This window comes from Streptococcus oralis, from assembly GCF_003943415.1.
GTDB lineage: Bacteria > Bacillota > Bacilli > Lactobacillales > Streptococcaceae > Streptococcus > Streptococcus oralis_BJ.
Genome location: NZ_RJPK01000004.1, coordinates 1 through 57,671 on the forward strand (window position 1 = coordinate 1; position 57,671 = coordinate 57,671).

The window sequence follows — 57,671 nt, forward strand, 5'->3', positions numbered from 1 at the left end:
TCCCACAATTTACTTTGTTTAAGACCAAACTCAGAATATGTAGAATGATAATCTACAATATAGTTTCCTGAATTAGCTACATCTCCTGTCTGTATAAACGGATAGATTCCTCCAAATAATTCCGAAGCGTTACGTGGTCTATACTTAGAAACACCTCTACCAATCGTTCCAACTTTATCTAGTGTTTCAATCTCCCACCCCATATCATTCAAAACAGGATCCCCAAACATCTCGTTAAATCGGGATTTGACGAGCTCGTTATATTTTTGAATTTGTGTTTCCTTTTTTGTAATTAATTTCTGAATGTCAGATATTTTTTTTGAGATACTAATCTGTGTACGATAATTTGGTAAATTTATCTCAATTTTATCTAAAGAGGATTTTGTTAACTTCCCTCTAGTTGAACCTGTGATATATGACGTTAAATCTAAATAATCAAGAGTAAGTTTGATATAGTTAATATCAACACCTGTTTTCATTTTAAGCACATGGGCATGATTATTAACCCAACACTTTTCATTCATCACATAAGTACATTCCTCATCTTTACCCCAATTGCCACCATCTTCAGCAATACAAAGGATCTCTTCATTTTCGTCAAAAATATATTCATCTATATAATCAATAATATTATTTGCACCACAATACGGATATTTTTTTGAGAACGATTTTTCTGATCGTTGAAGATTGTTAAGAGGTTTCCTACGATTATCTATATTAATTGTCACTTCCCCCAACTTCACTTTTTTCATACATGCATCTCCCTACTTGAGTAATTCTTCTAACTCTGCTAAGCCAGCTTGAATTTCTTTTTCTAGTTCATTGATTTTCTTTAAGATGACTTCTGTTGGTTCATACTCAACTTTTTCATACTCTATTTCTTTGTATTTATTGATCGATAAATCATAATCATTATCCTTTATCTCATCGACTGGAACAAAGAAAGATTGGTCTGTTCTCTTACGTTCTGCTTCGTTTTCAAGTTGATGGAAACGTTGAATAATATCTGGAATATCATTATCACTGATCGGTTGTCGTTTATCATCCAAACTTAAACCATCTGCTTTCATATCGTAAAACCAGACCTTATCCGTTCCACCATTTCCAGTTTTTGTGAAGATGAGAATGGCGGTTGAAACTCCAGCATAAGGCTTGAAAACACCGCTAGGCATTGAGATTACAGCATCCAATTTATGATTCTCAACAATTTCTTGACGAATTCCTTTATGGGCTTTAGAGGAACCAAAGAGGACACCATCAGGTACAATAACTGCTGCACGCCCCCCTGGTTTCAAGGTACGCAAGAAAAGAGCAAGGAAAAGCAATTCTGTTTTTTTGGTTTTTACAGTTGCAAGGAGATCATTTGAAGTTGAATCGTAGTCAAGTGACCCTTTAAATGGAGGATTTGCTAAAACTAGAGTGTACTTATCTGCTTCTTCATTATCTTGAGATAGTGAGTCAAGATAACTAATTTGTGGATTTTCCACCCCATGTAGCATCATATTCATTGCACCAAGTCTCAGCATAGTTGTATCCGTATCATTTCCATGAAACATATTGTTATGAAAATGGTTGATATTATCTGGATTGGTTTCCCATTCATCTTTCTTACGCTTTAAGTAACAGCTAGCAGATACTAAGAAACCAGCAGACCCCATAGCAGGATCTGAGACAATATCCTTGATAGTTGGTTGCATCAACTCAACCATCATATCGATGATGTGACGAGGCGTACGAAACTGTCCATTTTTACCTGCGGTTGACAATTTTGATAGCAGATATTCATAGATGTCTCCAATATCATTAATTCCCTGTGTGTCATTATCAAAATCTATATCTGACCCTCTAGTTGGAAATTCGTCTAATATAGAAATCACCTTTTGGAGCGTAGCTGGTTTATTAATTTGAAAGATGGCTTCACGCATATAACGTGAAAAAGCTGTATCGTCAGTATCACCCTTAAGATTCTTAATAAATGGAAAAATCTCCTGTGTCATTAAACGATAAACTTCCTGAGCATCTCCTATATTTTTAAAAGTCGACCAACGGTATTCAGGTTTATCTTTTGGAAAAATTCCCTCATAAGAAATTCCTAGAAACTCAGCATCGCTTTCGCGTCCAAGTTCAACACTATCCAAATCCTTCATAAACAGAAGATAAGTCAATTGTTCAATATTTGTTAGAGGATTTGCATTTCCTTCAGTCCACAGCATTTCCCACAGCTGATCTATTTTACTTTTTAATTCGCCTGTAATCATACTAGTCTCTTTTCTTTGGTTTTTAAAGTTATGAATATCACTATTTTAACAGATTTTCAATCAAGCTTCAATTATGTTTCTCGCTATAAACATTTCTTTCAAAAATAAAAAAGCAAACACAATATGTGGTTCACTTTTTTAAACATTTCTACTCTCCATCCTTCCAGTTCCGAGCAATCTCTTCGTCTTTCTGGAGTTGGTCTACCAGTTCCTCTACAGAGTCAAATTTGACCATATCACGGACACGGTCCAGCCAGTAGACCATGACTGTCTCACCGTAAATATCATCTGAAAAGTCAAAAATATTGACTTCAAAACGTGGTTCTTCTCCATCAAAGGTGACATTTTTCCCCACACTTGCCATGCCACGATATCTCTGACGTTGTACTTCTACATCGACTACATAGACACCATCTGCTGGCATGTAAGTTCGATCTCTTAGAACCAGATTGGCTGTTGGATAACCGATAGTACGCCCACGAGCATTTCCATGAACGACCATCCCACGAGATGGGAGCGGAGTGCCGAGCAGATGCTTGACTTCCCTGACATCTCCATCAAGAATAGCCTGACGAATCCGTGTGGAACTAATCTTGCCCTTTTCATCCTCAACTGGAGGAACAATGATGATCTCTCCATCAAAATAGTCCTTCAGGTCATCCGCAGTTTTCTTATCTGAACCAAACGTATAGTCAAATCCTGCTACAATGATAGCTGGTTTTAAAGCCTTGATGTAGGTATCAAAGAACTCTTGACCCGTTAAACTAGCAAATTTGCTACTAAAGTCAAGTAAGAAAAGAGCCTCTACTCCGTGCCACTTCATCTTGTGCTCCCGTTCTTCGTGATTGACAATATGGAGCATGAGCTCAGGTTGGTAAGGTTGTAAGGCAAGTTTTGGCGACTCTGTAAAGGTCATCACGACAACTGGCAGATAATCCTTCATAGAAGCCTTACTGGCTACTTCAAAAAGTTTCTGGTGCCCCTTGTGGATGCCATCAAAATAACCTAGTACAAGGACTGTTTTCCCTGGTACTGCAATATCTTTTTCGTTCTTAATAGGTACTGTTGTAATCATGAAACTATTATATCATAGAGAAAGTCTTTTCGCTAAGAGGAAATCCCAAATGTCTTTTTTTGCCCCTGAACTGACCGTAAGAGAAAATTTAGCACTTTAGTTTTAAAAAATAGCACCTCCTAAGAGATGCTATCATTTGGTAACTAGTCTATTGGTTCTTCTAAATCTTTTAATTTAACCGAAACAATCTTAGAAACACCTGATTCTTGCATGGTAACTCCATAGATAGAGTCCGCTGCTGCCATCGTCCCCTTACGGTGGGTTACGACGATAAACTGGCTGTCCTTGTCAAAGCGGTTGAGGTAATCCCCAAAACGTTTGACATTGGCTTCGTCCAGCGCCGCCTCTACCTCGTCCAAGATAACAAAAGGAATGGTCTTAACACGGATAATGGAGAAGAGCAGAGCCAGAGCAGATAGGGCTTTTTCACCACCACTCATGAGGTTGAGAGATTGGATTTTCTTACCTGGTGGTTGGACAGAAATCTCCACACCAGCTGTTAAAAGATCGCCCTCAGTCAATATCAAGTCTGCCTGACCGCCGCCAAACATCTGTCTAAAGGTCACTTTAAAGGACTCACGAATAGCCTCAAAGGTTGATTTAAAGCGTTCCTTAACCTCATCATTCATCTCTGTAATGGTCTCAAGAAGCAAGTTTTTCGCAGACAAAATATCATCACGCTGGCTATTGAGGAAATCCAGACGGTTGTGAACTTCTTCGTACTGGTCAATAGCTTCCAAGTTAACAGGACCCAGTGAGCGAATAGCCTTCTCTAAATCCTTAACCTCTTGCTCCGCCAGAGTGAGATTTTCCAGTTCATGAGCCTTTTCTAGAGCCTCTGTGTAGCTAATCTGGTACTGGTCAGTTAATTGAACTTGTAGATAGCGCAAACGTTCGCTGACCTTTTCTTTCTTAGCTTCAGCACGTGTTTGCTTGCGAATCAACTCCTCATTCTGCTGACGAGCCTGATCCAAATGACTGGCAATATCATCCAGCTGACCCTCGATATCATCCAATTCAAACTGCTTGCGAATCAGACCTTGTTGGAGATTTGTTTTCTGAGTTTTGGCCTCTTCCTCTTGCTGACTTAGCAAATCCGTATCAACTTTTTCAAGATTATCAACTTTTTCTTGGAGGAGACGCTGGATCTCCTCTTGCTCGATATCCAGATTATCCAGTTCCTTGCCTAAGCGTTCAATATCAGTCACTTCGTACCGCTTTTGTCCTTGCAGTTCGGACTTAAGCAAGCGCGCTTGAGAAATCTGTTCCTGCAAGTTTTGATAACGTTCTTGAATGGCGTTTTTGTTAGACTTAATCTCTTCAATCTCAGCTTCCAGATTTTGCTTTTCACTGGCAATGGTAGCAAGACGCTCTTGGCATTTTTCCTTGTCCGCTTGCCAATCTCCGAGAGAAAGACGATTTAATTCCTCTTCTTGAAGTTTCCAAAGAGTTTCTAACTCTTCCACTTGCTGGTTGGTTTGTTGATAAGCAAGGTACAAGCCTTGCTCCTGAATACGAGCTTGCTCACCCTGAGATTTGATGGATTCTAATCTTTCTGTCAATACCGCCATCTCATCTTGCAAGGTCTTCAAGCTTGCCTCTTCAGAACGCAGACTAGTTTCTTCTTCAGCAATTTCTTTTTGTAATTGCTCTAGTTCTAGCTTGATGAAAATACTGTTATTTTGACGATTGGCACCACCCGCGTAGGAACCACCTGTGCGCAATTCGGTACCATCAAGTGTCACCATGCGAACCTGATAGCGAACTTGACGAGCAGCTGTACGCGCATGTTCCACGGTATCAAAGATAGCCGTTGTGGCTAGCAAGTTCTTGAAAATGGCTTCTAGTCTCTTATCAAACGACACCAACTCATCTGCCATTCCCAGAAATCCTGGACTTGCAGCGATAGCATCTTGATTCTGACTAGAAATCGTACGAGCCTTGATAGTCGTCAACGGAAGGAAGGTCGCACGACCAGCTCTGTTACGTTTTAGGAAATCAATTGCCTTAGTTGCCGCGTTTTCATCTTCTACGATGATATGCTGACTGCTAGCTCCAAGCGCAATCTCCAAGGCAGTTTGATAATGCACATCAAAGGTCAAATGTTCACTGACTGCACCAATGATCCCACCAAGACGGTCTTTTTCTTGAAGAACACTCTTAACACCCGCATAAAAATTACTATGATTTCTTAGAATGTTTTCTAAGCTTTGGGCTCTAGCCTGCTTGTTTTTAAGAGCGTCCAGACGGTCAAAGAGTTGGCTCTGCTGGGCTTGGTAAGAAGCTTTCTGCTCCTCTTGTTCCTTGGCACTAGCTTGGTAGTCTGCCAATAATTTCTGAACCTGCTCCTTGGCGGTTTCAAGCTCGTCTTTTTGCTGACTAGCCTTCTCTTTAGCTGTAGCCAGCTGTTCTTTCAATTTCTCAAGTTGATCTGCTTGTTTTTGAGATAGTTGACGGCTGTTTTCCAACTCATTCTCAATGCGGGTCAGTTGGTTTGAGACATCCACTTCTTCTTGTAAAAGCGCCACAAAACGTTCACGCAGGAGTTCAATCATCTGGTCAGGATCATCTGAAAATGCTAACAACTCTGCCTCTAGGCGATTGAGTTCCTTGTTGTTTTCAGCTAAACTTTCCTCTAACTGTTCCAGATTCCCTTCTTTTTCAGCCTTTTCCTTACTTAGAGCCTTTCTCTTATCTTCCAGAGTCGCCAAACGGGCTTGCGCTTCTTGTTGATTGAGGGCTACCTGCTCAGATTCAAGTTTGGATAGGGCTAGTTTTCGCTCTAAGTCACTGATCAAACTAGTCAAATCCATCAAGCTTCCTTGATCCTTGGCCATTTGAGCTTGGAGATCCTGGCGTTTCTTTTTAAGACTTTGATTTTCCTCTTCTAACTCTTCACGTTTTTGGTAATAACTAGTCAAGAGTTCCTGAACTTGCGTTAGCTCTTCTTCTGTCAGCTCTAGTTCAGCCTTGTTTTCCTTGATTTGGGCAACCAGTACATCCAAGTAAATCGCCTTGCGTTGACCATCCAAGTCAAGAAACTTGCGAGCATTCTCAGCTTGTTTTGCAAGGGGCTTGATTTGATTATCTAACTCGTAGATAATGTCTTCTAAGCGGTCGAGATTGTCTTGAGTTTGTTGTAGCTTACTCTCTGTTTCTTTTCTACGAGTTTTGTACTTTAAAACTCCTGCAGCTTCTTCAAAAATAGCTCGACGCTCTTCAGGCTTGGAGTTAAAAATTTCCTCAACCTTCCCTTGGGAAATGATGGAAAAGGAATCCCGTCCCAAACCAGTATCCAAGAAAAGGTCATGCACATCACGCAGACGGACTTTCTTACCATCAATTCGATACTCGCTATCCCCACTACGATAGATATGCCGTTCTACCTTAATGACTTGCCCTGCATCCTTGATAAAGCCATCTTCATTATCCAAGGTCACGATAACAGAGGCATAATTGAGTGGTTTGCGACTTTCAGTTCCAGCAAAGATAACGTCGGGCATCTTGCCACCACGAAGGCTCTTAACACTAGACTCACCCAAGGCCCATCGCAGACTTTCTGTGATATTTGACTTCCCAGAACCATTGGGCCCAACGACAGCTGTCACACCTTGGTCAAAGACGACCTTGGTCTTATCAGCAAAGGACTTGAATCCCTGGATCTCAATTTCCTTTAAATACATGAATCCAGCCCTTTCTCCACTGCATTTTTCGCGGCTTCCTGCTCTGCTAATTTTTTAGAACGTCCTTGGCCTTTTCCGATACTCTTGCCTTCAACCAGAACTTCTACATCAAAAACCTTATCATGGGCAGGTCCCATCTCAGAAGTCACCTGGTAGCGAATATCCACATCTCCATTGACCTGGAGCAACTCTTGCAAGTGTGTCTTGTAATCCGTAATCATCTCAAAGTCACCTGCCTCAACCTTGGGAATCATGACCTGATAGATAAACTCTTTTACCCTAGCAACATCCTTGTCTAAAAGCAAAGCTCCCAGAAAGGCTTCAAAGGCATCACCAAGAATGGTGTCACGATTGCGACCACCAGACTTTTCTTCCCCTTTTCCTAGCTTGATAAACTGATCAAACTGGCAATCACGCGCAAAACCAGCCAAACTCTCCTCACGGACAATCATGGCACGGAGCTTGGACAAATCGCCCTCTGGTTTCTTAGGATATTTTTTATACAGATATTCTGAAATCAATAATTGCAGAACAGCGTCTCCTAAAAATTCCAAGCGCTCATTGTGTGAAATTTTTAAGAGGCGGTGCTCATTGGCATAACTCGTATGAGTAAAGGCCGTTTCCAGTAAGTTTTTGTCTGCAAATTCGATTGCAAAACGCTTCTTCAGTACAGTTTGTAATTCTTTCATACTGACCTCTTTCTAATAATTACGATCCTTTCTATTATAACAAAAAAAGTCCTCTGAGTCACTTTAAAATGGGACTAGGGGAGAGTGGGATAGTTTTTGAAAAAAAAAATTTCCAATTTTGGAGGCAATATAAAGAAAAAAGCCTTATTTAAAGGCTTTTTTAGGCTGTTTACATCCACCCTGAGGGAATCGAACCCCCATCTTAAGAACCGGAATCTTACGTGATATCCATTACACTAAGGGTGGAAACTTGTTTTATTATAACAGAAATTTGCTCTAATAACAAGTTTTTTATGGGTGGAGTATGCGTCTATTAGTGGGAAGCATCCCCGTTCCAGATAGAGTTTTTCACGATAACATAATCAACGTGCTTGAGGTCAGCAACCTTGCGTCCTCCTGCGTAGGAAATGGCACTTTGCAAATCTTGCTCCATCTCAGTAAGGGTGTCTTGCAAATGCCCCTTGGCAGGAAGTAAGATACGTTTGCCTTCCACGTTTTTATAAGCACCCTTTTGATATTGTGAAGCGGAACCATAGTATTCTTTGAACTGTTCCCCATCGACTTCGATTGTCTTTCCTGGGCTTTCGATATGTCCTGCAAATAGGGAACCAATCATGACCATGCTAGCACCGAAACGGATAGACTTAGCAATATCACCATGAGTACGAATCCCACCATCAGCGATGATCGGCTTACGCGCAGCCTTTGCACACCAGCGAAGAGCAGCCAACTGCCAACCGCCAGTACCAAAACCTGTTTTCACCTTGGTGATACAAACCTTACCAGGACCGATTCCAACCTTAGTAGCATCGGCACCAGCATTTTCCAATTCACGCACAGCTTCTGGTGTCCCTACATTCCCAGCAATGACAAAAGTGTCTGGTAATTCTTTCTTGATGTGCTGAATCATAGAAATCACGCTATCTGCATGACCATGAGCAATATCAATCGTGATATACTCAGGAGCATCAGTCTTGAGCTGGCTAACAAAGTCATACTCGTAATCCTTAACACCGACAGAAATTGAAGCAATGAGCCCTTGATCATGCATGCGTTTGATAAAAGGAATGCGCCCCGCCTCGTCAAAACGGTGCATAATGTAGAAATAACCACCTTTAGCAAGTTGCTCTGCTACGTTCTCATCCAAAATCGTCTGCATATTTGCAGGTACAACAGGTAGTTTGAAAGTGTGATTTCCAAGTGTGACACTTGTATCCGCTTCTGCACGGCTTTTAATGACACATTTATTAGGGATCAACTGAATATCTTCGTAATCAAAAATTGGAAATTCATTTAACATATCGATGTCTCGTTTCTTTTGTAATGACCTACCTATGCTTGCGCATCTCTACGCCTTTTTCCGACGTTTCCTTGATTTATTATAAACTAAAGTACAGTTTTTGTCAAATATTTTTAATAATCAAATTACATCGTTCGGTTTTTACTTAAGGAATAGAGAAGTAAAGTGGAGAGAGTAGTTTCACTCCACTTCATTATCAATATTCCTTTTAAAAATTTCTTCAGAATTTTCCATTATTTTACAAAACACACTGTAGGATAAAGCCTTCTGAGGAATTTGGATAGACCACTTTTTAAACAAGACTCCGTACCCCACTACTTTTCCTATCTCACTATTTACTGACTGCTCCATACTAGGAAAAATCAATCCAGCTTTCCAAGTTTTCCCAGCTTCTAAAATATAAGAATAGGAAATCAACTGAAACAAGTCCTCGCGATTGATCCCTTTTTCAGTAAACTCCAGTTTTTTATATTTTGCATCTAGAACAATCTTTCGTTCTCTGTCATAAAAATCTGGATATACTTTTCGTTTCCCACCAGAAAATATTAGGATGCCGCCTTTCTTTTCTTTATTTCGAGGATGGATGAAACCTTTTGGCAACAAGGTGTAAACATACTCTTCCCAAAGCCAGGCAACATCAAAGAGAATACCATGTACCTTTTGGGCTTGAGGTCCAAGACCATGCTTTTCTCTACTCAGAATCATCAAGCAGAGTTCCTGTAATTTTCTATACTCTCTAAAATAGGCATGTCGGATGGGTTTGATTTTATTCATTCTAATAATCTTGGCACGATCAGCTAGTTTATAAGCTGGAGTTACGCGAATAATTTCTGTTATATTTTCACGATTCCTATCGAGCAGAACTCCAAAACCTTTCTGATTCTTTATGTACTCAATCGTATGTCGAATCAACTGCATGAGTGGATTATCATAGGTAAACTCCCTAGTAGTATAGGCAATATTTCCCGTAAAAGGAAGATTTTTTTTCAGATGATTTCCAACATCAACGACTCCCTTTATATGACTATCGTTATGGAAAAATCTCTGGTATTCCTTATAAAGACCTTTTCGGAGAGCAGCTTGCAGATACTTGGGAAAGAGGTAAACCAAAAGCTGATAGAGCTTATCTTCAGGAGATAGACCGACATCCAAACTAGTCAGGTTAATATTGAGAACCTTTTGTAAAAGATAATGCAAAAAATGGTCGTTACTTTCATCAGAAAAACGAGAGGAAATCGTTAATCTTTCCTGACCATATCCAAGAAAACCAATCACGTTCCCTGTCTTGATTTCCTGATTAACTGTTTCCAAAATCTTTTGGTCCTTATCCAAATCAGGAGTATGAGTCAAATCATTTGGAAAAATAAAGATATTATCCTCTCTAGAAAGGTTATCCAGTGTTCTATCAAGAAGAGCTTGACTTAGTTTGGGATATTCTGCAACAAAGTCTTCTTTAGCAATTCTATGCTGATTATCAGTTATCCGCATTATCATCACCAGTATCTTGCTGAACTGTTTGCTCCTTATTTGTCAGATCAAATGCTTTTTTCAATGTACCCAGAGTTTCAGCCTCTTCATAAGAACCTCGTAAGTAATCTTCCAAAAGCGGTTTGAGGTAATCAGACCAGAGCAATTCATAGTCAAAATCTACATCCTTCAACTTAAGGAAATAACTTGGTCCGATATGATAATGGCTATTTAGCTCCTGAACGTTTTCGATAGCAGCATTCAAATTTCTAAGACGAAGTTTTGCTTCTTCTGCATGGATACCCAGTTCTTTATCCAACATAGCAACTTGACTTTCAGCAGTAACTTCAACAAAGCGGAAACGACGACGCATAGCAAAATCAAAGGTATCCACCGAGCGATCAATATCATTCATTGTTCCGATGATGTAAACATTTTTAGGGATATAAAACTTATCATCAGTTTCGTGTAGATTGGCATACTGGGTAGATATACTCCCCCTTTCACCACGATAGCCAGGGTCAATAGAGAAAAAGAGTTCCCCAAAAATCTTAGAAATCTCCCCACGATTAATCTCATCGATGATGAAGACGAATTTCTTGTCTGTGTCAATTTCTGTTGGAGAAATATAATCTTTCAGACCAAATCTTTTCTTTAAAGTTTCTAGGACTTTTTTTCCTTGATTACGATAATAGGGCTGTTTCAGATATTTTTCATCTTTATAGAGTTCATAAACATAAGATTTTGTTAAGCAAGTTCCTTGGGCTTTAGTTTCATAATTGATATTAAAATTATTTCGACTATTTACTGTGAGATAGGAAAATTCTGTCAAATATTCTTTTTCATCTCTGCCACTTACATATTCAAGATAAAGATCCCAAGCTTCATCAAAATTATCTTGTCCCCCAGTTTTCTGAGCTTCTTTAGCCTTCTGGCAAAATTTCTTAAAAATACCATCTTCTAGCTTAAACTCAATAGCTCCATCCCCATTTGAAACTGGCCTCAACCCCTCCACAAAATCCGTATAATCATAGGAAGGGTGAAATTGTACAAATCCGATTTGGTCTTCGTTGCCATCCGTTAATTCTTTAGCAATTTCTTTAGCAAGATAAGTTTTTCCTGTACCAGGTGCGCCACGGAGGATAAGGTTTTTGGATTGTAACAAGATATTACTCAAGGGATGATGAATATTATTTTGTTCAGACATTTCTTTCTCTCCTTGCTTATTATCACTGTCTATAAAATCTTTTGAATACTCAAATAAAATACTACCCAACATTGAAGATTCTAGTTCAGGATATGTTTTAGAAAACAGTTTACAAATCTCATGATTCTGACGATAGGGCCCTCCTTGATTACTTTGGGGAATCAACCTATTCCAAAATTCATTTTGACTATTCATATTTACTCCTAAAAAAGAAGGATTCTCCGAATAAATACAAAGTAGTTTTGTGACTACCGCAGAACGCCCAATAAATTCATTCTTTGACTTTTTTATGTCAAAAATAGGGTTATTGAAATCCAACATTCTACCAGCTTGGATGATCTCATACAAATCCGATTTTAATTTGTTAAATCGGTCTTCTAGTTCTGATTCTGGAATGACTTTATTAGCTTGATCTTTATAACTCTTTGTTTTTTCATTCCAATAAATACCAAATTTTGAAGAACCTCCGCCTCCAATTCCCATAAATAAAGATTTGTATTTCCCCCTCTCAAGACCGTAGCAAAAAGAATTACTTTTAGTGCCTTTCCCAATGACATATTCATCGATAGACATGGTTAAAATTCTATCAAGTGGCCATTCTTTAAGAAATTCTTCACGTAATTTTTCATTGTGAATACTATATTTAAATGCATCTTCTCTTAATCTTATTTTATTTTCTTGGTACCAAGCATAAAAATCTTCCAAGCCAAGCTTTCTTTTATCCATCAATCTTACTCCTTTTATAATAATGTTCAAATAAAAACTATATATTTCACATATAGAATATCATATCTATATAAAAAAGAAAAGAAATTCTAAACAAAAAGCCCAGTGTTAGGAGCTTCAATGTCTCTTAACACTAGACTTCTTTTCAATCTTAATAATACTCACCCTGACGGTAGTCCCATGAGTTAAAGGTATCTGACAAATGCATCATGATTTTATCAATGTCAAGCCCTTTACGGATCACGACTGGTGCTGGTGAGGTCGAGCGTGCTCCTCCTTGTTCTGGGATGAGTTTACCATCTTTATCAACCATAGACACCATCACACCTTGCTCGTAGCGAGTTTCGATTGTTTTGTCCGGTTGGATGGATGCCACGTAGTCGTCTGCCTCGATGACAAGGTCCACTGCCCCTTCGATACGTTCTCCGATACCTTCCACCTTACCGCGGTTTCCTTTACCAGATGGGTTAGCTGATGAGGCGTAGACCATCTTACCTTCTTCCCAAAGTTTAGCAGCCAGTTGTTCACCAGCTTTACCAAACTTGATGACAAAACAGCTAGTACCACGAACGTCTGTCATGAGTTCTTCACGGCCATCACCGTATGCTTTCAATTTCTCAAAAGCTTCTGGTTTCCAAGGAAGGATACAACCGAGGAGAATGTCTTCGTCCCAATGTTTTTGGTAGAAGGCTTCAATTTCTGGGTTAAGTTGTGCTAAAGCGCGAAGCTCGTCCATGCTACCACAAAGTACAACACCTGGTTTGTTACGGTTACGCTCTTTGGCTTCAAATTTGCGTTCAAGACCTGCCTTATCGCTAGTCATGATAATGTAACCAACTTTTGTAGGGCAAACAATGCACCCGCCCTCACCTTTTAAAATGTCGTAGCCTTCTTGTGAAAGTGTTCCGTTCCATTGAATGTGTTTTGTCATAGTTCTATATTTCCTTTTCTATTTTTCTAATCCTGCCAGTAGGCCGGTCGTTGTTTTTCATAGGCAGCAATCAAATCTTCATACTGCAAAGTAATACCGATATCATCCAAACCATTTAAGAGCTTGTGTTTCCACTCGCTATCGATTTCGAAAGTGAATTCTCCAACTGGTGAGATGATTTTTTGTTGTTCCAAGTCCACAGTTACCTGATCGGTCGGTTTTAGCTGAGCTAATTTCTCTCTAACCTCCTTGGGCTGAACGATAGGCAACATACCATTATTGAGTTCATTATTGTAATGAATGTCTCCAAAAGACCCTGCAATCACGACCTTAAAACCATAGTCAGCTAGAGCCCAAGCTGCGTGTTCTCTGGACGATCCTGCGCCAAAGTTATCCCCTGAGATGAGGATACTGGCTTTGCGATATTCAGGTCGGTTAAAGACAAAGTCTGGGTCCTCAGTATACTTATCGTCCAGATAACGCCAAGCATACATGAGGTACTTACCAAAGCCTTTTTTATCAATCAACTTGAGAAACTGCTTGGGGAGGATTTGGTCAGTATCAATGTTATCATTCATGAGAGGAACGGTCGTTCCCGTATAAACTGTAAATTTCTCCATATCCTCTCCTTACTGGACCTCTGGCATCTGTCGAACATCTACGAAACGCCCTGCAATAGCTGCCGCCGCTGCCATGGCTGGACTGCAGAGATGGGTTTTAGCACCAAATCCCTGTCTATCCTCAAAGTTGCGGTTACTGGTTGAGGCACAGTGCACGCCATCAGGTACCTTGTCTGGATTCATCCCTAGGCACATAGAGCAACCTGGGTCTCTCCACTCAAAGCCAGCATCCAGAAAGACCTTGTCCAAGCCCAACTTCTCAGCAGCTCGTTTAACAGGACGAGAGCCTGGAACCACGATAGCCGTTAAGTTGGGAGCTATTTTCTTCCCTTTGACAAATCGAGCAGCCAGTTGCAAGTCACTTAGCCGAGCATTGGTACAAGACCCGATAAAAATATATCCTAGTTCAATGTCCGCTGGCTTTTGACCAGGCTCCAAGTCCATGTAATGATAAGCTCGTTCATCATTCATATCCTTAATTTCTGGAAAACTACTGTCAAAGTCAACGCCCATAGCAGGATTGGTTCCCCAAGTCACCATAGGTGCCAAGTCAGAGACATCCATATGGATAACCTTATCATAAACAGCATCATCATCGCTGACAAGCATCTTCCAGTCAGCAACCGCCTCCTCGAAATCTTCTGGAACACATTCCCGTCCCTTGAGATAGTCATAGGTGGTCTGATCTGGATTCATGATTCCCATCTTGGAGCCAAACTCGATGGACATATTGCAGATAGTCATGCGCTCTTCCATGCTTAGTGCATCAATCGCTTGTCCACGATATTCCACCACATAGCCAACACCACAAGCAACGCCATACTTGGCAATCAAGGCTAAAATGTAATCCTTAGAATAAACTCCTTTTTGAGGAACACCAGTGAATTCTACCAGCATTTTCTTGGGTTTAACTTGCCAGAGGGTCTGGGTAGCAAAGACATGCTCGACCTCACTGGTCCCAATCCCAAAAGCGATAGCTCCGAAAGCTCCGTGAGTAGCTGTGTGGCTATCTCCACAGACGATGAATTTTCCTGGTTGCGTCCGTCCTGTTTCTGGACCTACCATGTGAACAATCCCCTGCTTTTCAGAACCGTGGGCCGCATGTTCAATCCCAAACTCCTCAACATTTTCAGCAAGCTTATCAATTTGAGCCTTAGAAATCACATCTCGAATATCGTAGATATTGACAGTTGGTACATTGTGGTCAAAGGTTCCAAATGTCAAGTCTGGCCGTCTCAATCTGCGACCTGCATCTCGCAATCCTTGAAAAGCCTGAGGACTGGTCACCTCGTGAATATAGTGCTGATCCACATACATGAGTTGGGGCTGCCCCTCTTCTCCTGTGATGACATGGCGGTCCCATAATTTATCAAAAATTGATTTTCCTGCCATCCATTACCTCCAAATAAAATATAAGGCTACTAGTGTGGTCACCATCCCGAGAAACCAAACTGTTTTAAAACACCATTTTCTAGTCTTGTGGTGAAAGGTGATTCCTGCTAGCCAGGCACCAAAACCACCACAAGTAAGAGCCAAAATGAGTAAGATTTTCTCTGGGATGCGCCAAGCACCTATTCTTGCCTTGGATTTGTCAATGCCATAAATCAAGAAAATCAGCAAATTCCAAATCAAGAGAGCTAGCGTGATTCCTTCATTTATCTTCATAATCTTTCAATGATGGCTTCTGTCATTTCCTTAGTAGAAGCCTGTCCTCCTATATCTCTCGTTAAAATTCCTGATGCCAAACTGGCTTCTACAGCATGTTCGATACGCTCCGCATCCTCATAACGTCCAAAACCATCTCTCAACATCATAGCAACTGATAAAATCATGGAAATAGGATTAGCAATTCCTTGACCTGCAATATCAGGCGCTGAACCGTGAATAGGTTCATAAAGACTTGGCCCCTTTTCAGAATGACTGGCTGATGGCATAACCCCAAGTGTGCCAGATAGAACGCTTGATTCATCTGATAGAATATCTCCGAAAAGATTTTCTGTCACGATGACATCAAACTTAGCAGGATTAGTAATCATGAGCATGGCAGCTGAGTCCACCAACTGATGTTCCAAGCTAACATCTGGGAAATCCTGCGCAACTTCCTCAGCCACTATTCGCCAGAGTTTTGATGTTGCTAGAACATTTTGCTTATCGATACTAGTAACGATTTTTCTGCGACTTCTTGCAATTTCAAAGGCCTTACGAATAATCCGCTCTACTTCTTCATAGCTATAGTCATTGATATCACGCGCTTTGCGCTCTTCAAGGATATGATCTCCGAAGTAGATCCCGCCTGTCAACTCCCGCACCACGACAAAGTCCACACCAGCAATTCGTTCTGGTTTAAGTGGTGACAAATGTTTAAGACTCTCAAAGATTTTTACAGGCCGAATATTGGCATAGAGATTGAGTTCCTTCCGAAGAGCCAGCAAGCCTTGTTCAGGCCGAATCGCTGCACTATCATACTGGGGACTACCGATAGCCGCTAGGAGAATAGCATCTGCTTCTCTACATGCCTTGAGGGTTTCATCAGGTAAGGGATGCCCCACAGCATCAATACCTGCACCTCCAAAGGGGCGTCTGTCTATCTCATAGTCAAATCCTGTTTTTGAAGCTAGAGCTTCCAGAACCGTTAAACCAGCTTCCATGATTTCTGGACCGATTCCATCCCCCGCTAGAGCTACTATTTTCTTTGTCATAGCCTTCTCCTTTACACACTAGGCATGTCTCGGTAGGAAACACTGCGCCCCATTTCACCAGCATTCTCTTTTTGAACAAAAGTATTGGCATTGATATAGGCAATAGCCGAAGCCTTCAATACATCGAAATCGAGACCTGCTGCGTTAAAGATGGTTTCTGTATCTCTGTTTTCAACAGTTACCAAGACACGAGCTTGGGCATCAATTCCATCTGTTACCGCATCGATGGTATAGGACACCAAGCGGACAGATTGGTTAAAGAACTTATCGATAGCGTTAAAGATCGCTTCAACGGAACCTTGTCCTGTCGCATTAAATTCGACTTTTTCACCATCCATGTTGGCTAGGCTAACAAGCGCTTCAATGTCATTATCTGCATGAGTTTGAAGTTGTAAATCATCAAAGTGGAAGCCTTCTGGATTTTCAACCATGGTTCCAGCTACCAGAGCTCGAATATCTGCATCTGTGATTTCTTGTTTCTTATCGGCCAGTGCCTTGAACTTAGCAAAGAGTGGTTTGATATCCTCTTCTGTAAAATCTAGGGCCAATTCTCTTAGTTTTTCAACAAAGGCATGGCGACCTGACAATTTTCCAAGCGGAAGACTATTACTCTTAACACCAACCAATTCAGGTGTGATGATTTCATAAGTGAGAGGATTTTTAAGGACTCCATCTTGGTGAATACCCGATTCATGAGAGAAGGCATTGCCACCAACGACAGCCTTGTTTTTAGGAACTGGAATACCAGAGAAGCGAGAAACCATTTCAGACGTATTCATTGTTTCATCCAAAACAATATCACTAGTTGCTTGGAAGAAATCCTCACGAATCTTCAAAGCAACAGCTACTTCTTCAAGAGCAACATTACCTGCGCGTTCACCGATACCATTAATAGTTCCCTGGACACGTCCAGCACCGTGTTTAATTGCTGTCAAAGTATTTGCAGTTGCCATACCGAGATCATCGTGACAGTGAACACCAAAGACAACTTTATGATCTGATTTAATATTTTCAGTCAAGTGATCAAAGATACGTGCAAACTCTTCTGGAGTCGTAAAGCCAACTGTGTCAGGGATATTGATATAAGATGCACCTGCATCGACCGCTGTTTGAACGACTTGTAAGAGGAAATCCAGCTCTGTTCTGGTCGCATCCTCTGGAGAAAATTCGACCACTTCAAACTTAGAACGTGCGTAAGAAACATGTTCCTTGATAGCTTCTAAAATCTCTTCCTTGCTCTTATTGAGCTTATACTTGCGATGAATCGGACTGGTAGCAATAAAGACATGAATTTGTGGATACTTGGCATCCTTAAGCGCCTCATAACAAGCATCAATATCAGATTTTACAGAACGAGCTAATCCTGTCACTGCTGTTTTTTTCATGACTTTAGCAATTTCTTGAACGGCTATAAATGAATCTGGACTAGCAGCCGGAAAACCAGCCTCAATTACAGAAATACCCCATTTCTCCAACTGTCTTGCAATGGAAACTTTTTCCTTTATTGAGAAGTTAACACCAGGTGTTTGTTCCCCATCACGAAGGCTTGTATCAAAAAATTCAACTGTTCGCATAAGATTTCCCCTTTTCCAAATGTGGTTTTAAAAAAACATCTCGCTCGGGAACCCAAGCGAGATGTTGATTTACTCCCGCTTGGTAAGCCAAACAGGACTAATGCTTCTGCACTAGCCCGAGTACCTCAACAACAAAGCAAATTGATTAAACTTAGCTGTTTTCATGTTTGACTTTCTCCTTCGTTTGATATCTTGTTTAGTATTTTAGCATAGCCAAAAACACTTGTCAAGAAAAAATCCATTATTTTCTGAAAATTTCTTCAGTAAAGAATATTTTGTTAATTAAAAGTATTTGAAAATACAAAGGTATTTCCTTACTTTTTCAAAGTCAAATTCCAACTAGTTTCCAGCAAATCTAGAACTTCTTCATCAGATAAAGTACCATCAAGAGCAAGACTAATCCAGTAGCGTTTGTTCATATGAAAGGCTGGGTAAATTCCCTTTTGCGAAAGCAAGGCAGCTACTTGGTCATGTTTGAGGTTGACTGCTTCCACTAGCCCTTCTCTCCCCTTATCTAGCCTATCCCAAGGAATTCTCATTAAAACAGCATACCACTTTTGATTGCCTTCATGGCGCAATACAGCTGTATCAGGCGACTTTTCCCACAGATACTCCAACTGATTGCCATACTTTTCTTGAACTTGAGCCATGATACGCTTAGTCTGAGGACAGATAAAATCCTGTACATCAAAGCAAGCCTTCCGAATCTGGTAGAGAATCTCCAAACAAGCCTTACGAACACTTCCGACAAAACTTCCCCTCATACTTTCCATATGTACTTGAGGATAGAGGTCACCCGTTTCCTGATCAAAGACCTGAAAACTCACATCATCAGTAGTGATAGAGACTGTCATGAAAAAGTCACCCTGAAAAATCTGGCAACTGTAAGTCCAGACTTCCTCATTTTCTACAAAACCATAGGCATGGGCTTTTTCTTTATTAAACTGATAGGATTTAAAAATTTCAAACATAAGTGAAAACTGCTACCAAAAGCTAGCAGTTCCTTTCTATTTTTTAAAAGACAACCTTAGTTCCATGCAGTTGTGTCACTCCCAACTGTTCGATAAAGGTTTGACGGTTGTCCAAGTCAATCCCCCCACCTGGTAGAATTTCAATTTTACCTTTAGCATGTTCCAAAATTCTGTGATAATGAGCGAAACGTTTCTCTAGCGAGTCACCAGACACCCCAGCACGAGTCAAGATACGAGTGACACCAGCTTGGCTGAGCCAGTCAATGGCTTCCAACTGGTCTTCATCACTTAATTCATCAAAGGCCATGTGAAAGACAATTTCCATTCCTTTAGATGCGGCAATCAGCTTCTCAAGATTAGCCTTATCCAACTTCTTATCAGCAGTTAAAGCCCCAAATACAACCCCTTGACTTCCAGCCTGTGCAATCAAACGAATGTCTTCTAGCATGATTGCTATTTCCATATCAGTATAGACAAAGTCGCCACCACGGGGACGAATCATGGTCATAATGATGCTATCGTAGTTAGCTGCCAGTTCAACCGCTGCCTTGGTCACTCCATAGCTAGGTGTTGTTCCTCCTACTGCTAGATTGTCACAAAGTTCGATTCGACGAGCTCCAGCCTGCATCGCTTTTTCTAGCAAGGTCACATTTTCAGCACAAAATTCGTAAATCATTTGATTCTCCTTGATGTTTTCTTTAAATTTATTATATCATATTGCTTTAAATATGCTTTCATTTTTATCAAGGCAAATAACTACTATTTTTATCTATTCTTTGTCAGGAATGACTTTAAAGAGATAATAGGTGATAAAGACAGTCAGGGCTCCCAGACCGATTTTGACTGGCAAAAGAGGGGCAAAATAAATAGAAATTCCCATCAAGATATAGATAGATACGATGATTTTTTTCTTGCGTTCACGCGCTATAGACTTGGTTTCCCGAAAATCAGCTACATAAGTCTGATAGAGCTTGGTGTGATAAAGCCAGTCTTCAAAACGCTTAGAAGATTTTGAAAAGCAAGCGATAGACAGCAAAAGAAAGGGAGTTGTTGGTAAGAGCGGCAGGACAACACCTACAAGAGCTAGAGCCAAAGAAATAAAACCAATACAGAAATAAATAATGCGCATAACTTCTCCTAGATAAATTACTCTTCCTCTAGTTTCGCATACAGTGAGGAAATTTGTCAAGCTTCAAGTAAAAAGAGCCTGAAATTCATTTTCAGGACTCTGCATTTTATTTGATCTTTTCCTCTTCGTAGTCGCCATTACTACATACAACTTGCTTGCCACCACCACGGACTTTTTTCTCCACAAGGAAGTGTCCGCATTTTGGACAGTCACGGTCAATCGGTTTGTCCCAGGAAGTAAATTCACATTCTGGATAGCGATTGCAACCATAAAAGATACGATTGCGCTTGGTTTTGCGTTCGATGATTTGTCCTTGATGACAGCTTGGACACTCGACACCAATCTCTTTGACAATCGCTTGTGTATGACGGCAGTCTGGGAAATTGCTACAAGCATAGAATTTACCAAAACGACCGAGCTTAATCACCATCGGACTACCACAGACTTCACAGTCAAATCCAGCTGGTTCATCCTTGATCTGAATTTTTTCCATTTCTGCTTCAGCCTTGGCTACTTCTTTAGAGAATGGTTTGTAAAAGGTGTCAATAACACGTTGCCACTGCTCTTTTCCAACTTCGACATCATCCAGTTTTCCTTCCATCTCAGCTGTGAAGGTCACGTTTACGATATCTGGGAAATATTCAACAATGAGTTTATTAACAATTTCTCCCAACTCTGTCGGTTCAAAGCGTTTGGCTACCAGACGAACGTAGTATCGTTTCTGGATGGTTTCAATGGTCGGAGCGTAGGTTGATGGACGTCCAACCCCATTTTCCTCCAAGGTCTTGATAAGCGTTGCTTCTGAATAGCGAGCAGGTGGTTGGGTGAAATGTTGTTCTGGCTTGCTATTGACTTGCTTGACCACATCTCCAACAGCCATGTCTGGTAACATCTTGTTCTTGTCAGAATCATTATAAATAGCAAGATAACCATCAAACTTAACCTGACTACCATTGGCAGCAAATTGGACCCCATTTTGAGACAATTTAACAGCCATGGTATCAAAGATAGCTCCCGTCATCTGGCTGGCCACAAAACGGTTCCAGATAAGGGTATAGAGCTTGAGCTGGTCTTTATCCAAGTACTTAGCGATACTTTCTGGTGTATTAAAGACACTAGATGGACGAATAGCTTCGTGGGCATCTTGAGCGCCTGAGGCGTTCTTGACCTTGCTACCATGCTTGGAATACTTGCTACCAAAACGGTCGTTAATGTAGCTTGCAGCTTCATTCTGAGCTACTGGACTGATACGAGTCGAGTCTGTACGCATATAGGTAATCAAACCTTGCACACCCGATCCGATATTGATCCCTTCATAGAGCTGTTGAGCCACCATCATGGTCTTTCGAGTACGGAAATTGATTTTGTTAGCCGCATCCATCTGCATGGTTGAAGTCGTATAAGGTAGGGGCGCATTGCGTTTGCGCTCTTTCTTATCTACCTGATCTACTGTAAAATCTTTGCTCGTTAGGTGGGACAAGACTTCTTTGACTTCTTCGTTGGTGGTCAATTTCATCTTTTTGCCATTCATACCATAGAAAGAAGCCTGAAATTGCTTGGTACCCTTCTTAAAGACACCATCAATTGTCCAGTATTCTTCTGGTTGAAAGGCATTGATTTCATTTTCACGGTCAATGATGAGCTTAAGGGCAACAGACTGCACACGTCCTGCTGATAAGCCCTTCTTGACCTTTTTCCACAAAATTGGCGAAATCGAATAGCCTACCAAGCGGTCCAAGACACGACGAGCTTGTTGGGCATCGACCAAGTCCATATCAATCTTGCGAGGTTCTTTAAAGGCATTTTTTACAGCGTCCTTGGTGATTTCATTAAAGACCACACGGTTGGCATCATTTTCATCCAAATCGAGAATATGAGCCAAATGCCAGGAAATCGCTTCTCCTTCACGGTCCGGGTCACTTGCCAGAAAGACTTTATTGGCCTTTTTGGCTTCCTTTTTCAGGTCATTAATGAGAGGACCTTTTCCTCGGATATTGATATACTGCGGTTCATAGTTATTTTCAATGTCGACTGACATACTGGATTTTTTCAAATCACGGATATGTCCGACACTGGCTAAAACCTTGTAATTTCTGCCTAGATATTTTTCAATCGTTTTCGCCTTGGCAGGCGACTCCACGATGACTAGATTTTTCTTAACTGTTGATTTTTTCTTCTTTGTTGCCGTAGCCACACTATCACACCTTTTCAAAGTAATAAACTTTATAAAGTGTAAACCATTTTTCTATAGCTGTCAAGACTTAACTCCTATAGTATAGAAGAAAAGTTTATCTGAGTGAACAATTTCTCCTTAAAATTCAAACTCTGCTAGCACATCTTGACCACTGGAAATCAGTTTTGCTCCCTCTTGGATCAAGTGGTGACAGCCATCTGAATGGCCATCTAAAATGTTCCCTGGAATGGCAAAGACATCGCGTCCTTCCTCCATAGCACGCTCACAGGTGATGAGACTCCCCGAACGCATCCTTGCCTCTGCTACAATAACCCCACGACACAGTCCTGCTATGATACGATTTCGAGCTGGAAAATGAAATTTCAGAGGTTGCTCGCCAGGTCCATATTCACTGAGAACCAGATGGTCATTGCCAATGTACTCCTGCAATCGTTTATTGACTTTAGGATAAAACACATCCAATCCTGTTCCAATCACAGCAATCGTTTTTCCACCATTCTGGAGTGCAGCCATGTGGGCAGCCGTATCAATCCCTTTAGCCAAACCACTGACCACGATTAACTCGTTTTCCAAACCTTGAATGACTCTCTGAACCGACTTTGCACCCTGACTAGAACATGAACGACTCCCTACAACAGCAACCTTTGGAAACTTCAGCAAGTCTAGATTTCCCTTATAAAACAAAAGCGCTGGAGCATCATAAATCTCACTCAGATCCCAAGGATAACAGTCGTCTAAAATGGAGAAAGATGGAAATTTTTGAAACTCCTTCTCCAACTGCACATCATCTATCTGGAAATAGCGTTCCATAAAGACAGCGGGATTTCTGCAACCAGAGATTTCTGCAATATCTCCTAATAAAAGTTCTTGATCTACAGTTTCGTCATATTCAAGGACAGTTAAAATCTGTTGATTGGTCAGGCCAGCTTTTCTCAATTTGTAAATCTCATAGTTTGTGATCTTCATATACAACTCCATTTCTTTTGCTACTCATCTATCTATTCGTAAAAATAGCAAAAAGAAGACCAGTTGATCTTCTTTTTTTCATTTATTCAGATTTAGTAGTTGACCAGCTACTTTCAACCATTGGTAAGATTGTTTTTAAAGTTTCTCCATCCCCTTCAAGTGAAACATAGCGGATTTTACCATCATTTGATCGGAAAACCCAGGTAACGAGATATTTCCCTGACTTAGCAATTGCATTGACAACATAGGCTTCATAACCTCCAATGGTCGATTTGGAGCCCCAAACCTTACTGAAATCAGAGCTTTGTTCTTTGGAAGTTAAAATACTAGATGAGACAGTCACAACATCCAGTTTAGCATATTCTTCTTCGCTGATATTAAACTGCTCAACCTTGAAGGTATTCAGCGTAACAATGTTGATATCTGTTCCATCGCAATACTGTATATCATTTCCACCTTCTACTTCATGGAATCGAACCCATGATTTGGGTACCTTGTCAAAACCATATTCATTCGAACCGATGGTTTGCGTCTCTTCCTTTTTCGCTTCAGAAACGGCAGAGCTAGAGCTACTCGTTTCCTGACTGCTAGAAGAACTAACAACTGCAGACGAACTTTCTTCGGTTGCTGTTTGTGATTTATTGGAGCATGAAGCTAGAAAAACACTAGCAGTAACTACAGTACCTAAAATTACTAATTTTTTCATCCTACCACCTTTCCATCCGCATTATAAGAAAAATAAGGACTTCTGTCAAATTCTAACCTAATCTATTCTGTTAGTTTCCGATTTTATAGCTCTCATTTAAAGCAAAAACTCTTGAAAAATCTTCAAGAGTTTGTGTTTCAACTTTCTATTCTTCATCCATACTTAAGACGCTGAGGAAGGCTTCTTGAGGGACTTCGACAGAACCAATGGCTTTCATACGCTTCTTACCAGCTTTTTGTTTTTCAAGAAGTTTGCGTTTACGGGAAACGTCACCACCATAACACTTGGCAAGTACGTTTTTACGAAGGGCCTTGATATCGGTACGAGCCACGATTTTGTGTCCAATAGCTGCTTGAATTGGCACCTCAAACTGTTGACGAGGGATGATTTTCTTGAGCTTATCAACGATGAGTTTCCCACGTTCGTAGGCAAAATCCTTGTGAACGATAAAGCTGAGGGCATCGACCTTATCTCCATTGAGAAGGATATCCATTTTGACCAGCTTAGATGGACGGTACTCTGACAATTCGTAGTCAAAGCTTGCATAACCACGCGTCGAAGACTTGAGCTTATCAAAAAAGTCAAAGACAATTTCAGCAAGCGGAATTTGATAGATGACATTGACACGATTGTCATCAATATAATCCATGGTCACAAAGTCCCCACGTTTGCGTTGAGCCAATTCCATTACTGCCCCAACAAACTCCTGTGGTACCATAATCTGAGCCTTGACATAAGGTTCTTCAATGGTCGCAATCTTAGTTGGGTCTGGGAATTCTGATGGGTTAGATACATCCATAGACTCACCGTCAGTTTGGTTAACCTTATAGATAACAGATGGAGCTGTCATGATGAGGTCGATGTTAAACTCACGCTCCAAACGCTCTTGGATAACATCCATATGAAGAAGTCCAAGGAAACCACAACGGAAACCGAATCCCAGCGCCTGAGATGTTTCCGGCTCAAACTGCAAGCTGGCATCGTTGAGTTGCAATTTTTCAAGGGCTTCACGAAGGTCATTGTACTTGTTTGACTCAATTGGGTAAAGACCCGCAAAGACCATAGGGTTCATTTGCTTGTACCCATCTAGCACTTCAGCTGCAGGATTGCTTGCTAGGGTCACTGTATCTCCGACACGCGTATCCTGAACCGTCTTGATAGAAGCCGCAATATAACCAACGTCACCAGTTGCAAGGAAATCTCGCCCTACTGCTTTCGGAGTGAAAATTCCGACCTCCGTCACATCAAAGGTCTTTCCATTGCTCATGAGCTGAATCTTATCGCCAGGTTTGACTACCCCATCCATGACACGAACTTGGAGAATAACCCCACGGTAAGCATCGTAGACAGAGTCGAAAATCAAGGCCTTGAGTGGCGCCGTTACATCACCAGTTGGGGCTGGCACTTTTTCAACGATCTGCTCAAGAATCTCTTCGATACCAATACCAGCTTTGGCCGAAGCTAAGACCGCTTCGCTGGCATCCAGTCCGATGACATCCTCAATCTCTGTACGCACACGCTCTGGATCGGCTGCTGGTAGGTCAATCTTGTTAATGACTGGCAGAATTTCCAAATCATTGTCCAAAGCTAGATAAACGTTAGCAAGAGTTTGCGCCTCAATCCCTTGGGCCGCATCAACCACCAAAATAGCTCCTTCACAGGCAGCTAGCGAACGCGACACTTCATAGGTAAAGTCCACGTGCCCTGGCGTGTCAATCAAGTGGAAAATATAGGTCTCCCCATCTTTCGCAGTGTAATTCAGCTCGATGGCATTGAGTTTAATGGTAATCCCACGTTCACGCTCAAGATCCATACTATCCAAAAGCTGGGCTTGCATTTCACGACTAGAAACCGTCTCCGTCTTTTCCAAAATGCGGTCCGCAAGCGTTGACTTACCGTGGTCAATATGGGCGATAATAGAGAAGTTTCGAATCTTCTCCTGTCGTTTTTTTAATTCTTCTAAGTTCATGATGCTCTTCCTTTCAGGGTATCTATTAATTATAAATTGTTTTTAATATTTTGACAAGACCATACCCTGCTAGGAGTACTAATCTTCGGCAATAAAACCATCATTTTCGATAAAGTGGTGTTCTGTCATTCCTTGGTCTGTAAAGACGATACCATGAAGGACACCACCATAGACAGCTCCTCCATCCATACCAATCTTGCCATCATCTGTTATCCAAAGCTCAGCTGTACCTCGGTCTTGCTTTAGCAAACCATAAACCGGTGTATGCCCAAAGACAATGGTTTTTCCAGTATGATTTTCGGCTTCATGGAATGGTTTTCTGAGCCAGACTTTCTTGTAATCAGTTGTTTCATGCCAATCATCCAAGGTCAAATCAATACCAGCATGAACAAAGATATACTTGTCTGTCTCTACTACAAACGGCATCTTGCGAATAAATTCCACCAAATCTGCTGCTTCAGTGGCAACTCGCTTGGCATCCTCAACTCCATCAACTGGTGCATCCAAAGGACGACCTAGGATAGAGTTAATGGTTGTATCACCACCATTGCGACGATAATGGTCATAGCTTTCTTCTGGGTCATCGAGCCAAGTCAGAAACATATATTCATGGTTTCCTGATAGACAGATAGCTCCATGATTGTCAACCAAGTCTTTGACCATTTCCAGAACACGGCGACTATCTTCACCTCGGTCAATCAAATCCCCTAGAAAAAGCAACTGAGTTTGACCATCCCAGGTCTTGAGCAGATCTTCTAGCATACCTGCCTTTCCGTGAACATCTCCAATTACATAATAGTCTGTCATCTTACTTCTCCCTCGTTTGCAATAATTCTCTGGCTTGGGTAAGGGCAGCTTCTGTTACATTTTCCCCAGCCAACATTTTAGCTACTTCCTCTACTCGCTCTTCTAAAGTCAAGAGTCGAACCGTAGACACCGTTGAGTGCTCATCGCTAATCTTCTCAATAAAGAATTGATAATCCGCGATGGCAATCACTTGTGGAAGGTGAGAAATAGCAAGAACCTGACCATGCTGGCCAATCTTATGAATCTTTTGAGCAATGGCTTGGGCTACACGACCTGAAACTCCCGTATCCACCTCATCAAAGACAATACTAGTCTTGCCTTCTTTGCGAGAAAAGGCGGATTTAATAGCTAGCATGAGACGAGACAATTCCCCACCAGATGCAACCTTGACTAAAGGTTTAAAGTCTTCACCTGGGTTGGTCGAAATATAAAACTCGACCATTTCATTACCTTCTCGACTGAATTTGCCCTTACTAAAGCGAACCTGGAACTGTGCCTTCTCCATATAGAGGTCTTGCAATTCTTGCTTAATCTCAGCTTCGAGCTGCAGAGCCAAATCATGACGAGCAGATGCAAGCTGACCTGCCAAATCAACAAGATTAACTTCCAATTTCTTGAGCTCTGCTTCCATGTCTTCAGAAGAAAGGTTATTTCCAGTCAAGAGATTGTACTCATCCGTAATCTTGGCAAAATAAAGCAAAACGTCGTCTACAGTTCCACCATACTTGCGAGTAATAGTATTCAGAAGGTCCAAGCGATTCTCAACCTGCATGAGGCGATTACCATCAAAATCCAAGTCCTCAATAATATCTTCTAAACGCTTGGTAATATCTTCTAAAACATAGTAGGTCTCTGACAGAGAACTTGAAATTTCACGGTATTCAGGGTCATACTCTTCAACACTTTCCATGTCATTCATTGCTGAACGGACATTAGCAAGACTTGAGAATTCCTCATTGTCCAACATGCTATAGGCATTGGTTAGCGTATCCGCAATATTTTTATGATTGAGAAGCTTATCTCGTTCTTGGTTGAGAGCCAAGTCTTCACCGGCCTGCAAGTTTGCTGCTTCAATCTCTGCCATTTGAAATTCCAACATCTCAATGCGAGCCTTGTGTTCCTGCTGGTTTTTCTTGACTTCAAGAACCTGCTTGCGCATTTTGCGATAGGCGTCAAAGCTTGTCTGATAGGTCTCCTTCAAGTCCAAGAAAGCTGCATCACCAAACTCATCCAACATCTGGATGTGCAGTTGCGGACGCATTAACTCTTCTTGGTCATGTTGACCATGAATATCGACAAGATGCTGGCCAATTGCACGCAAAACAGAAAGATTGACCATCTGCCCATTCACGCGACTTACACTTCGCCCATTTTGAAGAATTTCACGACGGATGATAATCTCATCCCCCAACTCCAACCCTTGCTCTTCAAAGAGCTCTTGTAAAGAACGGCTATTTTCAACAGAGAAAAGCCCTTCAATCTCAGCCTTGGGAGCATCATGACGAATAACATCTGTAGTAGCTCTAGCTCCTAACATCATGTTCATGGCATCGATGATGATCGATTTCCCAGCACCTGTTTCACCAGTTAAGACTGTCATGCCTTTTTCAAAATTGAGCGAAATCGCCTCTATAATGGCAAAGTTTTTTATCGAAATTTCAAGTAACATATAAACCTACCAATTTTTTACTTGTTCAAACATTTCCTTGGCGTCTTCTTCATTTCTCAAGATAATCAAAATTGAGTTGTCGTCTGCCAGACAGTTGAAAATTCTCTCTGAGAAAGTATTCATCAGCTGACTCTTGACAAAGGCAGTATTGCCAGGAATGACATCCAGATTGATCATATTTCCCATGCGCTCAGAACCTACTATGTTATTCTCGGCTAACTGCAAACTTCTTACAATTGTTTTTGGCAATTCATAGATATATTTATTGTTCTTCAAGGGAATTTTTACGATACCCAGTTCCTTAATATCTCGTGACACTGTCGCTTGAGTGGCTGAGATGCCTGCTTCCTTTAAGTGCTCAACGATTTCTTCCTGGGTTCCGATTTGATAATCCGTTACAAATCTTCTAATTTTTTCAAGTCTTTCTTTTTTATTCATCTTTAAATTCTCTATGTGCTCTCTCTACAACTTTTTCTATTTCTAGGGCAACTTGGTTACTTGCCCCATCTTCCTTTTTCAAATATGCCAGAAATTCGATGTTCCCATGTCCACCTTGGATTGGTGAATAGTCTAATCCAAGCACTGAAAAACCTTGTTCAACTGCCATAGAAGTGACAGATTCAAGGACATTCTGATGAACCTTGGCATCACAAATAATCCCATTTTTCCCAATCTGCTCACGACCTGCTTCAAACTGGGGCTTAACCAGAGCCACGACCTGACCTTGATCAGCCAAGACACGATGCAAAGCAGGCAAAATCAGACTGAGGGAAATGAAACTCACATCAATACTGGCAAAGCTTGGTTCCTGCTCAAAATCAGTCTTTTCAGCATAACGAAAATTAAACTGCTCCATGCTGACAACCCGCGGGTCTTGACGTAATTTCCAAGCCAACTGATTGGTGCCAACATCGACTGCAAAGATCAACTCAGCACCATTTTGCAACATGACGTCAGTAAATCCTCCAGTGGAAGCCCCAATATCAATCGTGGTCGCTCCATCAACTGACAACCCAAAGACCTGCAAGGCTTTTTCTAATTTCAAACCACCACGGCTAACATACTTGAGTTTTTCACCTTTGAGTTTTAGCTCAGTGTCATCTGGGATTTTCTCTCCTGGCTTGTCAAAACGCTCCCCATTGAGGACTGCTACAACTAGACCAGCCATGACACCGCGTTTAGCCTGTTCTCGTGTTTCAAACAAGCCCTGTTTATAAGCTAGTACATCCACTCTTTCCTTAGCCATTGATTCTCAAACTTTCTACTACTTTCACAATCGGCGCTGTTTCAAAGCTGACTTGCTGGGCAATTTCTTCTAATTTAGCCTCGGCTTGATCCAAAGTTTGGTTACAAAAGGATATAGCCTCCTCCAAGCCCAACAAGGCTGGATAGGTCGACTTTTCTGCCTGTAAATCCTTTTGCGGAGTCTTGCCGATTTCCTCAAAACTAGCTGTTACATCCAGCACATCATCTCTGACTTGAAAGGCCAGCCCAATCAATTCACCCACAGTTTTCAATTTTGCTTGGATTTCTGGTTCCAATTCCGCAATGATAGCAGCTGCTTGGAAAGGATAAGCTAGTAATTTTCCAGTCTTATTGTCATGAATGGTCTGAAGTTCTTCCAAGGATAAATGCTGGTGTTCGCCTTCCATATCTAAAACCTGCCCTGCCACCATACCTAGACTCCCTGAAGCAAGGGATAAGTTGGCAATCAAATCCACCTTGATCTGACTTGGTAAATCTGCCTGCGCTATCAAGGCATAGGGATCTAGGAACAAGGCGTCTCCTGCCAATATTGCCATAGCTTCGCCAAATTTCTTATGATTGGTTAAACGCCCCCGACGATAATCGTCATCATCCATGGCAGGAAGATCATCATGAATCAAGCTTCCTGTATGAATCATTTCCAAAGCCGCAGCCACCTGCGCGTGAGCTGGTTGGATAACCACTCTCAGGGATTCCAAAACTTCTAACAAGAGAAAAGGCCGAATACGCTTGCCACCAGCATGAATAGAATAGAGAACAGACTCTCGCAAACTAGAGGCAAACTGCTGGTCTCCATAAAAATCTTCCAAGGCAGACTCGACAAGAGATAATTTTTCTTGCTTCTTCATTCAAAATCACTTTCTGTTCCGTCTTCTTGCATGACCTTGACCAAGGTCTTTTCAGCCTTGTCCAGCGTCGCTTGGAGCTCTTTTGACAAGACCATTCCCTTTTGAAAGGCAGCAATTGCATCTTCTAGAGCGATTTCACCATTTTCCAAACTTTGGACAATGGTTTCCAGTTCTGCTAGATTTTCCTCAAATTTCTTTTGTTTTGACATCTTTAACCTCTAATTCTACTTGACCATCTCGCATCAAAAGCGTTACTTGATCTTTTTTCTTCAAACTCTCAACCGAGTCTACTACGGACTCTTCCTTTTTGACAATAGCATAACCACGCGCCACGATTCGACTGGTATCCAACATCAGCAGAGCTTCTGAAAGTCGCTTCACTTCAGCAACTTTAGCATCATAAACAAGAGCCATTTGGCTACGTAAGAGCCTATCCAACTGACCAAGCCGGTCTTGATAGCGTTGGATTTTGGTAATAGGTGATATTTGGACCAATTGATGCGTCCTTGCTTGGACTAATTGCTTGTTATCAGAAATCCGTGTTCGCAAACTTTGTTTTAAGCGCAGTTGTAGTTGATCTAACCGTTGCAAATAACCATCATACAAGCGCTCTGGCTGTCTAAAGATAACTGACTGACTGCATTTTTTCAGAGCTTCTTGTTTCTTAGATAGGACATTTCGGACTGCTGTTGCCATCCGTTTTTCTTGATTTTGCAAATGGGTCAAGAGATCCAACTTGGTTACAGGTGTTGCCAGTTCAGCAGCAGCTGTTGGCGTTGCAGCCCGTCTATCTGCCACAAAATCCGCCAAGGTCACATCTGTCTCATGCCCAACACTAGAAATAACTGGCAAACGGGATTCAAAAATAGCCCGTACCACGATCTCTTCGTTAAAAGCCCAGAGATCCTCGATGGACCCCCCACCACGACCAATGATGAGAACATCTAGGTCCTCACGTTGATTGGCACGCGCAATATTTCGAGCAATTTCCTCCGCTGCTCCATCACCTTGTACCTTGGACGGATAGAGAAGGATATCAACACCAGGAAAACGTCTGCTGACGGTCGTGATGATATCTCGAATAACGGCTCCACTACGACTGGTCACCACACCGATTCGCTTAGCAAACTGGGGAAGAGGTTGCTTGAATCTCTCTTGAAATAGACCTTCTTCCGTCAATTTTTTCTTGAGTTGTTCAAACTGAATCGCTAGCGCTCCAACCCCATCAGGCTCAGCTTTTTCAATGATGATAGAGTAACTCCCGCTGGGTTCATAAACCTGTACACGCCCAATCACATTGATCTTCATTCCCTCTTCGAGGTCAAAACCTAATTTCTGATAAATCCCAGACCAGATGGTCGCTTGAATAACCGCATGGTCATCTTTTAGGGAGAAATATTGGTGAGTAGGACGTTTACGAAAGTTGGAAACTTGACCAGTTAAATAGACCCGTTCCAAGTAAGGGTCTTTATCGAATTTCATTTTCAGATACTTGGTCAAAGTTGTTACCGATAAATACTTTTCCATCTCCACCTACTACTCATTTTCTTGCTTTTCCATGGGTATTATTATACCAAAAACATGCTTAAAAATCACCTTTTTCCTACTGAAACTAAAGGAAAAATAGAAAAAGGAGGTCATGCCTCCTCATCTGATTATTTGCTGTTACGAGCTTCTTCCAAAATCTTGGAAATTTTGGTGGTCAAAAGGTCGATAGCGACTGTATTGCTAACCCCTTCAGGAATGACGATATCGGCATAACGCTTGGTCGGCTCAATGAACTGGTGGTACATAGGTTTGACCACACCCAAGTACTGATCAATAACGCTATCTAAACTACGGCCGCGCTCTTCCATATCACGCTTGATACGACGAATAATGCGCACATCATCATCCGTATCCACAAAAATCTTGATATCCATCAAATCACGCAGACGCTTGTCCTCCAAGACCAAGATTCCCTCAACGATAAAGACATCCTGAGGCTCCTGACGATAGGTCTTGTTACTCCGTGTATGCGCTGTATAGTCATAAGTCGGAATGTCCACTGGCCGTCCCGCCAACAATTCCTTAATCTGCTCGATCATCAAGTCTGTATCAAAGGCAAATGGATGGTCGTAGTTGGTTTTGACACGCTCTTCAAAGGTCAAGTGAGACTGATCCTTGTAGTATGAATCATGCTCAATCATGGAAATCTTTTCATCAGGAAAATGCGATAAAATGGCTCTTGAAACACTGGTCTTACCACCACCAGAACCACCTGTCACTCCGATAATGATTGGTCTATTTTGCATGCTATCCTCCGTTTTTTTATCCGTGGTCTATTCTATCACATTTTTAGCAAAATTTATAGTCTGATTTTGGATAGATTATGGGTAACAATTCAAATCCCTACATCTCAGTTAGACTAGATAAAAACCTTCCTTGGTTTGTAAAGTTCACCCCGTTTTTCAAGAATGGCTAGCAATTTTTCTCCCTCAAAGGCAGCCAATTCCTTATCCAACTGTTCTAGCTCGATAAAACGACCAAAGCGTACTTCTGTAGCCTGTTCTTGAGTTAGGAAAACTTTGACAAGGTCCCCTGTTCCAATCTCTAAAGGATGGAGAAAGTCCAGTTGCCCAGCCTCCACTTTTTCAGCAATTTCTTCTAAGGTCAAGGCATCTTCTAACTGCAAACCGGCTGCACTAGTCCGTGTCAAATGGGACATATGAGCCGCATAACCCAGCTTCTCTCCCAAGTCAACCGATAAGGTACGGATATAGGTTCCCTTACTGCATTTCACACGAAAAGTGAATCGTGCAAGTTCGCCCTCATAAGAAATCGGACTTGTCCGCTCAAATTGATAAATAGTCACCTGACGTTCTGGACGCTCTACTTCCTGATCAGCACGCGCATATTCATAGAGCTTGCGACCATTGACCTTGACAGCCGAATACATAGGGGGAATCTGAACAATAGGCCCAGTCAGACTCGCAATGGCTTTATCGACAATGGTTTCATCCAAGGGCGACAAAACGGGTGTCTCTGCGACCACTTCTCCACTGGCATCCTCAGTCGTCGTTGAATAACCAAGAGTGATTTCCCCCTCATAGACCTTGCCCTCGTCCTGCATAAACTCGACCATACGAGTCGCCTTGCCCACCGCAATAGGCAAAACACCCACCACATCCGGATCCAAGGTCCCACCATGACCAATCTTCTTGGTTCCCAAAATCTTACGCAGCTTAAAAACCGCATCATGCGAAGTCATCCCCGCTTCTTTTTTTAAGTTGATAATACCGTTCATTTGTTACTTTCTAATTCCCTTTTCACTTTACATCAACATATTCTATCTTAGACAGATTTTAAAACTATATCAGCTCATTTTTCTAAATACTTCCTAGCTTCCCGTACACAAAAGAGCTCTGGATTTTCATGGGCGATGCTTTCAAACAAACTGCGAGTACGAGCTTCATCTCCTTTTAATTGGGCGTTGAGGGCTCCGTAATAAGAAAACATGATTCGAGCTAGCTTATTTTCGGGTTCCGCAGTGTCGAAATAGTCGTTTACTTCTTGATTAAACACAATATCTTTTATGGCTTGAGTTTGGGCGATTAGTTTAGCTTTCCCATCTTTCGAATCTGGCGCCTTGGACAATTGTTCCTCAAAGAAAGCAATATCTTGCGCATCTTGAAGATGAATAGACACTTTTAATAGTTCAAAGCTTGATATTAAAAATGTATAGTCTCTTAATCTACCCCAAATTTTTTTCAAATTATACTTGGACATATTTTCCTTGGCAGATTGAAAATCTCCTTTTAGATAAGCCACTTGACCTTGGATAAATTGAAAATACTCACGATATGTTGTCCTAAAAATCTTAATGGATTTCTCGGATTGAACCCTGAACATGTCTACATAGAGCTTAAGATTAATAGAATCGTTTAACATTAGATAAATAACCTTGTTTAGGACAAAACGTAGGTATAAGATCCAGATGATTAGAACCCACATCAGTGAAGCAAATATCACCCCCAAAATTTTGGTATCAGGTTGGTATACTAAAAAAACTCCTATTGATCCAATAGCTATTGCTACAACTGAACTAATTAGAATAACAGTCTCTATTTGTAGAAGAGTGTTCTCCGTCGCTGAACTGACTATTTTTTTTACTAATTTCATATATTACTCTCATTTCACTGATTCTAAATATTTCTGCGCTTCCTGAACACAAAAGAGCTCTGGATTTTCATGGGCGATACTTTCAAACAAGCTACGGGCAAGAGCTTCATCTCCTTTTATCTGAGCATTGAGAGCCCCGTAATAAGAAAACATGATTCGAGCTAGCTTACTTTCTGGCTCAGTGGTGTCGAAGTAGTCGTTTGATTTTTTATTGCAATAGATATCAACAATAGCCTTTAAACTCAAAATTTCTTCCTGATATTTTAAAATTTGCGATTGAACATTACTTGTTAGTTCTTCAATTTCTACCATTAATTCTTGCAATTCTAAACAATCATTCAAATGAACCAAGTTTAGGATGCTATAATACTTGATATGAAATACATAGTAGAGATTTTTGGATTTTTTTAGATTACTATTTTTTATTTTATTCAGCAATTCTAAACTATCTTGGAAGTATCCTCTATAAAAGGATACTCTTGCATTTGCCAAATATTTTGGAAGAATCTGAACATTACTATTTAAAGAATTTTCCTCAGCTCTAGCAACTATATCCTGATACTTTGTTAAATTGATATCTTCAAATAAAATATCAATTAAAGCCTTATCAAGTAATAGTTTAGATAGAAGAATAAACAATATAAGAAGGACAAGAAATACTGTTAATAGCTTTGTATAAACAGTCGATGAATGGTTAAAAATATAGACATAAACCATTACTGTTGAAAACACTAAAAAATACAGCAAATATTTAAATATAATTTTAAGAAAAATTGATTCTATTTTATCAGCTGACCATGTTCTGATAATTTCTACAACTTTTTTCATAGAAACTCCTGTTTTTAAGGTAATCTTACTCCCCCTTCAGCGCTTCAAACTTCGCTTTCATTGTTGGATTTTTCCGGGTCAATTTTTTGACGGAAACATCTTCCAATTTATTGTTTGCAAGGCGGAGTTGGTTTTCAGATGTTGTTAGGAACTTTTTAACCTCTTCCATGCGTTTGATAGCCTTATCAATTTCATCGATTGCTTTACCAAAGTTGGTCGAAGCTGAATTATAGTTCTTAGCAAAGGCCTGTTTAAAGGCATCCAAGTCTTCTTCAAAATGCGTAATGTCAATATTTTGTTCGCGAACCAAGGCCAACTCCTGCTTGTATTTAAGGGAATTAAGCGCAGCATTTCGCAAGAGACCAATCAACTGGATAAAGAATTGAGGACGGACCACATACATCTTTTCATACTCGTGACTGACGTCAACAATCCCTGTATTAAAGTAATCGTTATCGGCCTCAAGCATGGTCACCAAAACAGCATACTCACAGTTCTTTTCACGACGATCTTTGTCCAATTCCTTGTAGAAGTCCGCATTCTTATGCTTCTTCTCTGTTCCATCCGCTTCATTTTTCATCTCAAACATGATGGAAATGATTTCCACTCCATTTTCATCACACTCACGGAAGATAAAGTCCCCCTTAGAACCACGCGCAGAAACCTTGTTATCCTTCTCAAAGTAGGCATTTGGAAAGGCAAAACTACGAACCTTGTTAAACTCACTCTCTGCATACTGTTCCAAACTTTCCCCAATTGCCTTGGTTGATTGTTGGGCTTTGAAATTCTTGTAAAACTCGACTTGTTCACTAGCAGCCTTAAGCTGGGCTTCGTAATTCTGCTTAACAGAAGCCAAAGACAACTCATTTTCCTTTTCTTGCAATAGGAGCTGATTTTTGACCTGATCCCGTTCTTTTTCAAGGTCAGAAAGGGTTTTTTGCAGTTGATTTTCATGCTCCAAACGTAAGGTAGCCAATTGATTTTCCAAGGCCTGTACTTCCTTGTCCTTAGCCAATAAAGCCTCATGGCTCGTCTGTTCAACCTCTTTCTTGGCCAATTCCTTCTCTGTATCAAAGTTTTGGATTTGACTCTGCAATTGCGCGATTTCTTGATCCTTCTGAGCCAGTTTAGACTGTTGCTCATTCATGGCTTTTTGCTCAGCCAAGGCCAGCTCCTGCTTCATGCGATCGTGCAATTCCTTATCAAACTCTGCCGTTCTCACTTGGGATAAGAGTTCGGCATACTGACTTTCATTTACTGTAAAGACTTCTCCACAGTTGGGGCATTTGATTTCGTTCATAACTTTCCTCTTTCTAGACTTCTTTAACCATTATATCATGCTTAAAAGAAAATCAAAAACAGTGAGTCGAAACCCACTGTTTATATCTGTTACTTTAAATTTTTTCCAAGGCCAAGCGCAAATCTTCAATCAAATCCTCTACATTTTCAAGACCGATAGACAAGCGGATTTGGTTTGGTGTGACACCTGCTGCTTCTAGATCTTTTTCTGACAATTGACCGTGAGTGGTTGTTGCTGGATGGACAACAAGCGATTTGGCATCTGCTACGTTTGCAAGGTCAGAAAAGATTTCTAGATTATCAATCACCTTGCGTGCTTCTGCCTCTCCACCCTTGACATGGAAGGTAAAGATTGAACCAACACCTTTTGGCAAATATTTCTCAGCCAAGGCATGGTAAGGACTATCAGCTAGTTTTGGATAGTTGACTTTTTCCACCTTAGGATGGTTAACGAGGAAATCAACAATTTTCTCTGCATTTTGCACATGGCGTTCCACACGAAGAGAGAGAGTTTCAAGTCCTTGAAGTAACAAGAATGCATTAAATGGGGACAAGGCCGCACCTGTATCACGAAGCAATTGAACACGAACAGCGATAATAAAGGCTGCTGCACCCACATCCCGAGTATAGCTCAAGTTATGGTAACTTGGGTCTTCCTCAACAAATTGAGGGAATTTTCCTGAAGCTTCCCAGTCAAAACGACCGCTGTCCACGATGACACCGCCAATAGTCGTACCATGACCACCGATAAACTTAGTCGCTGAGTGAACTGCAATATCAACACCATGAGAAAAAACATTGATTAGATAAGGTGTTGCAAAAGTATTGTCCGAAACGAGAGGAATCTGGTGTTTATGCGCAATCTCAGCCAATTTTTCCAAGTCAGGAATGTTAATCAAGGGATTCCCCAAGGTTTCAATCAAGACAAGCTTGGTATTGTCATTGATAGCTGCTTCTACTTCTTCCAAATTATCCACATCCACAAAGGTTGTTGTGATCCCATAACGAGGAAGGGTTTCTTTCAAGAGATTGAAGGTCCCACCGTAAATAGTTGACGCAGCCACCACATGGTCACCTGCGTGAGCAAGCGCCAAAATAGTGTAGGTTACAGCAGCCATACCTGATGCTGTCGCTAGCGCTCCAACACCACCTTCAAGAGCAGCGATTCTTTCTTCAAAGGCCGCTGTTGTAGGATTTGTGATACGGGTATAAATGTTCCCTGGCTTTCTCAAGGCAAACAGATCAGCACCTTCCTGCGTGTCATCAAAAACGAAGGATGTTGTTTGATAAATCGGTACTGCACGAGATTTGGTCGCTGGATCAACTACTTGCCCAGCATGTAATTGTAGGGTTTCAAATTTAAAATCACGAGTCATATGACGACCTCCAAATAGCTTCATTAGGGATATTGTATCATCTTGTGCCAGTCTTTTCCAATACTGATTTTCTATATTTTGATATAAGGAACAACTATGACTAGTCTTACACATCAAACAAAAAAGCACGATTAACTCGTGCTCATTTCTTTAATCGACATAAGTATCTTCATTTTTATTGAGAAAGGCGTATGGCAAGCCCATCAAGAGACCACCTCCGATAAAGTTTCCGACAAAAGTTACACCCCAGTGACGAAGAATATTAGGTATGTCAAAGTTAGCAATTGAATCAGCAGCAACACTAAACTTAACAATCGCAAAAGAAGCAAAGTTCGCAGCAATGTGTTCGTTTGTTAAGAATACAAACATGTAAATTGCTGACAAAACAAGCCAAAGTTTGGCCCCACCATCTTTCACCAAAACAAATGAAAGAATGGCAATGTTTACAAAGATATTGGCTAAAATACCTTCAAGTAAGACTAGCTCATTGGAACGACCTAACTTCATCTCTACAACCCCTGAAATGAAACTATCATGTGTTAGATTTGCATAGGCTGCTGAGTGGGCAAAGCCCCAACCTGCTATCAAAGCTCCGATGAGATTGAACAAGGTACAGTAAAGTAAGATCTCAGCTGTTCTTCTCCAAGAGATTTTTTTCAAGAAACTACCAGCTGTCAAGAACATCATATTTGAAGTTACCAGTTCAGCATTTAAGAAAACAATGTAGGCCAATCCCCAAGCAAAAACAAATGGGAAGAGGAAACGTCCACTACCTGGAGCGATCTTATTAATCAAGTCAGCCCCAACTGCGCCCGCAGCCGTACTAAATGTCATAAAAGCACCTGCAAACATGGAACGAATCGCATACTTAAACTTACTTTGACTATAAAGACTTTCTTTCTTTTTGCAAGCAAATTCAATCTTTGAAATAAATTCTGAAGAGACCATAAAAAACTCCTAAAACTTTTATTTGTGATAATTATAACATAAAGCACGCATTTTGAAAAGCCTTTCTTGTATACGTTTTCTACAAAGAAAATCAAGGCATTGGGGGAATTCCATAAATCTCTCCTTTACCCATTAACAGAAAAACATTTCAATGTTTCAAATTGATCATCCCAAAATTCAAACTCAAATAGGTGCCAGTCATCGAAGGTTTGCTCACAATAACTAACTGTTCCTTGATTGTAGTCAATGATAGGTTTCCCCAGCTTGTTCTTCACATCTTCCTCGCTGACTTCTCCATACATTTCCTTAAGATCAGCTAGCATGAAGTTGATAATTCTATTGAGATTTTCCTGATAATTTTTTGATAACAGTTCAACTTTATCTATAAAGTCACAATCAGGCTCTTCGTCCCAAACAAAGGTCACTCCCTCATGTTCATAAGTGTATTGCTGTAAACTCTCATCAAAATTCATTGTTCACTCTCCAAATCATTATCATTTACTAAAAATTTGTTAACTCTAAGCTGTCACAAAATCATCTAGCCACAGTTACACCAATCAAAATGTTCAAATGCTTTCATAAAAATGTCTTCTACACGCTCATACGATAAAATAACAACGCTTGCAATGATTAGAAGATATCATCATAATGTTCACTTGCTTGTTGCACAAACTCGAAAATATTCAAAGATATGGGTTTCATTTCCAGTGAACCTAATGCCCCCAAATCATTCATATAAATAGTGTCGTCAGAATCTTTTTTTATAAAAAAAGCGACATCCCCATCTTGCCCAATCAGGAAAAAATCAGGTTCCCACTCTTCTATTTGGTAGGTGGAGTTTCTTTCTAGCAAATCTAGCTTCGAGTATAAGATGATACCTGTATTCTCTATTATCAACTCTCCTGCTTTGTCGATTTTACTCAAGAATTCTGCGTATAAGTTTGGAAGTACCAAGTCAATCTGATTATTCATTCTCAACTCCTCATCTATTTTTCCTACTGCGAAAGTCCTATATCTCATCTTCACTTAGTTCTCTAAAATGTGAAATATGATATCCAAAATAACACTTCCCCCGATTTTCCTATGAAGATTCAGTGTCCAGCCATATTGGCAATTCCTCCCAAGAATATCATAGGAAGATCCTTGTCAAATGGAAAACTACTTGTTATGTCTTCTTTGAGCGTAACGAAAGACTTTTCTCTTAACTGACTCATTATCTATCCTCTCTTATGCCAGGCATCCTTCGGTTACTTACGATAAACCTTTCAACCTACTGACCAGATTTCTCTCATATTGAAAAGATACCATTAAAGTTGAATGAGCATCTTGCAAGCATCATACATTATCAAATTTTATAGTTTTCAATTTCTTCTCTACTCATGCCTACAAGTTCTGTCGTCCACAAGCCCACAATGTCCGACAAGACTGAATCACAGGTATATTCTTCTTCACCGCCTATATACTTACAGGAAAAGACAGGCTTCCTTGTCGCCGCTTGATAAAATGTCATGGCTACTTCTTCTAGTTTTTTAGGATTGAAATCAAGTGATAGTTTTTGAGCCATACTTCCTCGTACCAGATCCCAATTTTCCTGCTTAACCTGATAGCTTTCTCGTATTTTAGACACATAGCCCCTACAAAATGCTTTCAATAAGTCTGTGTTCTGATAAAGATACCGATAGCTAAAATCCGAAATACAACCTGCATGAAGTAGGAATGTCAGTAAGTCATCCAGACTTTCTGCTACTCTCCCCACTTGGCCCTCACTTCCGATAAAGCCTATGCTGTTATCTTCGAGAAAAACATATTCTCCCCCACTACCGTCTTGAGCAAATGCCTTACAGGCAAGAGAGTATTCCTCATTGTTCCCTGAAAACTGAACTTCACTTATCTTGTCATAAAAATAAATATCACATTCAGTCATCAGTAAGGTCCTTAACTGTTCATTTTCTCTGACTTCTTGTAGCTTATCCATGATCATTCCTTTCTTAAGCTAAACACTTATCCATCTATCACAATTCTAATATGGTAGTTTTTAGTTTCATTCTTTAGATTCTTCACAAGCAGATCATTCTGTTTTGATTGTCCGAAGAAAAAACTGACAGCTTTTCCATCTTTTCTTTCGATACACAAATGATACCTTGCCCCATTCAATTTGACACTTCGAATATATTTGACTTCAATCATTTTGATGTTATTCAGCGGAATGATTCTCTTCACAAATACAAAAGCATTGTGAATATAAAGTCTACCATTGGCAATGTGAAACGGGGCAAAAAAATCACCACCACTACGACGGACAATTATAAAACGTCGCCAAAAGATTAGTAAAAGAATAGAGGCTAATAAGTAAAAGGCAAAACTAAAGACAGGACTTTCCCACATCGTTTTCATTCCAAACAAAAAATATTCGAACATGCATCATTCTCCTTTGACTGACGCTTCTATTTGACAAAAACCAGTGAAAAATACAATTCACTGGTTTTTGAGGTTAATAACGTTGTTTATATGGCTTATTAAAGGCGCTTAGGATATCATCAGATGTTTCAGAATAAGCTTTAACTTCTTTAAAATCACCTTTAACAATAATCCGCTCTGTCGCATTATAGTCCACACAGGTCACCAATGTGATTTCTTTGATACCATCACGATCTTCGATTTCATCTACTCGGTCCGGAGTAACGTGTTTAACTTCCGTAATCTCATAAGTATAAACCTTATCCTTATCGGTCAGGTAAATTTTCATACCCGCTTTAGCGTTAACTAAAGGTGAGAAGAGCATTTGACTGGCATTTTCAGCAGTAAAGATATGGTGACTGGCTAGAGAATAGTTGCCCTCTCCCATTTTTTGGTCTGGTTTCATGGTTCCTGCTCCGTAGAACAAGTTTACATTATCCAACCCTTTGAAAATCGGCAAGTTAATCTCCACTTCGGGAATAGCAATTCCTCCAATAACTGGAAGTTGCTGAGAATCCCACTGGGCAGCTAACACCGCTTCCGATGAGATGGATTTGACAGAATCAAAATCGAAATTTCCTTCTGTCTCTTTATTTTCCTCAATTTTTTCCTTAGTCACCTGACTGACTTGGTATTTATTGGTATTCCAAACCATAAAGATGTCACGAATTTGAGCATTAAAAATCAAGGCAAGGGATAGAAGAATTAAAAATCCAGCTAAAATATTGATTAGTATATTTTTACGGTTATTCTTCTTCATTTTTCTATGAGACATTATGCTTCACCCTCTGTTTTCTCTTTTGTTACCTCTTCTTTTTCTGCTGCAGCAACCGTTGTGAAGGTCACAATCTTGGCATCTTGGTCTAGACGCATCACCTTAACTCCCATGGTTGAGCGTCCTGTTTGTGAAATATTGGCAACATTCGTACGAATCATGACACCTGTATCTGTGATAATCATCAGGTCTTCATCCCCTTTAACTGTGAGGAGGCCTGCAAGAGGACCATTCTTCTCAGCAACATTGGCTGTCTTCATCCCTTTACCACCACGGCCTTTAGTTGGATATTCAGTAGCAAGGGTACGTTTACCATAACCTTTTTCAGTGATGATAAGGACCTCATCCTGGTCAGTAATAACACTTGCACCAACTACTGTATCACCTTCTCGAAGATTGACTCCTCGGACACCTGTCGCGATACGGCTCATGCCACGAACGGCTGATTGATTAAAGCGAACAGCATAACCAAACTTGGTACCAATGATAATATCTGTGTCTTCTTCTGTCAATAGAACATTGATCAATTCGTCCTCATCCTTGAGATTCAAGGCCTTAAGTCCATTTTGACGAATATTGGCAAATTCTTTGACACTGGTTCTCTTCACGACACCGTGACGAGTTGTGAAGAAGAGATAAGCATCATCACTACGTTCAGACTCAACGTTGATGATGGTCTGAATGCTTTCGCCTTCGTCCAACTTCAATAGATTGACAACTGGCAAGCCCTTAGCAGTACGACCGTATTCTGGGATTTCATAACCCTTAAGGCGATAGACACGTCCTTTATTAGTAAAGAAAAGCAGATGATCATGGGTGCTGGTTGAAACCAACTCACGCACAAAGTCATCATCCTTAACTCCCGTACCTTGAACTCCACGGCCACCACGTTTTTGAGCAGTAAACTCACCTTGGTCCAAACGTTTGATATAGCCCTTGTTAGATAGGGTAATCAAGACATCCGTTTCTTCAATCAAATCTTCATCTTCAAGAGTTAAGACTTCTCCGATCATCAACTCCGTACGACGCTTGTCACCAAATTTGCGTTTGACTTCGTCCAATTCCTCTTTGATGATTTGCGCCACGCGCTCTGGTTTAGCAAGAATATCGGCCAAATCTGCAATCAAGGCAATCAATTCATCATACTCAGACTGAATCTTATCACGTTCCAATCCTGTCAAACGACGAAGACGCATATCAAGGATAGCTTGGCTTTGACGTTCGGAAAGTTTAAACTTGCTCATCAACTCAGCTTGCGCTTCCGCATCGGTTTCGCTGGCACGAATGATACGGATTACTTCGTCGATATGGTCAAGTGCAATTAAAAGACCTTCTAAGATGTGCGCACGCGCTTCCGCTTTTTCCTTGTCAAAACGGGTACGACGAACAACTACTTCCTTTTGGTGCTCGATATAAGCGTCCAAAATTTGACGAAGGGACAAGATCTTCGGTACACCGTTTTGAATCGCCAGCATATTGAAACCAAAATTGGTTTGCATCTGGGTCATCTTGAAGAGGTTGTTGAGGATAACATTTGCGGATGCATCACGTTTGACCTCGATTACGAAACGAACCCCTTCACGGTTGGATTCATCGCGTACTGCCGTAATTCCCTCAATCCGTTTTTCCTGAACCAAGCGAACAATATGCTCATGCACCTTGGTTTTATTGACCATATAAGGGAATTCCGTTACAACAATCCGTTCACGGCCAGTCTTAGTGGTTTCAATCTCTGTACGAGAACGAAGAACAATCGAACCTTTTCCAGTCTCATAAGCCTTATGAATGCCTGATTTTCCCATAACAAGGGCACCAGTTGGAAAATCTGGACCAGGCAAAACTTCCATCAAGTCCTTAGTAGTCACATCTGGATTGTCCATGACTAGCTTCACCGCATCAATAGTTTCACTCAGATTGTGAGGAGGAATGTTGGTAGCCATCCCTACGGCAATCCCAGTAGCCCCATTGACCAAAAGGTTTGGAAAACGAGCTGGCAAGACCAGAGGTTCACGTTCATTGGCATCGTAGTTATCTACGAAATCAACTGTGTTTTTATTGATATCACGAAGCATTTCAAGAGCAATCTTGCTCATACGTGCCTCAGTATACCGCTGCGCAGCAGCACCGTCTCCATCCATAGAACCAAAGTTCCCATGCCCATCGACAAGCATGTAACGGTAACTCCACCACTGGGCCATACGGACCATGGCTTCGTAAATAGAGGAATCCCCGTGTGGGTGGTATTTACCCATAACATCCCCTGTGATACGGGCTGATTTTTTATGAGGTTTGTCTGGAGTAACACCTAGTTCATTCATCCCGTAAAGAATGCGGCGGTGAACTGGTTTTAAGCCATCTCGAACATCAGGAAGAGCACGCGCTACGATAACACTCATGGCGTAATCGATAAAACTGGTCTTCATCTCCTTTGTCAGATTAACATTCACTAAATTTTTATCCTGCATTAATAAATGCCTCATTTCACTATTAGTAATTAGATATATTATACCATAAAATGTCCTTTATTTCAGGCTTCTGAAACTACTAAAACGTTTACATCTATAACCGAATAGAATATTCGTGACAAAGCTTTTTAAAAGTGATAGAATGAAAGTGTCTAGGGATTCCCCTAAAAAAAATGAAGGAGATGTTTAGATAATGACTTCAACTAAACAACACAAAAAAGTGATCCTTGTTGGTGACGGTGCCGTAGGTTCATCTTACGCTTTCGCACTTGTTAACCAAGGAATTGCACAAGAGCTTGGAATTATCGAAATTCCACAATTACACGAAAAAGCTGTTGGTGATGCGCTTGACCTTAGTCACGCCCTTGCCTTCACTTCACCTAAAAAAATCTACGCTGCTCAATACTCTGACTGTGCAGATGCTGACCTTGTTGTTATCACTGCAGGTGCTCCTCAAAAACCAGGTGAAACTCGCCTTGACCTTGTAGGTAAAAACTTGGCTATCAACAAATCAATCGTAACACAAGTTGTTGAATCAGGTTTTGATGGTATCTTCCTTGTTGCTGCTAACCCAGTTGACGTTTTGACTTACTCAACTTGGAAATTCTCTGGATTCCCTAAAGAACGTGTTATCGGTTCAGGTACTTCACTTGACTCAGCACGTTTCCGTCAAGCACTTGCTGAAAAATTGGATGTTGATGCTCGTTCAGTTCACGCCTACATCATGGGTGAACACGGAGATTCTGAATTCGCTGTTTGGTCACATGCAAATATCGCTGGTGTAAACCTTGAAGAATTCCTTAAAGACACTCAAAACGTTCAAGAAGCTGAATTGATTGAATTGTTCGAAGGTGTTCGTGATGCTGCTTACACAATCATCAACAAAAAAGGAGCTACATATTATGGTATCGCCGTAGCACTCGCTCGTATCACAAAAGCAATCCTTGATGACGAAAATGCAGTACTTCCACTTTCAGTCTTCCAAGAAGGTCAATACGGAGTTGAAAACGTCTTTATCGGTCAACCAGCTGTTGTTGGTGCACACGGTATCGTTCGTCCAGTAAACATCCCATTGAACGATGCGGAAACTCAAAAAATGCAAGCATCTGCTAAAGAATTGCAAGCAATCATTGATGAAGCATGGAAAAATCCTGAATTCCAAGCAGCTTCTAAAAACTAATTAAAAGAAGGTTCTCATTTCATGGGAGCCTTTTTCTTTTTGCACAGAACGATAAAATCATATTTTCCAAAACAAAAAGCCTATCAACCAAGCAATGAAGCTTGATACAATAGGCTTTTTCTAAATTCATTATTTAACAGCGTCTTCCATTCCTTTCCTCCTTTTTATTTATGGTATAATAACTAATAAAAAATATTATCTGGGGTTAAAGATGTCCCGATATACAGATTACAAATACGCTTCTGGTGTATTGAAAGAAGTCGAAAACAAACCAGAAAAATATCTCATTATTCATTATTCGTGCGAAAGTTTCTATAATCTAGGGGGAAAAAGTCCCAGAATTGCATCGATATCCGTTCGTCAATTCAATAATGCTCAAACGAATAACTTTTCTATTCATCAATACTCTGAAATGTTGGACATCCCTATTACAGATGAGAATTACAGAATTATCGAAAAAGAATTGTTAAATGATTTCTTTGCATTTGTCGATAAAAACTCCGACAAAATGTGGATTCACTGGAATATGAGAGATAGCGTCTTCGGTTTTAATGCTTTAGAACAACGATTCAAGGTTCTTGGTGGTTCACCAGTTGCTATTGATAACGACAAGAAAATAGATCTTGGTCATTTATTTAAATTACTATACGGTGGTAACTATATTGAAAACCCACATATCGAAAAATTGCTACATTTGAATAATTTTAATCCAAAGCGATTCCTCACTGGCAAAGAAGAAGCTGAAGCTTTCGCCAATGGAGAATACGCAAAACTCAGCATGTCTACCTCAAGTAAAGTGAATCTGTTCTCCACATTTGTTACACATGCTATCAATAAAACTTTGAAAACAAATGTATCTGTATGGGCAATCAGGGGAGTATCTGTCAAGGGACTTTATTCCACTTTTCAAGAAACAGCCTATGGACAAATGATTCTATGGATTATAAACCTTATCCTAGGTGGAATAATCGGTGCAGTAATTGCAAAATACATCTCATAACAGACCGTCTAGAAAGTAGTCCAAGCTTTTTCTGAGCTTGTTCTACTTCTTTTTTTGCGTATTCTATAGAAATTAGAGTTGGGTTATCAAACCAATCTTTTTCTAAATAATACTTTTGCCCACACTCAGACATATAATCAATCAATGACTGAAAATGCTTTATGCGTTCATGAAGATGTTTTATATTTTCTTTCATCCGTCATATTTGCTCCTTTCTCTAAACATAATTTGAGTATAATTTCGTTTAGCTCATTAAACATTCGTTTTAAAAAAATCTTTTACATGTTTGTTGAAAACTTTTGCTAGTTTTTGAAGTGTTCGAAGTTTGACAATTGAAAAATGACCTGTTTCTATCAAATGTATTGTTATTCGTGAAACATTCTACTTTTCTGCAAGTTCTTCTTGAGACATTTTTTCTGTCTCACGCCACTTTTTTAAACGTTCTCCTTGCACGTTCTTACCTCCTTATCTTAATTCATCTATGCTGATTTTCAACGCATCAGCAATTTTCCTAACTGTGTCAAAATATAAATCTTTCACTTCTCCATCTCTTAAACGATAGATTCCATCAGGTCCAATACCTGCTTTTAAACAAAGTTTATAAACCGTCCAATTTCTTTCTGAAAGTTTTCGGATATTTTTTCCAAAAGCATAGCCGTTTTCTCCTTATCTAGATTTATTTTTATATCTTTTGCGCTTACATATGCTATTGTACTATATATTGTGTTCATTGTAGATTTTCACTCCTTGCTTGCACAATATATTGACAAACGTTGTTTTTTATCATATAATATATTTTGACTAGGACCTCTCACCGTTTTAGTCAAAATTTCAACAGAAAGGAGAGAATTATGCAGAGAAAATATGTTGCATCTACTAATGTTCGTAGTGTTGGTTGGCAGGCAGGAATCTTAGAAGTTGAATTTAATAACGGTAGTATTTATCACTACCATAATGTTAGTGAATCAGAATACAGCTCTGTCTTGATTGGATCTGTCGGTTCTAATATTCATAGATTGTCTAAATACCATCCTTACACACGAGTAAGCTAATCCAGTAGAGTTTCATCAAGTGGGCGAAACTCTTTTGTTTGCTCTAGATAAACTCCATCCGCTGAAATGATGATTTTTGAATGAAAATCATTTTGTTTAAGCTTTTTAGAATAAACCAACAAGTCTTTTAAAATATCCTTTTGCTGCTTATTGCCTTTATGATTTGCTGTTTCTTTTTCGTTCATAGCATTCCTTTCTAAATTTGGTATAATAAAGATAATAAAATGATTGGAGAAAATTTATGAATAATTTTAGTTTTATAGAAACACTTGCGATAGCTGCCATACCTGCCTTTGTTTCTGCTATGTGGTCTTACATCGCTGCTAAAGAAAACAGCAAGCATGAAATTGATAAAATTAACATCGCACACTCACAAGAGCTTGAAAATATCGAAAATCAATTTAAACAAGATATGGAAAAAATGCAAAAGCAACACTCACAAGAGCTTGATTCGCTGAAACAAACTCACGAATTAAGATTACTTGAACTTGAAAAAGTATCTCAACTAGACACTCAAACTGACCAAGGTTTAAAGATAAATGACCTAATTTTTAAAGCTATTTCAGGAGAAATATCTGCAGATGTAGCAATAAAAAATATAAGCACTCTTAGTCAATTCGCAAACAAGCAACAACCTTCCAATCTTCAAAAACAATTTGTGAAAAAGTTATCCAAGAAAAATCACAAATGATACTCTTTCTTGATACGCTCTATCTCAGAATCAAACCACGCTTTGTGGTTTTTAATTTTCTTTTCCAGATGAAGTACACCCAGATAGCCCCAGCGAGTAGCAAACAGACCACATTCCAAAATTTCTTCTTGTCTTTCATGACAAAACCTCCGAGATATGCTATACTATTAGTGAGTCTTGGGGCTTTTGCCCCGCTCACCCCACTTCTATTTCAAGAAGTGTTTGATTAACTCAACACTGGCTGTAATCACTGTTGAGATAACCAGAGCCTTAGGACTGTTATTAAACCATGGCTCTTTTTTTGTTGCCTTTTCAGGCTTCTTGCGTCTTCGCATATCTCTTTTTCCTTTCGTTTTATTTGCTTATCTCTAAGCTTGATTATATTGTGTTACGATTTAAATCATACTCAAATAGTTTTTCGAATTTTTTCGGAATTCTTTATTTACAAAATCGAAAATAAACGGTAGTATGTAGTAAAGAAGATAGGAGGTGAAAATATGGCGAGAGGACGAGGGAAATTAACTCCTCAAGATAAAGAGGATATGAAAGTCTTTTCTGCAAATCTTAACTCAATTTTATCCGATAGAAATTGTAAACAAGCTGAGCTATCTCGAGCGACAGGGATACCGCCTAGCACATTGACAGGATATGTAAAAGGAACTTCTTTGCCGATCCCGGGTAATGTTCAAAAAATTGCAGATTTTTTTGGAGTCCCAAAATCTACTCTAGATCCGAGATTTGTTACTGCTAATCCTGTGGTTTACTCGATGGTGGGAGAATCATGTAATATATCTATCTCTCCCACTTCCTCAATCCAAACCATCTACAACCAACTAAAACCACTAAGACAAGACAAGGTCTTGACGTACGCTGAAAAGCAACTGAACGAGCAGAGAAACGAAGAAGAAACGAAGATAAACGAAGTTTCAGAGCTCATCCAGCTATATAGTTACGACTACTACGACCACCCAGCTTCTGCAGGTACAGGGCAGTATTTGAACGATGTACGAGTTGAACAGATTGAGTTGCCAGTAGATGTTGATGCCGACTTTGTTATTCCCATCAAAGGGGACTCAATGGAACCTGACTACCACGATGGCGACCTGGTATTCATTCAGACCAGCGTGGATCTGAACGACGGAGTTATAGGTGTATTCAACTATAACGGCGATGCTTATATCAAGCAGCTTTTCATTGATAAAGAACAGGCATACCTACATAGCTTAAACCTAGCGTACAAGGATATGCCAATCACACCAGAGACAGACTTCCGAATTATCGGTGAAGTCGTGGATTTGTATAGAGAGAAGTAAAAACAGCTATTTTCATTTTGGAAATAGTTGCTTGACAAAAATAACAAAAGACTCTATAATGTATTTATACGAATTGGTCCGGATGCCCGATGCATCCTACCGAAAGAGTCTCAATAAATTATTGGGGCTCTTTCGTGCTTTATAGGAGAAGAAATGAAACCTTTTTCCGATTTTAATAAACAAATTAAAATATTAGAAAATAGAAACTTAACTATTTTAGATAGAAAAGCAGCTAACTTTGCTCTCAGAAACTACGGTTATTACGAAATAGTAAATGGATACAAGATTTTTTTACTTGATTCATCCAAAACAGTTGAAACATTTTTAGAAAAAGAAACATTTGAACACCTTGTTTCACTTTATAATCTTGACAAACAAATCAGAAATTTGGTAATGCAAGCGACTTTGGAAGTAGAGTTGTCTCTAAGAACAGCTCTAGCTTATACTCTAGCAGAAGATTTTGGTATTTTAGAGTCAGATTATCTGGATAGAAAAAAATACAATAGAGGGAAATTTCAACATAAACACAAAAAATATCAAAGAGATTTTCTTCTGGATATGCTTAAAGACATCGCAGCCAATAGACCTGTAGAGCCTTTAAACTCTTATCGAATCAAACATAAGCACATACCTCCGTGGATACTTTTTAAAGAAACGACACTAGGAAATATCACCAATTTTATTAAAATCCTAAAAGGTCCACAAAAAGACAAGATTATTTCTCTTTGTACAGGTCTTTCTAGCTCTCAACTAACACCAGCAGATAAAACTTTATTTATAGAAATACTCGATTTAATATTAGCATTCAGAAATCGTGCTGCTCATGGAGGACGTATGTTTAATTATAAAGCAAGTGCGAGTCTAAGTTACCACAAAAAGTTTCATAACCAAATAAAGATAACACCGGCTGATTACCGAAATGGTAAAGGGCAAAGAGATTTATATACTTTCTTCCATTCTTTAGCCTTATTTGATAACAAAGCAGGCTTTGACTTATTAGAACTATGTCTCTATTCTATAAAGGAGCATGATGCATCATACCCCTCAGATTGGCTAGTTTTAGCCAGCGAAATGGGATATCCAAAAGATGTTCTAAAAACAGATTTACAAAGGCATCGTAATTTCCACAAAAATTACCGTTGGAGATACCTGTGGCATGCTATAAAAAATATATTTAAAAAATAGAAAACAAAAAATCCCCACGCTCTCAAACTTTGGCGAGTCTGAACGTGAGGCAATCAGGATAGTAAACGGCATTAAAAAGCCCTCTTTACTATACCCATTTTATCAAATTATAGGAGAAAATACAATGTGGGTAGAACAACATAAAAGTGGAAAAGCAAATTTTGTTGAAAGGTATAAAAATCCTTACACCGAAAAATGGGCCAGAGTATCCATTCTCATGGAAAAAGACACTCCTCGTATCCGAAAAGAAGCTCAGAAACAACTTGAAATAAAAATAGCAAATATTCTAAGCGATCTGGAAAGCTCAGAAATGCTTTTTACAGAGCTTTTCGACCAGTGGTGGCCATTCTACCAACAAGAGATTAAACGTTCTTCTATTGCTTCCTTAAGCGGGAATATCAAAGAGATAAAAGATGACTTCGGAGTAGGTATCAAAGTATCTAAAATTGATCCCAAGTATGTTCAATCTTACCTGGACAAACTTGATTGCTCCAGAAATAAAAAAGAGCGGAACAAGTCCATGCTCAATCTTGCTTTTGATTATGCAATAGACCTCGGCATTATCAAGGACAATCCAGCTAGGAGAGCTAAGCTTCCAAGGGTTAAAAAATCTTTGGAAGATTGGAAAAAAGTAGAACAAAAATATCTTGAAGAAGATGAAATCAAACTGCTGCTGAAAGAGTTGTATCGTAGGCCAAGTACTTATCGAATCGGGCTGCTCTCGGAATTTATGAGCTTGAATGGTTGTCGTATCGGTGAAGCTGTTGGAATCGAACCACATAACGTTGATTATGAATCTAACGCCCTGCAGCTTCATGGAACATACGACCATACGAATGGATATCAAAAAGGTGAAAAGACATCACCAAAAACTCTAGCCTCCTATCGTGAAACGGTCATGACTACTCGTGAGAAAGAAATATTGGAAGAGATGGAATTCATGAATGAACTAGAGAAGAATACCAATCCTCGTTATAAAGACATGGGTTTCATCTTCACAACAAAAAATGGAGTGCCATTGCAAACAAACTCTTTTAACCTGGCTCTAAAAAAAGCCAATGAAAGACTTGAAACACCAATCCAGAAAAACCTTACCAGTCACATATTCCGTCACACTTTGGTAAGTCGACTTGCTGAAAACAATGTCCCACTCAAGGCTATTATGGATCGCGTTGGCCACTCGGACTCAAAAACAACGACACAAATCTATACTCACATCACAAAACAAATGAAATCAACGGTGGCAGATGTCATGGAAAAGTATTAGTCTTTGCCCCAAAAATGCCCCAAAGCAAACAAAAAAGCCTGTCTCACAAGCTCAAATGCTTGATATGACAGGCTTTTTGAAAATTCATTATTTAACAGCGTCTTTAAGAGCTTTACCAGCTTTGAATGCTGGAACTTTAGAAGCTGCGATTTTGATTTCTTTACCAGTTTGTGGGTTGCGACCTTTACGTGCAGCACGCTCACGAACTTCAAAGTTACCAAAACCAATCAATTGAACTTTTTCACCAGCTGCAAGGTATTCAGTTACTGCTGCGAATACAGCATCAACTGCTGCTGCTGAATCTTTCTTAGTCAATTCTGTAGCTTCTGCTACTTTAGCGATCAAATCTTGTTTGTTTGCCATGTTAATAATTCCTCCAAATAATTTCTAATTAACAAATATAATCATATCCTAAAATTGCCCACAGGTCAAGTCAAAAACGCTATTTCTAACGATTTTTCTCTATTTTTTTAGGAATGATATCGAACCAAGACAGCCCACGCATTTTCACCTGTATGTGTCTGAATGATAGAGCCTGTTTCCAGTACTGAGATTGGTTTTTCGACATAAGTTTGTAAAACATTCTTCATCTCATTGGCCCATTCATTGGTACCAGCGTAGGAAATTCCAATCTCTGCAACCGATTTATGAGAAAGGGTCTCGGCTAGCTCGTCAAGCCATTTTTTAAATGTCTTAGCACCGCGCCCCTTTACAATAGGTTGGAGTTCATGGTTCTTCATTTGCATGACGACACGAATATTCAAAAGAGAACTGATCAAGCCTGTCACACGCCCAATACGACCACCTTTGACTAAATTTTCCAAAGTCGAAACACCGATATAAAGTTCGGTATGGTTTTTCACATCTTCCACATGTGCCAAGATGGTTTCTAAATCTTTGCCTTCTTGGGCAAGTTTAGCTGCTTCAACAACTTGAAACTTCATCGCCTGATCTGTAAAAGAACTATCAATAACGGTCACATCAGCAGTTGAGAGACTTGCCCCTTGGCGAGCAGCTTCAACGGTTCCAGACAAGGCATGGGACATGTGAATAGCGAGTATCTGACTGCCGTCTTTACCTAGTTCTTCAAAAACTTCAGCAAATACTCCCACTGGAGGCTGACTGGTTTTAGGTAGATTTTTACTTTGCTGCATAAGATGAAGGAATTCCCCTTCTTTCAAATCTGCATCAGAATAAAGGATACCATCAATCATCACAGATAAAGGAACAACGGTGATATTTAATTCTTTAACTACTTCTGGTTCAATAGTAACAGAGGAATCAGTTACAATTTTTACTTGTGTCATATCTTCAATCTTTCTATTCTTCTCAATAAGATAGGGATTTATCACTTTTATTATATCAAAAAATTGTTAAAAAATCATGATGAATCCAATGAAAAAGCTTGGAATTTTGGTATAATCTATCTATAGAAAAGCGAGGGAAAGTCATGATCCGAAAAGTTCAGCCTATTATTACTATCATACTTGGGGCAGCTATTTATGCCTTTGGTCTTACCTACTTTGTAGTTCCTCACCATTTGTTTGAAGGCGGAGCAACTGGTATCACATTGATTACCTTCTATCTCTTTAAAATTCCAGTCTCATTGATGAACCTCTTGATAAATATTCCTTTATTTATCCTAGCCTGGAAAATATTTGGTTCTAAGACTCTCTACTCCAGTCTCTTGGGAACTATCTCCCTCTCGATCTGGCTTGCTGTCTTTGAACGAATTCCTTTACAATTTGACTTGCAAGGCGATCTCATTATCGTTTCGCTAGTTTCTGGTGTTTTACTGGGAGTCGGTTTAGGAGTTATTTTTAATGCTGGTGGGACTACTGGTGGTTCAGATATTGTTGCCCGTATCCTCAATAAATACACCAATATCTCAATTGGTAAATTACTCTTTGGAATTGACTTTTTTATCCTAATGTTGATTTTAATTATCTTCCAAGATCTTCGTCTCGTTACCTATACTCTCTTGTTTGACTTTATCATCGCTCGTGTTATTGACTTGATCGGAGAAGGGGGCTATGCTGGTAAAGGATTTATGATTATCACTCAGTATCCTGAGCAATTGGCTGATAAAATCAATGAAGAACTAGGACGTGGCGTGACCTATATCTCTGGTCAAGGCTACTACAGTAAGAAAGATTTGAAAATCATTTATTGTATCGTCGGTCGAAATGAAATCGTTAAAATGAAGGATATGATTCACCATATAGACCCTCAAGCCTTTATTACCATCACAGAAGCTCATGAAATACTAGGCGAAGGATTCACTTTCAAAAAAGAAAATAGATAAAAAGCTGGGAAATTTTTCCAGCTTTTATTTTTCTTCAGAAAGTGTAGAGTGACGATAGCCATAAGTAAAGTAAATCACTAGTCCAACCAACAAAGCAAGTCCAAAGGCAATCCATGTTTCCTTGGTGTACTGAAGCATAAAGGAAAGACAGATAAGAATGGAAAGGATTGGCAAGAGCGGCACTAAAGGAGTTTTGAATTCTCCTTCTTTTGGCACGCCCTTATCCTTTCTGAGCTTGATAATACCGTAGGCAAGTAGAATTAGATAGGCTAGTGTACAGATATTTAAAAAAGCAGCGATACTGGCTAGCGGAAAGACTCCTGCTGCAATGGCTGAAGCAACTCCTGTTAAGATGGTCGCATTCTTTGGAACTCGGCTAGTTTTACTTAGCTGTTTAAAACTTCGAGGTAATAGACCATCACGTGCTAAGCTGTAAATCATTCGAGAAAGAGCGTAGGTCATGGAAATACATACGGTTATCAGGGTTAGAATGGCTACCAGTGAAACATAGTTGGCTGCCCAGCCAATTCCGATACTACGCAATGAAAAGGCCACTGCATCATCCACATTGAGTTGGCTATAGTGAACAATCCCAGTCAATACTATTGTTACCAAGGCATAGAGAATGGTGACGATTGTCAGAGAAAGCACAATTCCGCGAGGAATATTTTTTTGCGGACTTTGAATTTCATCAACTACCATGGAAATCGACTCAAAACCGAGAAAACCAAAGAACATCAAAGAGGCTCCTGCCATAATCCCAGTACTTCCTCCATAAAGCTGACCAAAACCAAAAGGAGCAAAATTCGACCAGTTTTCAGGTTTGATATACCAAATGCCAACTAGGATAAATAAGGCAAGAGCAGAGAATTTCAAGACCACTAGAAGCGAATTAAAGCGTAAGGCTGCCTTGGAATTTAACAAAACCAATCCCGTTACCAATGTCAGTACTAAAATAGGCAGAAGATCGATATAGGTTCCCTGTTCAGGGTTAAAAGTTCCATTCAAGGCTTGAGGCATGGAGATACCATAATTACTGAGTAAGCCCTTAAAGTAAGCTGCCCAGCCAGACGCCACACCCGAAACAGCTGTCATGAATTCCATGATGGTCAACCAGCCAGCAATCCAGGCTGGCAATTCTCCTAAAATAGCATAGAGATAACTATAAGCGCCACCAGTTGCAGGCACACGAGAGGCAAATTCTGCAAAAAAGAGGGCTGATAGAGAAACACACAGGGCAGAAATCACGATGGAAACCACTAGTGATGGACCAGCTAGGGTAGCCGCTGCTGTTCCTGTAATGGTGAAAATCCCTGTCCCCACCATGGCACCAATCCCTAGAAGAATCAAATCCCACAATTTCAAATGGCGATGCATCTCTGTCTGTCTCAGACTAACATCCTTGGTTCTAAAAATATTCATACTTCATCTCCACTAAGTGTAATTGTTTTATTTTACCATATAAAAGTATTTTTGTGAATATTTATTAGGTTCTTTTTTGAAAAAAATTCTGAACAGAAAGGATTCCTGTTCAGATTTTGCATTTTTAACCACTGATTTCTTCAATTAGTTACTTATCAAGCAATTAAGCTCAACAGTACACTCCATTGAAAGTTTTTTGGGGATTTGAGATTTTTTAAACTTCAAAGTAAGGGAACGGACGGTCACTATCTAAAGGACGATTTGGAACTTCTTGTTCCAAAATAGCACGCCAACCAGATACCAATTCTTCAAAAGTCAGTTGTGCTTCTGGAGAAGCTGTTGTCAGCTTCCGTCCAAACCAAGCCATGGTTGCAGTTTCAAACTGAAGCATAGCGTACTGGATTACTGGTACATCTGTCTCTTCATAATTTTCATTTACTGCACGCGCTACTTCTGCCGCTTGTGGAAGGAGTTGATTGCTGATTTTATCGATAAGAGTCTCATCCATCTCTCTCCATGAAAGAAGTTGACCATTTACCTGATAAAAGAGCTCAAAGGTTTCTTGATTTTTCTTAAAATTGGTGAGAACAAAAGCACATTCTACTGCCTCAGGACCACCAGCAGCTTTTACAGCGTTTATCAAGAGGTTTTGTTCCATTTGTCGCCAATAATCATCTGCTTCTTCTACTAAATCAACTGTAAAAGGTGGAACAATTTCCTCGACAGGAATTTCACCTTTATTCGCTTTTTCAACATTACCAAATAATTTTTTTTAAGAAACCCATTTGCTTCTCCTTTTTGGACTTATCCGACTGAACCTTCCATTTCATAGCTAATCAAGCGGTTCAGCTCAACTGCGTATTCCATTGGAAGTTCTTTTGTGAAGGGTTCCACAAATCCCATGACAATCATCTCGGTTGCCTCAGTTTCTGATAAACCACGGCTCATGAGGTAGTAGAGTTGTTCTTCTGAAATCTTAGATACTTTGGCTTCGTGTTCCAAAGCAACTTGCGAGTTATGAATTTCATTAAATGGAATGGTATCTGACGCTGATAAGTCATCCATGATAATGGTATCACACTCGATATGGGAAACGGATTTCTTAGAGTTCTTGTTAAAGGTTACTTGTCCACGGTAGTCCACCTTTCCTCCGCCTTTAGCGATGGATTTAGACACGATAGACGAGCTTGTAT

Annotated in this window: 57 protein-coding genes, 1 tRNA gene and 1 pseudogene (1 of these 59 running past the window's edge); 8 read left to right on the forward strand and 51 right to left on the reverse strand. The window is 40.0% G+C overall.

Annotated features, from left to right (window positions below; all coding sequences use genetic code 11):
- The 43 genes from D8801_RS05965 to gyrA form a co-directional block, all read right to left on the reverse strand.
- The coding region (locus D8801_RS05965; protein WP_185758508.1) for a restriction endonuclease subunit S at positions 1-752 on the reverse strand (752 nt) is incomplete at its 3' end.
- 12 nt (positions 753-764) lie between these two features.
- On the reverse strand, positions 765-2,258 hold the full coding sequence (locus tag D8801_RS05970) for a type I restriction-modification system subunit M (RefSeq protein ID WP_125848549.1): 1,494 nt from the start codon (positions 2,256-2,258) through the stop codon (positions 765-767).
- Positions 2,259-2,406: 148 nt separating this feature from the next.
- A complete protein-coding gene (locus D8801_RS05975; protein WP_125848552.1) occupies positions 2,407-3,333 on the reverse strand; it encodes a bifunctional riboflavin kinase/FAD synthetase in 927 nt (308 codons plus the stop codon).
- A gap of 143 nt (positions 3,334-3,476) precedes the next feature.
- A complete protein-coding gene (smc, locus tag D8801_RS05980; protein WP_125848554.1) occupies positions 3,477-7,016 on the reverse strand; it encodes a chromosome segregation protein SMC in 3,540 nt (1,179 codons plus the stop codon).
- Positions 7,007-7,705, reverse strand: a complete 699-nt coding sequence (rnc, locus tag D8801_RS05985; protein WP_125848556.1) for a ribonuclease III — start codon at positions 7,703-7,705, stop codon at positions 7,007-7,009. Before rnc ends, smc begins: the two co-directional genes overlap by 10 nt.
- A 174-nt stretch (positions 7,706-7,879) precedes the next feature.
- A tRNA-Arg gene (locus D8801_RS05990) sits at positions 7,880-7,951 on the reverse strand.
- 67 nt (positions 7,952-8,018) lie between these two features.
- A complete protein-coding gene (locus D8801_RS05995) occupies positions 8,019-9,005 on the reverse strand; it encodes a GMP reductase (RefSeq protein ID WP_084972379.1) in 987 nt (328 codons plus the stop codon).
- A 180-nt stretch (positions 9,006-9,185) separates the two neighbouring features.
- Positions 9,186-10,493, reverse strand: a complete 1,308-nt coding sequence (locus tag D8801_RS06000; protein ID WP_125848558.1) for an McrC family protein — start codon at positions 10,491-10,493, stop codon at positions 9,186-9,188.
- A complete protein-coding gene (locus D8801_RS06005) occupies positions 10,480-12,405 on the reverse strand; it encodes an McrB family protein (protein WP_185758509.1) in 1,926 nt (641 codons plus the stop codon). Before D8801_RS06005 ends, D8801_RS06000 begins: the two co-directional genes overlap by 14 nt.
- 151 nt (positions 12,406-12,556) lie before the next feature.
- Complete coding sequence (locus D8801_RS06010) at positions 12,557-13,336, reverse strand: L-threonylcarbamoyladenylate synthase (RefSeq protein WP_000160505.1); 780 nt, start codon at positions 13,334-13,336, stop codon at positions 12,557-12,559.
- 26 nt (positions 13,337-13,362) lie between these two features.
- Positions 13,363-13,956, reverse strand: coding sequence for a 3-isopropylmalate dehydratase small subunit (leuD, locus tag D8801_RS06015; protein WP_084920735.1), 594 nt, complete (start codon positions 13,954-13,956; stop codon positions 13,363-13,365).
- 9 nt (positions 13,957-13,965) lie between these two features.
- A complete protein-coding gene (gene leuC, locus D8801_RS06020) occupies positions 13,966-15,348 on the reverse strand; it encodes a 3-isopropylmalate dehydratase large subunit (RefSeq protein ID WP_125848562.1) in 1,383 nt (460 codons plus the stop codon).
- A 3-nt stretch (positions 15,349-15,351) separates the two neighbouring features.
- Positions 15,352-15,621 (reverse strand): DUF1294 domain-containing protein, encoded by a 270-nt coding sequence (locus D8801_RS06025; RefSeq protein WP_125848564.1) that lies wholly within the window; start codon positions 15,619-15,621, stop codon positions 15,352-15,354.
- The gene (gene leuB / locus D8801_RS06030; protein ID WP_125848567.1) at positions 15,618-16,655 is read right to left on the reverse strand and encodes a 3-isopropylmalate dehydrogenase; all 1,038 of its coding nucleotides are present in this window, start codon (positions 16,653-16,655) and stop codon (positions 15,618-15,620) included. Before leuB ends, D8801_RS06025 begins: the two co-directional genes overlap by 4 nt.
- Before the next feature lie 11 nt (positions 16,656-16,666).
- Positions 16,667-18,229 carry a 2-isopropylmalate synthase gene (locus D8801_RS06035; protein ID WP_125848569.1) on the reverse strand — a complete coding sequence of 521 codons (1,563 nt, stop codon included), beginning with the start codon at positions 18,227-18,229 and terminating at the stop codon, positions 16,667-16,669.
- 314 nt (positions 18,230-18,543) lie between these two features.
- Entirely contained in the window at positions 18,544-19,200 is a 657-nt protein-coding gene (locus tag D8801_RS06040; protein ID WP_061416961.1) for an MmcQ/YjbR family DNA-binding protein, read from the reverse strand.
- A gap of 43 nt (positions 19,201-19,243) precedes the next feature.
- Positions 19,244-19,876, reverse strand: coding sequence for a copper homeostasis protein CutC (locus tag D8801_RS06045; RefSeq protein WP_061416962.1), 633 nt, complete (start codon positions 19,874-19,876; stop codon positions 19,244-19,246).
- A gap of 93 nt (positions 19,877-19,969) precedes the next feature.
- Positions 19,970-20,329, reverse strand: coding sequence for a YbaN family protein (locus D8801_RS06050; RefSeq protein ID WP_125848571.1), 360 nt, complete (start codon positions 20,327-20,329; stop codon positions 19,970-19,972).
- Positions 20,330-20,435: 106 nt separating this feature from the next.
- The gene (gene topA / locus D8801_RS06055) at positions 20,436-22,523 is read right to left on the reverse strand and encodes a type I DNA topoisomerase (protein WP_125848573.1); all 2,088 of its coding nucleotides are present in this window, start codon (positions 22,521-22,523) and stop codon (positions 20,436-20,438) included.
- A gap of 117 nt (positions 22,524-22,640) precedes the next feature.
- Entirely contained in the window at positions 22,641-23,489 is an 849-nt protein-coding gene (gene dprA, locus D8801_RS06060) for a DNA-processing protein DprA (RefSeq protein WP_125848575.1), read from the reverse strand.
- 82 nt (positions 23,490-23,571) lie between these two features.
- A complete protein-coding gene (locus D8801_RS06065; RefSeq protein ID WP_125848577.1) occupies positions 23,572-24,195 on the reverse strand; it encodes a hypothetical protein in 624 nt (207 codons plus the stop codon).
- Between the two features lie 145 nt (positions 24,196-24,340).
- On the reverse strand, positions 24,341-26,164 hold the full coding sequence (gene lepA, locus D8801_RS06070) for a translation elongation factor 4 (protein ID WP_125848580.1): 1,824 nt from the start codon (positions 26,162-26,164) through the stop codon (positions 24,341-24,343).
- 78 nt (positions 26,165-26,242) lie between these two features.
- Complete coding sequence (locus D8801_RS06075) at positions 26,243-26,971, reverse strand: metallophosphoesterase family protein (protein ID WP_125848581.1); 729 nt, start codon at positions 26,969-26,971, stop codon at positions 26,243-26,245.
- A 1-nt stretch (position 26,972) separates the two neighbouring features.
- Entirely contained in the window at positions 26,973-28,640 is a 1,668-nt protein-coding gene (gene recN / locus D8801_RS06080) for a DNA repair protein RecN (protein WP_125848583.1), read from the reverse strand.
- Positions 28,641-28,646: 6 nt separating this feature from the next.
- Positions 28,647-29,078 (reverse strand): arginine repressor, encoded by a 432-nt coding sequence (locus tag D8801_RS06085; RefSeq protein ID WP_001034389.1) that lies wholly within the window; start codon positions 29,076-29,078, stop codon positions 28,647-28,649.
- Positions 29,071-29,886: a TlyA family RNA methyltransferase gene (locus D8801_RS06090; RefSeq protein ID WP_125848585.1), complete on the reverse strand. Its 816-nt coding sequence runs from the start codon at positions 29,884-29,886 to the stop codon at positions 29,071-29,073. Before D8801_RS06090 ends, D8801_RS06085 begins: the two co-directional genes overlap by 8 nt.
- Positions 29,879-30,754 carry a polyprenyl synthetase family protein gene (locus D8801_RS06095; RefSeq protein ID WP_125848587.1) on the reverse strand — a complete coding sequence of 292 codons (876 nt, stop codon included), beginning with the start codon at positions 30,752-30,754 and terminating at the stop codon, positions 29,879-29,881. Before D8801_RS06095 ends, D8801_RS06090 begins: the two co-directional genes overlap by 8 nt.
- Positions 30,751-30,963, reverse strand: a complete 213-nt coding sequence (locus D8801_RS06100) for an exodeoxyribonuclease VII small subunit (RefSeq protein WP_000043226.1) — start codon at positions 30,961-30,963, stop codon at positions 30,751-30,753. The genes D8801_RS06095 and D8801_RS06100 overlap by 4 nt, the downstream gene beginning before the upstream one ends.
- Positions 30,941-32,281 carry an exodeoxyribonuclease VII large subunit gene (gene xseA / locus D8801_RS06105; protein WP_125848589.1) on the reverse strand — a complete coding sequence of 447 codons (1,341 nt, stop codon included), beginning with the start codon at positions 32,279-32,281 and terminating at the stop codon, positions 30,941-30,943. Before xseA ends, D8801_RS06100 begins: the two co-directional genes overlap by 23 nt.
- Positions 32,282-32,409: 128 nt before the next feature.
- Positions 32,410-33,048: a uridine kinase gene (gene udk, locus D8801_RS06110; RefSeq protein ID WP_125848591.1), complete on the reverse strand. Its 639-nt coding sequence runs from the start codon at positions 33,046-33,048 to the stop codon at positions 32,410-32,412.
- Between the two features lie 113 nt (positions 33,049-33,161).
- On the reverse strand, positions 33,162-34,040 hold the full coding sequence (truB, locus tag D8801_RS06115; protein WP_125848593.1) for a tRNA pseudouridine(55) synthase TruB: 879 nt from the start codon (positions 34,038-34,040) through the stop codon (positions 33,162-33,164).
- A 74-nt stretch (positions 34,041-34,114) separates the two neighbouring features.
- A complete protein-coding gene (locus tag D8801_RS06120; RefSeq protein WP_125848595.1) occupies positions 34,115-34,915 on the reverse strand; it encodes a hypothetical protein in 801 nt (266 codons plus the stop codon).
- A gap of 9 nt (positions 34,916-34,924) precedes the next feature.
- Positions 34,925-35,743, reverse strand: a complete 819-nt coding sequence (locus tag D8801_RS06125; RefSeq protein WP_260468145.1) for a hypothetical protein — start codon at positions 35,741-35,743, stop codon at positions 34,925-34,927.
- 25 nt (positions 35,744-35,768) lie between these two features.
- Complete coding sequence (locus D8801_RS06130) at positions 35,769-37,043, reverse strand: DUF2130 domain-containing protein (RefSeq protein ID WP_125848598.1); 1,275 nt, start codon at positions 37,041-37,043, stop codon at positions 35,769-35,771.
- A gap of 94 nt (positions 37,044-37,137) precedes the next feature.
- Positions 37,138-38,418 carry an O-acetylhomoserine aminocarboxypropyltransferase/cysteine synthase family protein gene (locus D8801_RS06135; protein ID WP_125848600.1) on the reverse strand — a complete coding sequence of 427 codons (1,281 nt, stop codon included), beginning with the start codon at positions 38,416-38,418 and terminating at the stop codon, positions 37,138-37,140.
- Positions 38,419-38,568: 150 nt separating this feature from the next.
- On the reverse strand, positions 38,569-39,366 hold the full coding sequence (locus tag D8801_RS06140; protein ID WP_125848601.1) for a formate/nitrite transporter family protein: 798 nt from the start codon (positions 39,364-39,366) through the stop codon (positions 38,569-38,571).
- A 125-nt stretch (positions 39,367-39,491) separates the two neighbouring features.
- Complete coding sequence (locus D8801_RS06145; RefSeq protein WP_125848603.1) at positions 39,492-39,839, reverse strand: hypothetical protein; 348 nt, start codon at positions 39,837-39,839, stop codon at positions 39,492-39,494.
- A gap of 157 nt (positions 39,840-39,996) precedes the next feature.
- Positions 39,997-40,338 carry a hypothetical protein gene (locus D8801_RS06150; protein WP_033585389.1) on the reverse strand — a complete coding sequence of 114 codons (342 nt, stop codon included), beginning with the start codon at positions 40,336-40,338 and terminating at the stop codon, positions 39,997-39,999.
- 119 nt (positions 40,339-40,457) lie between these two features.
- Entirely contained in the window at positions 40,458-40,580 is a 123-nt protein-coding gene (locus tag D8801_RS09945) for a hypothetical protein (protein ID WP_260468146.1), read from the reverse strand.
- A 131-nt stretch (positions 40,581-40,711) separates the two neighbouring features.
- A complete protein-coding gene (locus D8801_RS06155; RefSeq protein WP_125848605.1) occupies positions 40,712-41,341 on the reverse strand; it encodes a hypothetical protein in 630 nt (209 codons plus the stop codon).
- A gap of 26 nt (positions 41,342-41,367) precedes the next feature.
- Positions 41,368-41,784 carry a hypothetical protein gene (locus D8801_RS06160; RefSeq protein ID WP_125848608.1) on the reverse strand — a complete coding sequence of 139 codons (417 nt, stop codon included), beginning with the start codon at positions 41,782-41,784 and terminating at the stop codon, positions 41,368-41,370.
- Between the two features lie 73 nt (positions 41,785-41,857).
- Positions 41,858-42,598 carry a class A sortase gene (locus D8801_RS06165; RefSeq protein ID WP_125848610.1) on the reverse strand — a complete coding sequence of 247 codons (741 nt, stop codon included), beginning with the start codon at positions 42,596-42,598 and terminating at the stop codon, positions 41,858-41,860.
- The gene (gene gyrA, locus D8801_RS06170) at positions 42,598-45,063 is read right to left on the reverse strand and encodes a DNA gyrase subunit A (protein WP_125848612.1); all 2,466 of its coding nucleotides are present in this window, start codon (positions 45,061-45,063) and stop codon (positions 42,598-42,600) included. Before gyrA ends, D8801_RS06165 begins: the two co-directional genes overlap by 1 nt.
- Before the next feature lie 193 nt (positions 45,064-45,256).
- Between gyrA and D8801_RS06175 the strand changes: the two genes are divergently transcribed.
- Together D8801_RS06175 and D8801_RS06180 are read left to right on the forward strand one after the other, a co-directional pair.
- Positions 45,257-46,243: an L-lactate dehydrogenase gene (locus tag D8801_RS06175; RefSeq protein WP_000204720.1), complete on the forward strand. Its 987-nt coding sequence runs from the start codon at positions 45,257-45,259 to the stop codon at positions 46,241-46,243.
- Positions 46,244-46,454: 211 nt separating this feature from the next.
- Positions 46,455-47,243, forward strand: coding sequence for a hypothetical protein (locus tag D8801_RS06180; protein ID WP_125848614.1), 789 nt, complete (start codon positions 46,455-46,457; stop codon positions 47,241-47,243).
- A gap of 465 nt (positions 47,244-47,708) precedes the next feature.
- Here D8801_RS06180 and D8801_RS06195 read toward each other — a convergent pair whose 3' ends face one another.
- Positions 47,709-47,879: a helix-turn-helix domain-containing protein gene (locus D8801_RS06195; protein ID WP_125848832.1), complete on the reverse strand. Its 171-nt coding sequence runs from the start codon at positions 47,877-47,879 to the stop codon at positions 47,709-47,711.
- Between the two features lie 215 nt (positions 47,880-48,094).
- Between D8801_RS06195 and D8801_RS06200 the strand changes: the two genes are divergently transcribed.
- On the forward strand, positions 48,095-48,295 hold the full coding sequence (locus D8801_RS06200) for a KTSC domain-containing protein (RefSeq protein ID WP_125848618.1): 201 nt from the start codon (positions 48,095-48,097) through the stop codon (positions 48,293-48,295).
- On the opposite strand, the gene D8801_RS06205 is transcribed toward D8801_RS06200, so the two are convergent.
- Positions 48,292-48,480: a hypothetical protein gene (locus D8801_RS06205; RefSeq protein ID WP_125848620.1), complete on the reverse strand. Its 189-nt coding sequence runs from the start codon at positions 48,478-48,480 to the stop codon at positions 48,292-48,294. The genes D8801_RS06200 and D8801_RS06205 overlap by 4 nt on opposite strands.
- A 56-nt stretch (positions 48,481-48,536) precedes the next feature.
- Between D8801_RS06205 and D8801_RS06210 the strand changes: the two genes are divergently transcribed.
- A complete protein-coding gene (locus D8801_RS06210) occupies positions 48,537-48,986 on the forward strand; it encodes a hypothetical protein (protein WP_125848622.1) in 450 nt (149 codons plus the stop codon).
- A gap of 206 nt (positions 48,987-49,192) precedes the next feature.
- On the opposite strand, the gene D8801_RS09950 is transcribed toward D8801_RS06210, so the two are convergent.
- The gene (locus D8801_RS09950) at positions 49,193-49,321 is read right to left on the reverse strand and encodes a hypothetical protein (RefSeq protein ID WP_260468147.1); all 129 of its coding nucleotides are present in this window, start codon (positions 49,319-49,321) and stop codon (positions 49,193-49,195) included.
- Positions 49,322-49,483: 162 nt separating this feature from the next.
- On the opposite strand from D8801_RS09950, the gene D8801_RS06215 reads away from it, so the two are divergent.
- From D8801_RS06215 to D8801_RS06225, 3 genes are all read left to right on the forward strand, one after another.
- Positions 49,484-50,299 (forward strand): XRE family transcriptional regulator, encoded by an 816-nt coding sequence (locus D8801_RS06215; RefSeq protein ID WP_125848624.1) that lies wholly within the window; start codon positions 49,484-49,486, stop codon positions 50,297-50,299.
- Between the two features lie 153 nt (positions 50,300-50,452).
- Positions 50,453-51,484: an Abi family protein gene (locus D8801_RS06220; RefSeq protein WP_125848626.1), complete on the forward strand. Its 1,032-nt coding sequence runs from the start codon at positions 50,453-50,455 to the stop codon at positions 51,482-51,484.
- A gap of 124 nt (positions 51,485-51,608) precedes the next feature.
- On the forward strand, positions 51,609-52,751 hold the full coding sequence (locus tag D8801_RS06225; protein ID WP_125848628.1) for a tyrosine-type recombinase/integrase: 1,143 nt from the start codon (positions 51,609-51,611) through the stop codon (positions 52,749-52,751).
- An 87-nt stretch (positions 52,752-52,838) separates the two neighbouring features.
- Here the strand turns inward: D8801_RS06225 and D8801_RS06230 are convergent, their stop codons facing one another.
- Both D8801_RS06230 and D8801_RS06235 read right to left on the reverse strand, forming a co-directional pair.
- Positions 52,839-53,114, reverse strand: a complete 276-nt coding sequence (locus tag D8801_RS06230; RefSeq protein WP_001284636.1) for an HU family DNA-binding protein — start codon at positions 53,112-53,114, stop codon at positions 52,839-52,841.
- Positions 53,115-53,221: 107 nt separating this feature from the next.
- Positions 53,222-54,058 carry a DegV family protein gene (locus D8801_RS06235; protein ID WP_125848630.1) on the reverse strand — a complete coding sequence of 279 codons (837 nt, stop codon included), beginning with the start codon at positions 54,056-54,058 and terminating at the stop codon, positions 53,222-53,224.
- Positions 54,059-54,201: 143 nt separating this feature from the next.
- On the opposite strand from D8801_RS06235, the gene D8801_RS06240 reads away from it, so the two are divergent.
- Entirely contained in the window at positions 54,202-55,056 is an 855-nt protein-coding gene (locus tag D8801_RS06240) for a YitT family protein (RefSeq protein ID WP_125848632.1), read from the forward strand.
- A 24-nt stretch (positions 55,057-55,080) separates the two neighbouring features.
- On the opposite strand, the gene D8801_RS06245 is transcribed toward D8801_RS06240, so the two are convergent.
- The 3 genes and pseudogenes from D8801_RS06245 to sufB all read right to left on the reverse strand — a co-directional run.
- Positions 55,081-56,478: an APC family permease gene (locus D8801_RS06245; RefSeq protein ID WP_125848634.1), complete on the reverse strand. Its 1,398-nt coding sequence runs from the start codon at positions 56,476-56,478 to the stop codon at positions 55,081-55,083.
- 214 nt (positions 56,479-56,692) lie between these two features.
- Positions 56,693-57,263: pseudogene (locus D8801_RS06250) on the reverse strand (hypothetical protein).
- A 19-nt stretch (positions 57,264-57,282) separates the two neighbouring features.
- A protein-coding gene (gene sufB, locus D8801_RS06255) for a Fe-S cluster assembly protein SufB (protein WP_125848638.1) crosses the window boundary here: on the reverse strand, positions 57,283-57,671 show its final stretch. It continues 1,024 nt past the right edge of the window; 389 of the gene's 1,413 nt are visible here — the last part of the coding sequence; its start codon lies beyond the right edge, outside the window; it ends in the stop codon at positions 57,283-57,285.

What these genes read in the sequence shown, in the direction of transcription:
- D8801_RS05970 (WP_125848549.1), bottom strand. Translation starts at nt 2,258, where the DNA reads ATGATTACAGGCGAATTAAAAAGTAAAATAGATCAGCTGTGGGAAATG.
- D8801_RS05975 (WP_125848552.1), bottom strand. Translation starts at nt 3,333, where the DNA reads ATGATTACAACAGTACCTATTAAGAACGAAAAAGATATTGCAGTACCA.
- smc (WP_125848554.1), bottom strand. Translation starts at nt 7,016, where the DNA reads ATGTATTTAAAGGAAATTGAGATCCAGGGATTCAAGTCCTTTGCTGAT.
- rnc (WP_125848556.1), bottom strand. Translation starts at nt 7,705, where the DNA reads ATGAAAGAATTACAAACTGTACTGAAGAAGCGTTTTGCAATCGAATTT.
- D8801_RS05995 (WP_084972379.1), bottom strand. Translation starts at nt 9,005, where the DNA reads ATGTTAAATGAATTTCCAATTTTTGATTACGAAGATATTCAGTTGATC.
- D8801_RS06000 (WP_125848558.1), bottom strand. Translation starts at nt 10,493, where the DNA reads ATGCGGATAACTGATAATCAGCATAGAATTGCTAAAGAAGACTTTGTT.
- D8801_RS06005 (WP_185758509.1), bottom strand. Translation starts at nt 12,405, where the DNA reads ATGGATAAAAGAAAGCTTGGCTTGGAAGATTTTTATGCTTGGTACCAA.
- D8801_RS06010 (WP_000160505.1), bottom strand. Translation starts at nt 13,336, where the DNA reads ATGACAAAACACATTCAATGGAACGGAACACTTTCACAAGAAGGCTAC.
- leuD (WP_084920735.1), bottom strand. Translation starts at nt 13,956, where the DNA reads ATGGAGAAATTTACAGTTTATACGGGAACGACCGTTCCTCTCATGAAT.
- leuC (WP_125848562.1), bottom strand. Translation starts at nt 15,348, where the DNA reads ATGGCAGGAAAATCAATTTTTGATAAATTATGGGACCGCCATGTCATC.
- D8801_RS06025 (WP_125848564.1), bottom strand. Translation starts at nt 15,621, where the DNA reads ATGAAGATAAATGAAGGAATCACGCTAGCTCTCTTGATTTGGAATTTG.
- leuB (WP_125848567.1), bottom strand. Translation starts at nt 16,655, where the DNA reads ATGACAAAGAAAATAGTAGCTCTAGCGGGGGATGGAATCGGTCCAGAA.
- D8801_RS06035 (WP_125848569.1), bottom strand. Translation starts at nt 18,229, where the DNA reads ATGCGAACAGTTGAATTTTTTGATACAAGCCTTCGTGATGGGGAACAA.
- D8801_RS06040 (WP_061416961.1), bottom strand. Translation starts at nt 19,200, where the DNA reads ATGTTTGAAATTTTTAAATCCTATCAGTTTAATAAAGAAAAAGCCCAT.
- D8801_RS06045 (WP_061416962.1), bottom strand. Translation starts at nt 19,876, where the DNA reads ATGATTTACGAATTTTGTGCTGAAAATGTGACCTTGCTAGAAAAAGCG.
- D8801_RS06050 (WP_125848571.1), bottom strand. Translation starts at nt 20,329, where the DNA reads ATGCGCATTATTTATTTCTGTATTGGTTTTATTTCTTTGGCTCTAGCT.
- dprA (WP_125848575.1), bottom strand. Translation starts at nt 23,489, where the DNA reads ATGAAGATCACAAACTATGAGATTTACAAATTGAGAAAAGCTGGCCTG.
- D8801_RS06065 (WP_125848577.1), bottom strand. Translation starts at nt 24,195, where the DNA reads ATGAAAAAATTAGTAATTTTAGGTACTGTAGTTACTGCTAGTGTTTTT.
- lepA (WP_125848580.1), bottom strand. Translation starts at nt 26,164, where the DNA reads ATGAACTTAGAAGAATTAAAAAAACGACAGGAGAAGATTCGAAACTTC.
- D8801_RS06075 (WP_125848581.1), bottom strand. Translation starts at nt 26,971, where the DNA reads ATGACAGACTATTATGTAATTGGAGATGTTCACGGAAAGGCAGGTATG.
- recN (WP_125848583.1), bottom strand. Translation starts at nt 28,640, where the DNA reads ATGTTACTTGAAATTTCGATAAAAAACTTTGCCATTATAGAGGCGATT.
- D8801_RS06085 (WP_001034389.1), bottom strand. Translation starts at nt 29,078, where the DNA reads ATGAATAAAAAAGAAAGACTTGAAAAAATTAGAAGATTTGTAACGGAT.
- D8801_RS06090 (WP_125848585.1), bottom strand. Translation starts at nt 29,886, where the DNA reads ATGGCTAAGGAAAGAGTGGATGTACTAGCTTATAAACAGGGCTTGTTT.
- D8801_RS06095 (WP_125848587.1), bottom strand. Translation starts at nt 30,754, where the DNA reads ATGAAGAAGCAAGAAAAATTATCTCTTGTCGAGTCTGCCTTGGAAGAT.
- D8801_RS06100 (WP_000043226.1), bottom strand. Translation starts at nt 30,963, where the DNA reads ATGTCAAAACAAAAGAAATTTGAGGAAAATCTAGCAGAACTGGAAACC.
- xseA (WP_125848589.1), bottom strand. Translation starts at nt 32,281, where the DNA reads ATGGAAAAGTATTTATCGGTAACAACTTTGACCAAGTATCTGAAAATG.
- udk (WP_125848591.1), bottom strand. Translation starts at nt 33,048, where the DNA reads ATGCAAAATAGACCAATCATTATCGGAGTGACAGGTGGTTCTGGTGGT.
- truB (WP_125848593.1), bottom strand. Translation starts at nt 34,040, where the DNA reads ATGAACGGTATTATCAACTTAAAAAAAGAAGCGGGGATGACTTCGCAT.
- D8801_RS06120 (WP_125848595.1), bottom strand. Translation starts at nt 34,915, where the DNA reads ATGAAATTAGTAAAAAAAATAGTCAGTTCAGCGACGGAGAACACTCTT.
- D8801_RS06125 (WP_260468145.1), bottom strand. Translation starts at nt 35,743, where the DNA reads ATGAAAAAAGTTGTAGAAATTATCAGAACATGGTCAGCTGATAAAATA.
- D8801_RS06130 (WP_125848598.1), bottom strand. Translation starts at nt 37,043, where the DNA reads ATGAACGAAATCAAATGCCCCAACTGTGGAGAAGTCTTTACAGTAAAT.
- D8801_RS06135 (WP_125848600.1), bottom strand. Translation starts at nt 38,418, where the DNA reads ATGACTCGTGATTTTAAATTTGAAACCCTACAATTACATGCTGGGCAA.
- D8801_RS06140 (WP_125848601.1), bottom strand. Translation starts at nt 39,366, where the DNA reads ATGGTCTCTTCAGAATTTATTTCAAAGATTGAATTTGCTTGCAAAAAG.
- D8801_RS06145 (WP_125848603.1), bottom strand. Translation starts at nt 39,839, where the DNA reads ATGAATTTTGATGAGAGTTTACAGCAATACACTTATGAACATGAGGGA.
- D8801_RS06150 (WP_033585389.1), bottom strand. Translation starts at nt 40,338, where the DNA reads ATGAATAATCAGATTGACTTGGTACTTCCAAACTTATACGCAGAATTC.
- D8801_RS09945 (WP_260468146.1), bottom strand. Translation starts at nt 40,580, where the DNA reads ATGAGTCAGTTAAGAGAAAAGTCTTTCGTTACGCTCAAAGAAGACATA.
- D8801_RS06155 (WP_125848605.1), bottom strand. Translation starts at nt 41,341, where the DNA reads ATGGATAAGCTACAAGAAGTCAGAGAAAATGAACAGTTAAGGACCTTA.
- D8801_RS06160 (WP_125848608.1), bottom strand. Translation starts at nt 41,784, where the DNA reads ATGTTCGAATATTTTTTGTTTGGAATGAAAACGATGTGGGAAAGTCCT.
- D8801_RS06165 (WP_125848610.1), bottom strand. Translation starts at nt 42,598, where the DNA reads ATGTCTCATAGAAAAATGAAGAAGAATAACCGTAAAAATATACTAATC.
- gyrA (WP_125848612.1), bottom strand. Translation starts at nt 45,063, where the DNA reads ATGCAGGATAAAAATTTAGTGAATGTTAATCTGACAAAGGAGATGAAG.
- D8801_RS06175 (WP_000204720.1), top strand. Translation starts at nt 45,257, where the DNA reads ATGACTTCAACTAAACAACACAAAAAAGTGATCCTTGTTGGTGACGGT.
- D8801_RS06180 (WP_125848614.1), top strand. Translation starts at nt 46,455, where the DNA reads ATGTCCCGATATACAGATTACAAATACGCTTCTGGTGTATTGAAAGAA.
- D8801_RS06200 (WP_125848618.1), top strand. Translation starts at nt 48,095, where the DNA reads ATGCAGAGAAAATATGTTGCATCTACTAATGTTCGTAGTGTTGGTTGG.
- D8801_RS06205 (WP_125848620.1), bottom strand. Translation starts at nt 48,480, where the DNA reads ATGAACGAAAAAGAAACAGCAAATCATAAAGGCAATAAGCAGCAAAAG.
- D8801_RS06210 (WP_125848622.1), top strand. Translation starts at nt 48,537, where the DNA reads ATGAATAATTTTAGTTTTATAGAAACACTTGCGATAGCTGCCATACCT.
- D8801_RS09950 (WP_260468147.1), bottom strand. Translation starts at nt 49,321, where the DNA reads ATGCGAAGACGCAAGAAGCCTGAAAAGGCAACAAAAAAAGAGCCATGG.
- D8801_RS06215 (WP_125848624.1), top strand. Translation starts at nt 49,484, where the DNA reads ATGGCGAGAGGACGAGGGAAATTAACTCCTCAAGATAAAGAGGATATG.
- D8801_RS06220 (WP_125848626.1), top strand. Translation starts at nt 50,453, where the DNA reads ATGAAACCTTTTTCCGATTTTAATAAACAAATTAAAATATTAGAAAAT.
- D8801_RS06225 (WP_125848628.1), top strand. Translation starts at nt 51,609, where the DNA reads ATGTGGGTAGAACAACATAAAAGTGGAAAAGCAAATTTTGTTGAAAGG.
- D8801_RS06230 (WP_001284636.1), bottom strand. Translation starts at nt 53,114, where the DNA reads ATGGCAAACAAACAAGATTTGATCGCTAAAGTAGCAGAAGCTACAGAA.
- D8801_RS06235 (WP_125848630.1), bottom strand. Translation starts at nt 54,058, where the DNA reads ATGACACAAGTAAAAATTGTAACTGATTCCTCTGTTACTATTGAACCA.
- D8801_RS06240 (WP_125848632.1), top strand. Translation starts at nt 54,202, where the DNA reads ATGATCCGAAAAGTTCAGCCTATTATTACTATCATACTTGGGGCAGCT.
- D8801_RS06245 (WP_125848634.1), bottom strand. Translation starts at nt 56,478, where the DNA reads ATGAATATTTTTAGAACCAAGGATGTTAGTCTGAGACAGACAGAGATG.